The organism is Aquibium carbonis, from assembly GCF_003970795.1.
Lineage (GTDB): Bacteria > Pseudomonadota > Alphaproteobacteria > Rhizobiales > Rhizobiaceae > Aquibium > Aquibium carbonis.
Window position 1 is genome coordinate 1 of sequence record NZ_RWKW01000012.1, and the last position, 56,020, is coordinate 56,020.

At 65.1% G+C, this 56,020-nt stretch carries 55 protein-coding genes and 3 pseudogenes (1 of these 58 cut by a window edge); 44 read left to right on the forward strand and 14 right to left on the reverse strand.

Annotation, left to right across the window (positions count from 1 at the left end; genetic code table 11):
• Window positions 1-108: 108 nt before the first annotated feature.
• A complete protein-coding gene (locus EJC49_RS03935; protein WP_126698165.1) occupies window positions 109-1,014 on the reverse strand; it encodes a LysR family transcriptional regulator in 906 nt (301 codons plus the stop codon).
• Between the two features lie 118 nt (window positions 1,015-1,132).
• Here EJC49_RS03935 and EJC49_RS03940 point away from each other — a divergent pair, with 118 nt between their 5' ends.
• From EJC49_RS03940 to EJC49_RS03950, 3 genes are read left to right on the forward strand one after another with little or no spacing between them, the layout of a single operon-like run.
• Window positions 1,133-1,678 (forward strand): hypothetical protein, encoded by a 546-nt coding sequence (locus EJC49_RS03940; protein ID WP_245453250.1) that lies wholly within the window; start codon window positions 1,133-1,135, stop codon window positions 1,676-1,678.
• A complete protein-coding gene (locus EJC49_RS03945) occupies window positions 1,588-1,914 on the forward strand; it encodes an Atu4866 domain-containing protein (RefSeq protein ID WP_126698166.1) in 327 nt (108 codons plus the stop codon). Before EJC49_RS03940 ends, EJC49_RS03945 begins: the two co-directional genes overlap by 91 nt.
• Before the next feature lie 47 nt (window positions 1,915-1,961).
• Window positions 1,962-2,354 carry a carboxymuconolactone decarboxylase family protein gene (locus EJC49_RS03950; RefSeq protein ID WP_126698167.1) on the forward strand — a complete coding sequence of 131 codons (393 nt, stop codon included), beginning with the start codon at window positions 1,962-1,964 and terminating at the stop codon, window positions 2,352-2,354.
• An 87-nt stretch (window positions 2,355-2,441) separates the two neighbouring features.
• Here the strand turns inward: EJC49_RS03950 and EJC49_RS03955 are convergent, their stop codons facing one another.
• Complete coding sequence (locus tag EJC49_RS03955) at window positions 2,442-2,852, reverse strand: DUF1761 domain-containing protein (protein WP_126698168.1); 411 nt, start codon at window positions 2,850-2,852, stop codon at window positions 2,442-2,444.
• Window positions 2,853-2,923: 71 nt separating this feature from the next.
• On the opposite strand from EJC49_RS03955, the gene EJC49_RS03960 reads away from it, so the two are divergent.
• Window positions 2,924-3,691, forward strand: a complete 768-nt coding sequence (locus EJC49_RS03960) for a helix-turn-helix transcriptional regulator (RefSeq protein WP_126698169.1) — start codon at window positions 2,924-2,926, stop codon at window positions 3,689-3,691.
• 1 nt (window position 3,692) lies between these two features.
• Window positions 3,693-4,466 carry an alpha/beta fold hydrolase gene (locus EJC49_RS03965; RefSeq protein WP_126698170.1) on the forward strand — a complete coding sequence of 258 codons (774 nt, stop codon included), beginning with the start codon at window positions 3,693-3,695 and terminating at the stop codon, window positions 4,464-4,466.
• A gap of 238 nt (window positions 4,467-4,704) precedes the next feature.
• Here EJC49_RS03965 and EJC49_RS03970 read toward each other — a convergent pair whose 3' ends face one another.
• Window positions 4,705-5,427 carry a glutathione S-transferase family protein gene (locus tag EJC49_RS03970; RefSeq protein WP_126698171.1) on the reverse strand — a complete coding sequence of 241 codons (723 nt, stop codon included), beginning with the start codon at window positions 5,425-5,427 and terminating at the stop codon, window positions 4,705-4,707.
• Window positions 5,428-5,495: 68 nt separating this feature from the next.
• Here EJC49_RS03970 and EJC49_RS03975 point away from each other — a divergent pair, with 68 nt between their 5' ends.
• Together EJC49_RS03975 and EJC49_RS26255 are read left to right on the forward strand one after the other, a co-directional pair.
• Entirely contained in the window at window positions 5,496-6,119 is a 624-nt protein-coding gene (locus EJC49_RS03975; RefSeq protein ID WP_170314602.1) for a TetR/AcrR family transcriptional regulator, read from the forward strand.
• A gap of 59 nt (window positions 6,120-6,178) precedes the next feature.
• A pseudogene (locus tag EJC49_RS26255) lies at window positions 6,179-6,400 on the forward strand (LysR family transcriptional regulator); the annotation flags it as partial.
• Here EJC49_RS26255 and EJC49_RS03985 read toward each other — a convergent pair.
• The gene (locus EJC49_RS03985) at window positions 6,400-7,413 is read right to left on the reverse strand and encodes a dipeptidase (protein WP_126698174.1); all 1,014 of its coding nucleotides are present in this window, start codon (window positions 7,411-7,413) and stop codon (window positions 6,400-6,402) included. The pseudogene EJC49_RS26255 and the gene EJC49_RS03985 overlap by 1 nt on opposite strands.
• 51 nt (window positions 7,414-7,464) lie before the next feature.
• A complete protein-coding gene (locus EJC49_RS03990) occupies window positions 7,465-8,076 on the reverse strand; it encodes a cupin domain-containing protein (RefSeq protein ID WP_245453251.1) in 612 nt (203 codons plus the stop codon).
• A 164-nt stretch (window positions 8,077-8,240) separates the two neighbouring features.
• On the opposite strand from EJC49_RS03990, the gene EJC49_RS03995 reads away from it, so the two are divergent.
• The 6 genes from EJC49_RS03995 (at window position 8,241) to EJC49_RS04020 (ending at window position 14,785) form a co-directional block, all read left to right on the forward strand.
• Complete coding sequence (locus EJC49_RS03995) at window positions 8,241-9,752, forward strand: ABC transporter substrate-binding protein (protein WP_126698175.1); 1,512 nt, start codon at window positions 8,241-8,243, stop codon at window positions 9,750-9,752.
• A gap of 99 nt (window positions 9,753-9,851) precedes the next feature.
• Window positions 9,852-10,769: an ABC transporter permease gene (locus EJC49_RS04000; RefSeq protein WP_126698176.1), complete on the forward strand. Its 918-nt coding sequence runs from the start codon at window positions 9,852-9,854 to the stop codon at window positions 10,767-10,769.
• 7 nt (window positions 10,770-10,776) lie between these two features.
• Window positions 10,777-11,688: an ABC transporter permease gene (locus EJC49_RS04005; RefSeq protein WP_126698177.1), complete on the forward strand. Its 912-nt coding sequence runs from the start codon at window positions 10,777-10,779 to the stop codon at window positions 11,686-11,688.
• Between the two features lie 24 nt (window positions 11,689-11,712).
• Entirely contained in the window at window positions 11,713-12,726 is a 1,014-nt protein-coding gene (locus EJC49_RS04010; protein WP_126698178.1) for a dipeptidase, read from the forward strand.
• The gene (locus EJC49_RS04015) at window positions 12,723-13,769 is read left to right on the forward strand and encodes an ABC transporter ATP-binding protein (protein ID WP_425358796.1); all 1,047 of its coding nucleotides are present in this window, start codon (window positions 12,723-12,725) and stop codon (window positions 13,767-13,769) included. Before EJC49_RS04010 ends, EJC49_RS04015 begins: the two co-directional genes overlap by 4 nt.
• The gene (locus EJC49_RS04020; RefSeq protein ID WP_126698179.1) at window positions 13,766-14,785 is read left to right on the forward strand and encodes an ABC transporter ATP-binding protein; all 1,020 of its coding nucleotides are present in this window, start codon (window positions 13,766-13,768) and stop codon (window positions 14,783-14,785) included. The genes EJC49_RS04015 and EJC49_RS04020 overlap by 4 nt, the downstream gene beginning before the upstream one ends.
• A 270-nt stretch (window positions 14,786-15,055) precedes the next feature.
• On the opposite strand, the gene EJC49_RS04025 is transcribed toward EJC49_RS04020, so the two are convergent.
• A complete protein-coding gene (locus tag EJC49_RS04025) occupies window positions 15,056-15,721 on the reverse strand; it encodes a TetR/AcrR family transcriptional regulator (RefSeq protein ID WP_126698180.1) in 666 nt (221 codons plus the stop codon).
• A gap of 176 nt (window positions 15,722-15,897) precedes the next feature.
• On the opposite strand from EJC49_RS04025, the gene EJC49_RS04030 reads away from it, so the two are divergent.
• The 9 genes from EJC49_RS04030 (at window position 15,898) to EJC49_RS04070 (ending at window position 25,831) form a co-directional block, all read left to right on the forward strand.
• Window positions 15,898-16,746, forward strand: a complete 849-nt coding sequence (locus EJC49_RS04030; RefSeq protein WP_245453252.1) for a uracil-DNA glycosylase family protein — start codon at window positions 15,898-15,900, stop codon at window positions 16,744-16,746.
• A 4-nt stretch (window positions 16,747-16,750) separates the two neighbouring features.
• Window positions 16,751-18,385, forward strand: coding sequence for a GMC family oxidoreductase (locus EJC49_RS04035; protein ID WP_126698181.1), 1,635 nt, complete (start codon window positions 16,751-16,753; stop codon window positions 18,383-18,385).
• Entirely contained in the window at window positions 18,382-18,702 is a 321-nt protein-coding gene (locus EJC49_RS04040) for an NIPSNAP family protein (RefSeq protein ID WP_126698182.1), read from the forward strand. The genes EJC49_RS04035 and EJC49_RS04040 overlap by 4 nt, the downstream gene beginning before the upstream one ends.
• A 67-nt stretch (window positions 18,703-18,769) precedes the next feature.
• Entirely contained in the window at window positions 18,770-19,834 is a 1,065-nt protein-coding gene (locus EJC49_RS04045) for a BMP family ABC transporter substrate-binding protein (RefSeq protein WP_126698183.1), read from the forward strand.
• 30 nt (window positions 19,835-19,864) lie between these two features.
• On the forward strand, window positions 19,865-21,424 hold the full coding sequence (locus EJC49_RS04050; protein ID WP_126698184.1) for an ABC transporter ATP-binding protein: 1,560 nt from the start codon (window positions 19,865-19,867) through the stop codon (window positions 21,422-21,424).
• Window positions 21,421-22,467: an ABC transporter permease gene (locus EJC49_RS04055; RefSeq protein WP_126698185.1), complete on the forward strand. Its 1,047-nt coding sequence runs from the start codon at window positions 21,421-21,423 to the stop codon at window positions 22,465-22,467. Before EJC49_RS04050 ends, EJC49_RS04055 begins: the two co-directional genes overlap by 4 nt.
• Window positions 22,452-23,348 (forward strand): ABC transporter permease, encoded by an 897-nt coding sequence (locus EJC49_RS04060; RefSeq protein WP_126698186.1) that lies wholly within the window; start codon window positions 22,452-22,454, stop codon window positions 23,346-23,348. The genes EJC49_RS04055 and EJC49_RS04060 overlap by 16 nt, the downstream gene beginning before the upstream one ends.
• 3 nt (window positions 23,349-23,351) lie before the next feature.
• Window positions 23,352-24,293 (forward strand): nucleoside hydrolase, encoded by a 942-nt coding sequence (locus tag EJC49_RS04065; RefSeq protein WP_126698187.1) that lies wholly within the window; start codon window positions 23,352-23,354, stop codon window positions 24,291-24,293.
• Window positions 24,290-25,831 (forward strand): amidohydrolase family protein, encoded by a 1,542-nt coding sequence (locus tag EJC49_RS04070; RefSeq protein ID WP_126698188.1) that lies wholly within the window; start codon window positions 24,290-24,292, stop codon window positions 25,829-25,831. The genes EJC49_RS04065 and EJC49_RS04070 overlap by 4 nt, the downstream gene beginning before the upstream one ends.
• 444 nt (window positions 25,832-26,275) lie before the next feature.
• On the opposite strand, the gene EJC49_RS04075 is transcribed toward EJC49_RS04070, so the two are convergent.
• Window positions 26,276-27,169, reverse strand: a complete 894-nt coding sequence (locus EJC49_RS04075; protein ID WP_170314603.1) for an alpha/beta hydrolase — start codon at window positions 27,167-27,169, stop codon at window positions 26,276-26,278.
• A 69-nt stretch (window positions 27,170-27,238) separates the two neighbouring features.
• On the opposite strand from EJC49_RS04075, the gene EJC49_RS04080 reads away from it, so the two are divergent.
• The 17 genes and pseudogenes from EJC49_RS04080 to EJC49_RS04160 all read left to right on the forward strand — a co-directional run bounded on the left by EJC49_RS04080 (window position 27,239) and on the right by EJC49_RS04160 (window position 44,174).
• Window positions 27,239-27,880, forward strand: a complete 642-nt coding sequence (locus EJC49_RS04080; RefSeq protein WP_170314604.1) for a TetR/AcrR family transcriptional regulator — start codon at window positions 27,239-27,241, stop codon at window positions 27,878-27,880.
• Window positions 27,881-28,011: 131 nt separating this feature from the next.
• Window positions 28,012-29,640 (forward strand): flavin-containing monooxygenase, encoded by a 1,629-nt coding sequence (locus tag EJC49_RS04085; RefSeq protein WP_126698191.1) that lies wholly within the window; start codon window positions 28,012-28,014, stop codon window positions 29,638-29,640.
• Window positions 29,630-30,496 (forward strand): 3-hydroxyacyl-CoA dehydrogenase family protein, encoded by an 867-nt coding sequence (locus tag EJC49_RS04090; RefSeq protein WP_126698192.1) that lies wholly within the window; start codon window positions 29,630-29,632, stop codon window positions 30,494-30,496. Before EJC49_RS04085 ends, EJC49_RS04090 begins: the two co-directional genes overlap by 11 nt.
• A gap of 18 nt (window positions 30,497-30,514) precedes the next feature.
• Window positions 30,515-31,690, forward strand: a complete 1,176-nt coding sequence (locus EJC49_RS04095; protein ID WP_126698193.1) for an acyl-CoA dehydrogenase family protein — start codon at window positions 30,515-30,517, stop codon at window positions 31,688-31,690.
• A gap of 31 nt (window positions 31,691-31,721) precedes the next feature.
• Window positions 31,722-33,230 (forward strand): acyl-CoA synthetase, encoded by a 1,509-nt coding sequence (locus tag EJC49_RS04100; protein WP_126698194.1) that lies wholly within the window; start codon window positions 31,722-31,724, stop codon window positions 33,228-33,230.
• Window positions 33,227-33,994 carry a nuclear transport factor 2 family protein gene (locus EJC49_RS04105; protein ID WP_126698195.1) on the forward strand — a complete coding sequence of 256 codons (768 nt, stop codon included), beginning with the start codon at window positions 33,227-33,229 and terminating at the stop codon, window positions 33,992-33,994. The genes EJC49_RS04100 and EJC49_RS04105 overlap by 4 nt, the downstream gene beginning before the upstream one ends.
• Window positions 33,991-34,755: a crotonase/enoyl-CoA hydratase family protein gene (locus EJC49_RS04110; RefSeq protein WP_126698196.1), complete on the forward strand. Its 765-nt coding sequence runs from the start codon at window positions 33,991-33,993 to the stop codon at window positions 34,753-34,755. The genes EJC49_RS04105 and EJC49_RS04110 overlap by 4 nt, the downstream gene beginning before the upstream one ends.
• Before the next feature lie 55 nt (window positions 34,756-34,810).
• Window positions 34,811-35,941 carry a C4-dicarboxylate TRAP transporter substrate-binding protein gene (locus EJC49_RS04115; protein ID WP_126698197.1) on the forward strand — a complete coding sequence of 377 codons (1,131 nt, stop codon included), beginning with the start codon at window positions 34,811-34,813 and terminating at the stop codon, window positions 35,939-35,941.
• 68 nt (window positions 35,942-36,009) lie between these two features.
• Window positions 36,010-36,510: a TRAP transporter small permease gene (locus EJC49_RS04120; RefSeq protein WP_170314605.1), complete on the forward strand. Its 501-nt coding sequence runs from the start codon at window positions 36,010-36,012 to the stop codon at window positions 36,508-36,510.
• Entirely contained in the window at window positions 36,503-37,807 is a 1,305-nt protein-coding gene (locus EJC49_RS04125) for a TRAP transporter large permease (RefSeq protein WP_126698199.1), read from the forward strand. Before EJC49_RS04120 ends, EJC49_RS04125 begins: the two co-directional genes overlap by 8 nt.
• A 28-nt stretch (window positions 37,808-37,835) precedes the next feature.
• Window positions 37,836-39,017 carry an acetyl-CoA C-acyltransferase gene (locus tag EJC49_RS04130; RefSeq protein ID WP_126698200.1) on the forward strand — a complete coding sequence of 394 codons (1,182 nt, stop codon included), beginning with the start codon at window positions 37,836-37,838 and terminating at the stop codon, window positions 39,015-39,017.
• A gap of 102 nt (window positions 39,018-39,119) precedes the next feature.
• Window positions 39,120-39,851 carry an SDR family NAD(P)-dependent oxidoreductase gene (locus EJC49_RS04135; RefSeq protein ID WP_126698201.1) on the forward strand — a complete coding sequence of 244 codons (732 nt, stop codon included), beginning with the start codon at window positions 39,120-39,122 and terminating at the stop codon, window positions 39,849-39,851.
• Window positions 39,852-40,131: 280 nt separating this feature from the next.
• Window positions 40,132-40,397, forward strand: a pseudogene (locus EJC49_RS04140) (IS481 family transposase); the annotation flags it as partial.
• A gap of 184 nt (window positions 40,398-40,581) precedes the next feature.
• On the forward strand, window positions 40,582-40,896 hold the full coding sequence (locus EJC49_RS04145) for a plasmid stabilization protein (RefSeq protein WP_126698202.1): 315 nt from the start codon (window positions 40,582-40,584) through the stop codon (window positions 40,894-40,896).
• Between the two features lie 2 nt (window positions 40,897-40,898).
• A complete protein-coding gene (locus EJC49_RS04150) occupies window positions 40,899-41,525 on the forward strand; it encodes a flavodoxin family protein (protein WP_126698203.1) in 627 nt (208 codons plus the stop codon).
• Window positions 41,522-43,804 (forward strand): FdhF/YdeP family oxidoreductase, encoded by a 2,283-nt coding sequence (locus EJC49_RS04155; protein ID WP_126698226.1) that lies wholly within the window; start codon window positions 41,522-41,524, stop codon window positions 43,802-43,804. The genes EJC49_RS04150 and EJC49_RS04155 overlap by 4 nt, the downstream gene beginning before the upstream one ends.
• 28 nt (window positions 43,805-43,832) lie before the next feature.
• Window positions 43,833-44,174 (forward strand): STAS/SEC14 domain-containing protein, encoded by a 342-nt coding sequence (locus EJC49_RS04160; RefSeq protein ID WP_126698204.1) that lies wholly within the window; start codon window positions 43,833-43,835, stop codon window positions 44,172-44,174.
• Here EJC49_RS04160 and EJC49_RS04165 read toward each other — a convergent pair.
• From EJC49_RS04165 to EJC49_RS04180, 4 genes are all read right to left on the reverse strand, one after another.
• On the reverse strand, window positions 44,131-44,955 hold the full coding sequence (locus EJC49_RS04165; protein ID WP_126698205.1) for a DUF2243 domain-containing protein: 825 nt from the start codon (window positions 44,953-44,955) through the stop codon (window positions 44,131-44,133). The two genes, EJC49_RS04160 and EJC49_RS04165, sit on opposite strands and share 44 nt — an antisense overlap.
• Window positions 44,956-45,071: 116 nt before the next feature.
• Window positions 45,072-45,287, reverse strand: coding sequence for a hypothetical protein (locus EJC49_RS04170; RefSeq protein WP_126698206.1), 216 nt, complete (start codon window positions 45,285-45,287; stop codon window positions 45,072-45,074).
• A gap of 234 nt (window positions 45,288-45,521) precedes the next feature.
• Window positions 45,522-47,105 (reverse strand): AMP-binding protein, encoded by a 1,584-nt coding sequence (locus EJC49_RS04175; RefSeq protein ID WP_245453253.1) that lies wholly within the window; start codon window positions 47,103-47,105, stop codon window positions 45,522-45,524.
• A 164-nt stretch (window positions 47,106-47,269) separates the two neighbouring features.
• Complete coding sequence (locus tag EJC49_RS04180) at window positions 47,270-49,216, reverse strand: flavin-containing monooxygenase (protein WP_126698208.1); 1,947 nt, start codon at window positions 49,214-49,216, stop codon at window positions 47,270-47,272.
• Window positions 49,217-49,465: 249 nt separating this feature from the next.
• Between EJC49_RS04180 and EJC49_RS04185 the strand changes: the two genes are divergently transcribed.
• Genes EJC49_RS04185 through EJC49_RS04205 form a run of 5 tightly spaced genes read left to right on the forward strand, consistent with a single transcriptional unit; the run spans window position 49,466 to window position 54,475 of the window.
• Window positions 49,466-50,704, forward strand: a complete 1,239-nt coding sequence (locus tag EJC49_RS04185) for a serine hydrolase domain-containing protein (RefSeq protein ID WP_245453254.1) — start codon at window positions 49,466-49,468, stop codon at window positions 50,702-50,704.
• 31 nt (window positions 50,705-50,735) lie between these two features.
• A complete protein-coding gene (locus tag EJC49_RS04190) occupies window positions 50,736-51,875 on the forward strand; it encodes a C4-dicarboxylate TRAP transporter substrate-binding protein (RefSeq protein ID WP_126698209.1) in 1,140 nt (379 codons plus the stop codon).
• A 52-nt stretch (window positions 51,876-51,927) separates the two neighbouring features.
• Window positions 51,928-52,443 carry a TRAP transporter small permease gene (locus tag EJC49_RS04195; RefSeq protein ID WP_126698210.1) on the forward strand — a complete coding sequence of 172 codons (516 nt, stop codon included), beginning with the start codon at window positions 51,928-51,930 and terminating at the stop codon, window positions 52,441-52,443.
• Entirely contained in the window at window positions 52,440-53,747 is a 1,308-nt protein-coding gene (locus EJC49_RS04200) for a TRAP transporter large permease (protein WP_126698211.1), read from the forward strand. Before EJC49_RS04195 ends, EJC49_RS04200 begins: the two co-directional genes overlap by 4 nt.
• Before the next feature lie 44 nt (window positions 53,748-53,791).
• On the forward strand, window positions 53,792-54,475 hold the full coding sequence (locus tag EJC49_RS04205; RefSeq protein ID WP_126698212.1) for a TetR/AcrR family transcriptional regulator: 684 nt from the start codon (window positions 53,792-53,794) through the stop codon (window positions 54,473-54,475).
• Window positions 54,476-54,762: 287 nt separating this feature from the next.
• Here the strand turns inward: EJC49_RS04205 and EJC49_RS04210 are convergent.
• The 3 genes and pseudogenes from EJC49_RS04210 to EJC49_RS04220 all read right to left on the reverse strand — a co-directional run.
• Window positions 54,763-54,881: pseudogene (locus tag EJC49_RS04210) on the reverse strand (DDE-type integrase/transposase/recombinase); the annotation flags it as partial.
• Window positions 54,882-54,887: 6 nt separating this feature from the next.
• On the reverse strand, window positions 54,888-55,472 hold the full coding sequence (locus EJC49_RS04215; RefSeq protein ID WP_245453255.1) for an SAM-dependent methyltransferase: 585 nt from the start codon (window positions 55,470-55,472) through the stop codon (window positions 54,888-54,890).
• On the reverse strand, window positions 55,457-56,020 hold the 3' portion of the coding sequence (locus EJC49_RS04220; protein ID WP_126698214.1) for a PIG-L deacetylase family protein. It continues 201 nt past the right edge of the window; only the last 564 of its 765 coding nucleotides appear in the window; its start codon lies off the right edge, out of view; the stop codon is at window positions 55,457-55,459. Before EJC49_RS04220 ends, EJC49_RS04215 begins: the two co-directional genes overlap by 16 nt.

Sequence of the window (56,020 nt, forward strand, 5' to 3'; positions counted from 1 at the left end):
GCAGGGCGTCTCCTTCGACATCGACTAGGGATGCGATCGAGCGGCCGGCGCGAGCGCGCCGGCCGTTGGCCGGGCGCAGAGCCCATTCCCGCGGGCGCGGCGAAAGCCCTAGGCCGGAGCAGTCGCGCGCCGCGCCATGCGGACGTGATCGACCATGGCCCGCAGCTTGGGCGACAGGTCGCTGCGCTGGGGGAAATAGAGGTAGAACCCGGGGAACGGCTGCAGGTAGTCTTCGAGGAGCGAAACGAGCTCGCCCTTGGCGACGTGAGGTTCGAACGTGTCGGCGGTGGCGAAGGTGATGCCGCCCCCGGCGAGTGCGGTTCGCAGCAGGAAGCGCAGGTCGTTCGAGGTGATCTGCGGGTCGACCGCGATGTCGAAGGCCTTGCCGTCCTTCTCGAACTCCCACCGATACGGCGCTACGCGGGGGCTGGGACGCCAGCCGATGCAGCGGTGGCGCAATAGGTCCGAAGGCGTCTCGGGGCGCCCATGGCGGGCCAGATAGTCCGGAGCGGCCACGACCATCTCGCGCTGATCCCCCGTCAGCGGCACCGCGATCATGTCCTGTTCGATCACCTCGCCCAGTCGCACGCCGGCATCGAATCCCCCGGCCACGATGTCGAATTCCTCGTCCGTCACCGTCACGTCCAGCGTCACCAGGGGATGGGCTGCGGCAAAGGAGGCGACGAGCGGACCCGACAAGAACCGCTCGGCGATGGAGGTGGCGGCGATTCTCAGGCGCCCGCGCGGCACGGCGTCGTCGGCGCCCCGTTCCATCGTCTCCGCGATCTCGGCCAGCGGTCGCGACAGCGCATCGCGCAGACGTTCGCCCGCCTCCGTCAGCGTGACCGCGCGCGTCGTGCGCGTCACCAGCTGCGCGCCGAACTGGTCTTCGAGCCGCCGGATCCCCTGGCTGACCGCCGAACGCGTGACGCCCAGCCGGTCGGCCGCGGCACGAAAATTATGCGTTTCCGCGACGGCGAGGAACAGCGGCAGCAGATTGAGGTCGGCCTTCATTGGTTAGCAGCACTCTCCATTCAGTCCAGTCATCGACAGATACAAGCGACAGTGCGGGCAGTCTACCTGTTGCCGTGATGCGAGGCGCTGGCCTCGCGCCACCTGAAAGGAAAGAGACATGAAGGCTTTCATGATGACCGCCGCGCTGGTGTTGGCTGGAACGGGCCTCGCGCCCGCCTGCCCCGCCACGGGCCCCGACGCCCCCGGCGCCCTGCATGCCGACTGGATGATGCAGGGCTGGGAGCGCAACGAAGGCGACCCGGATTTCGTCTTCGCCGGGAAGATGGCACGCTACTACGATCTCGAGGACACCGGCGGTGTCTTCTACGACAATTTCGCCCCGGGAGAGGCGCAGCTGTTCGGTGACGCCGCGGTCTACGGCGCCAACTGGCAGGGGCTGCAGAACGCGGCGCGCTCCGTCCGCCACGGGCTGACCGACGCCAACGAGGCGCTGGTGGGCGACACCGTGGCCTCCACCACGCTCGGTTTCGTCGGCCGGATCGATCGCCTCGACGGCGCGGTCATCGCCTTCGACGGGCGTTCGCAGCTTGGCTGGGCCTGCGTGGACGGCGCATGGAAGATCCGCCACGAACTGAACTACGCCTGGATCGTCGAGCCGGAGGAGATCGCGCGTTTTTTGGGTCGGCGGGGGAGGGATCGGTGACGGTCCCTGCCGATTTCACCGGCCTTTGGGTCACCGATGACGGGCACATCCGTCATCGACTGCTCGCGAATGGCCGATACGTCGAGGCACGCGGCACACGCGAACGCGCCTATGAGGGCCGGTACGAGATATCCGGCACCCATATCGAGTACTGGGACGACACCGGCTTTACCGCCGACGGCGACTTCGTCGACGGCGTTCTCCACCACGCGGGCATGGTCCTGCGACGCCGATGAGGCGGCAAGACCGCTCAACTCTGACCATTCCATGGAAGGACCACAGCATGACCACCGAAACCAGACTGGAACGGGGCCGCAGGATGCTCGACCGGATCGACGGTCAGGCCGGACAGGCCGTCATCGACGCGCTCCAGGACATCGCGCCCGACTTCGCCGACTATCTGTTCGAATACCCGTTCGGCGACATCATGTCCCGGCCGGGCCTTGGCCTGCGGGAGCGAGAGATCGCGACCGTTGCGGCCCTTTGCGCGCTCGGCACCGCCGAGAACCAGCTCAGGGTTCACATCCAGGCCGCGCTGAACTGCGGGGTCAGCCGTGACGAGATCGTCGAGATCCTGATGCAGATGTCGGTCTACGCGGGCTTTCCCGCCGCGCTGAACGGCTTGATGGTCGCAAAGCAGGTGTTTTCGCAGGGCGAGCACGGCGGCGAGCGCTGAACGACGCGAAACGAAGCCACCGGAAGCGGCCGGACCGACCGCTTCCGGTGGCAGCCGCGCATTCGCCCTGCGTGCGAGCGCTGCGCGTCAGAAGAACGACAGCACGAGCGCGATGACCAGTCCAGCCGCCAGATGATATCCGCCGCTCACCGCGCCATAGAGCATCGGGTTCGGAATGTTCGGATTGATGCCGGTGTTGATCGTCGTGGCGGCCAGAAAGCCGAGGCCGACGAAGAAGCCCAGCCCGAGCGCTTCCGACGTCGTTTCGATGCGCAGGCTAGCCATCAGTACGGCCATGGCGAAGGCCGTGACCAGGCTCCACACGGCGGGCCCGGCGATCATCAGGGGCGCGGGCCTGGCGTTCGGGTCGTGCATGCGCCCGAGGGCCGCCGAATAGGCCCTTCCAAACAGCGCGGTGAACCAGAGGCCGCCGAGCCCGAAGGATGCGACCGTGGCCGCGATGATGCCGATCCAGCTGATGTCGGTGAAGGTGAACATGGTCCCTGCCTTTTGAGTTTTCGCCGAGAGGTTGATAGAGCACCCCTGCTGACAGATTCCGGCAGTTTGAAATGGCACGATCCGATCGCCTCTTTCGCCTGTTGCAGGCCATGCGCCAGATGCCGGCGCCGATCACGGCGGCGCGGCTGGCCAGTGAAACCGGCGTCTCTCTCCGCTCGCTGTACCGGGATATCGACAGCCTGCGGGCCGCGGGCGCCCGGATCGAAGGCGAACGCGGCTATGGCTACCGGCTGATCGAGGATTACGCGCTGCCGCCCCAGACCTTCGACCGCGCGGAAATCGAGGCGATCGCGCTCGGTCTGGCCGAGGTTCGGCACATGGGCGACCCGTCGCTGGAAAAGGCCGCCGTCTCGGCGATCGCCAAGATCGCCGCCACGCTGCCGGACGAGCGCGAGCAATACTTGTTCCATGCCGTCTCGAAAGTATACCGCCCCGAGATGCGATATGAAGCGACGGTGGACGTCGACGTCATTCGCCAGGCCTGCTGGACGGAAGAAGCCCTCGGCATCCGCTACGTCGACGAGGGCCAGTCCGTCACCGAGCGCACCATCCTGCCGCTGGCCCTGGCCTATACCGATCGAACGCTGACGGTCATGGCCTGGTGCTGCCTGCGGGAGGCCTTTCGGATGTTCCGCGTCGACCGGATCAGCGCGGTGCGAACCGTCGGAACGAGCTTTCGTCCAAGGCGCGCCTTGCTCCTGCGGCAGTTCGTCGGCGAACTGGAGGCGCGGGACGCTTTAGACCTCGACGAGGACACCCATCGCACGGCGCCTCCGATGCGCGCCGTGGGACGACGCAACCAACGACCGGGGCCATGACGTGCTGCATCATGTTCAATCGGGGCCGCCGGACGGTGCGCCCATCGTCTTTCTGCACGGCGCGAGTTTCGACGGACGGATGTGGGGCGGGATGCTCCCCTTCCTGCCGGACTGCCGCTGCCTGGTGGTCGATCTGCCGGGGCATGGTCGAAGCGCAGGCGTGCACTTCACCAGCTTCGACGAGGCCGCCGACGGCGTGGCCGCCGTGGTCCGGCGTTCGGCTCATGGCAAGGTGACGATCGTCGGCATCTCCATGGGCTCCTATGTCGGCTTGCGCCTTCTGGTGCGTCATCCCGATCTGGTCGGGCATGCCGTCTTCAGCGGCTTTCAAAGCGGCCCCATCGCCATGGGTCGATCCATGCGGGCGGTGATGGCCGTCTCATCCTGGATGATGAACTTCAAAGCCGTCCGGGAGAACATGGTCCGGTCGATGGGGAGCTCGGACGTCGGTCTCGTCAGCACCCTGGACGGAAAGCCCAATGCATCGGCGGCAACGACCCGGCACGTCGGACGGCTCGCCATGGATTTCGATGCCCGGCCCGACCTGCCCAAGGTCGCCGCGCGCACGCTGGTCCTCGCCGGGGAGAAAGAGCATCCGGCCATCAGGCAGTCCCTGGCCGTCTTCGAACGGTCCATCCCCTCTTGCGTCTCGGCCATCGCGCCTGGAATGGGTCATGGCTGGATCGCACAGGCGCCGGAGCTGTTTGCCCGCACCGTACATGCGTGGATGAGCGACAGCAGCCTTCCGTCCGCCCTGCTCCCGGCAGACCGCTAGCCGGGGATGCGGCGGTCGGGCGTTCCCGGTCGCCAGGGGCCGGTGGCGCGCACAGGCGATTTCATCTCGTGGTCGCGATCGGGATGGCCGCGACGATGGTCTTCGCCCGCGAGCGGACGGGCGTCCTGCCCGGCCTGCCGTTAAGACGGGGAACCCGCTGACCGACGCCGCGAGGAAAGACCTGGCCGAAGGGCGCGAGGTCCGCCCGGCCGCGTCGCAGCGCCCGTCGAAGCACCGGTCATCGGACGGTCGGGGTCTTGCTGCTCCCGAGACGTTCGATCCGGTCGAGCCAGGCGCAGAGACCGGGGCGGGACTTGATGTGGTCGGCGACCGGCGTGGACATCGGCCATCTGGCCATTGGCTGCATCATGCCATAGGCCGACACGTCGGCGAGCGAAGGCCGGTCCCCGGCCAGATAGGCCTGGTCTCCCAGCGCCGCCTCGATGGCGTCGACGTCGGCGATGCCCTTGCGCACGATGACATCGTCGGCGTGGCGGGCGATGCCGCGCGCGTGCAGCTGCTTGCCCAGCTGCCGGCAGACCATGGTCGCCGCCAGCCCCGCCAGGGGTCGTGGCGCCATCGACCGCGCGACCTCCATCACGAAAGGGCGGCCGTTCGGGTGAACGAACATTTCCCACTCGAACACCATGTGCAGGTGCTCCTCGATCATGCGTCGAAAGCCATGCAGCCGCGCGCGCTCGACAGAGTCGAGGCCGGCATCGATGTCGAAGCCGTAAACGCGCGCGAGCCTGTCGATGATGATCTCGGAATCGGGAATCCGCTCGCCGTCGAGCTCGATCCACGGGTTCTTCTTGTTCGGCCCCTTGCCGGAATTGTTCTCGATCACCTGCTCGTAGGCAATTCCCCCGATGTCCAGCCATTTGAGAACCTTCAGGGCGAAGGGGCCGCCCGTGGGCAGGCCGAAGGCGGGGAAGAAGGTGAAGACGCGAAGCTGGGGCATGGCCGTGTACCTTGCTTACCATCGGTAAGTCATCCTACTTACCAATGGTAAGCTGTCAAGGGGGCGACGTGGCGACACGCAGGCGGGTGACCAGGGAGATGATCGTCGCGGAGGCGAGGCGGCTGGTGGCCGAGCATGGCACGTCGGCCCTCACGTTCCAGGCGCTCGCCAGCAGTCTGGGCGTCAGCAAGCAGGCCATTCTCTACTGGTATCCCAGCAAGCGCGCGCTCGCGAAAGACTTCTGCCTGCCCATCCTCAAAGAGGAAAGAGACGTGGTGGTTGCGGCCATTGCCGAGGCAAGCTCGGCGACCGAAGCGATCACGGCCTTCGTTCGGGCCCTCGTGCGCTATCATCTGAGCGATCTCGGCCGGTTCCGGATGCTCTATCTCTGGCTGCAGTTCGAGCCGGGGGTGGCGCTGCGGCCGGGCGACGAGCACCTGCTCGACCCCATCCACGAAACGACGGGCTCCAGCTATGACGTGCTCGAAGCCAAGATCACCGCCGACCCATCCTTCCTGGGCGATGGCGATGCGCGCAAGCTGGCGGTCGCGGTCGACATGGCCGCGCTCGGGCTGGTCACGATGATGGCCATGGCCGAGGCCATGAACGATCCGTGGCGGCATTCGACGGACTCGATGGTCGATGCGCTCGTCGACCTGCTCACCGGCAAGCACGGGTCCGTTCGGTCGTGACGAGATCGCCAATGCCCCGTCGGACACGACGGATCGCCCGTCGACCATGTGGGCCCGGGGAAACCCTGCAGCCTGCCGGAGACCTCATCGGACGCCTGCGCGTCGCGATGCCGCTCACCTTCGGCCCGACGCATCTCGCGCCGGTCCTGGCCGAACCGGCGCGCCGCGATCCCAGGCTTTACATCCACTCTTCCTACAGCGACCGCCTCGCCGATCTCGTCGCCGAGGGCTCCAAACTCATCGGCAGATGCGCGCGTCGATACCGCTGTTTTCAGGACGCTCAGTCTGCTCGCCAGACATCCTTCATGACGCGCAGCCAGTTGCCGGAACGCACCTTGTCGATGTCGGACTGCGAGTAACCCCGCGCCTTCATCCCGTCCCAGATGCGCGGCGTGTGCGCCAGGGACTGGAAGTCGACGTTGAGGCGCTTTTCGTAGGTGTACCAGTCTCCGAGCACGCCGGTGATGTTCGGGCTGTATCCGTTCGGCCCGTAGGACTTGTCCCATTTCTCCGGGCTCGGCGCCTGTCCTTCGGTCACGTCGCTGGCGAAAGCGACGTGTTCGATCCCGCCGATCTTCACGAGATGATCGATGTGGTTCAGATAGTCATCGAGCGTGGGGCGCTGATCGTGGCGTACGGCTGGCGACCACATCACTGCGCCAATCAGCCCGCCGGTTTTGGCGACGGCGCGGATATGCTCGTCCTTCTTGTTGCGAAGGCTTGGACACACTTCGAAGGCGTTCGCGTGGCTAATGACCATGGGCCCCTTGGCTGCCGCGAGATAGTCGCTCGTCGAGCGGTGTCCGCAGTGGGACAAGTCGATGATCAGGCCGAGACGCGTCATCTCGTCGATCCATTCGACGCCTTTCGGCTTCATGCCCTTGTCGGCCTCCCTCTCGAAGGGTGCGCCATAACCGAGCGTGTTTTCCTCGTTGTAGGTCGGCTGCAGGATGCGGACGCCAAGCCGCTTCATGGTGGCGAGGAGGCGGAGATCGTCCTCGACCATCATGGAGTTCTGGGTGCCGAGAATGTAGCCGAGCTTGCCTGAGCGATGCGCGCTTTCGATGTCGGCGACTGATTTCACCACCGTTGCCACATCGCTCATCGCGTCGATCCTGGCGCAATTGGCTTCGAGTTCGACGAGGGAATCCGACAGTCCGACAAAAGGCGACATGGCTGTCAGATTGACCGCCGATACGCCGCCCTCGAGCGTGCGCATGACCTGGTCGCGCGAAACCGCTGCGCAATTCAATCCGTCGATCGTCAGTGGGGAGCCCGCGGTCGTGCCTGTCATCGCATTTGCCTCGTTTATCTGTTTGTCGGTTTGGGGAGAGGTGGCGAGAGATCACTTCTCGCGGTAATTGACCCACAGGGCCTTGGCCGGACGGTCCCCGGCGTTCCGGAACTGGTGCGGCCGGTTGCTGTTGAAGCGAAAGCTATCACCTTCGCCGAGGATGTGCTTCTTGCCGTCGACGATCAGCTCGATGCCGCCTTCCATCACGAACCCGGCCTCCTCGCCGCTGTGCGCATAGGCTTCATCCCCGGACTTTCCGCCCGGTTGCAGCGTGATCATGAAGATGTCGAGCCGCGGCACGCGACTGAAAGGCGTGAGCAGTTCCTTCGAGGCCCCCGAATCCGCCAGGTCGATCCGCTTGCGCTCGGCGGGACCGGCCGTGATGCGGTGTCCTTCGTCGCTCGACGGTTCGGAGGGAAAGACGTCCCCGATGCTGACCTCAAGTGCCTCCGCGATGCGCGCCAAGGCGCGAACCGACGCCGAGGACAAGCCCCGCTCGATCTGGCTCAGGAAGCCGACCGAGAGACCGGCGCGGACCGCCAGTTCCTTCAGCGATCGTCCGCGAACCTTCCGCAACTGCCTGACGCGATTGCCGACGGCAACATCGGTTTGATGCTGGTCGTCTCCGATGGCGTCCTTGTCAGCCAGTGAATCCTTCGACACGAATCGTCCTCGCTGTGAACCTTACTTATACACCAATCATATTTGTGAAATTTTCGTTTGTAAATTCACTCTGGTCTGCATAGCATCGGAAATGTTCAGCCAACCTCCAGAGAGAGCGCTGATCCAGGAGGTCCGGCGATGGACCGCAACAATGGGAGCCGCAAATGAAGAATACCATTCGCAAGCTGCTGCTCACGGGCATGCTGAGCGTGGCGACGCTCGCCGGCGCCCCGGCCGCGACCCTCACCGTGGCGCAGAACTTCGATCCGCAGACGCTATGGCCCAACGGCACGACCGCGTCGGACAATCTCAACGCCGGCTCTGCAATCGTGGAGGCGCTTTTCTGGGTCGATCCCCACGGCGAGGAGTTCAAACCTCTCCTGGCGACCTCGTACGAACTCGAGGACGACACCGCCGTGCTGGTCAAGCTACGCGAGGGCGTCAAGTTCACGAACGACGAGCCGATGAATGCCGATGCTGTCGTTCACAGCTTCAATGTCTTCATCGACAAGGAGAAGAGCCCCGCCTATGCGCGTGTCTCCGATCCGTTTGCGAGCATCGAGAAGGTCGACGACCTGACGGTGCGCATCAAGCTCAAGTACCCCTTCCCGCCGATCGAGCTCGCGTTGAGCCAGCTCTACATCACGCCGCCCGGCTACTGGAACGAAGTCGGGCTCGAGGCCTACGGACAGAAGCCGGTCGGAACGGGCCCATTCGTGTTCGACACCTGGGCGCGCGATGACCGCCTGGTCATGAAGGCGAACGCGGACTACTGGGGCAAACTGCCCGAGGGCATCGACGAAATCGTCTGGAGACCGGTCCCTGACGACATCGCCCGCGCCGCCGGCCTCACCACCGGCGAATACGACGTCGCTTCAAATCTCGCCGTGACGTCGGCAATGGAGTTGGAAAACAACCCGGATGCCAAGTTGGTCCCGGTGCCGAGCTATCGAATCTATCAGATCATCCTGTCCTCACTTGAGGAGCACAAGAGCCCGCTGATGGACAAGAAGGTGCGCCAGGCCCTCAACTATGCCGTCGACAAGCAGGCCATCATCGACAACCTGTTCTTCGGCAATGCCGTGGCTCTGAAGGGCCAGGTCCTTCGCGAGCCGCAGATCGGCTTCAACCCGGATCTCGAGGACTATCCCTACGATCCGGAGAAGGCGAAGCAGCTTCTGGCCGAGGCGGGCTATCCCGACGGGTTTGAGATAACCTACAAGTTCCCGTCCGGACGCTATGCCCAGGATCGCGAGGTCTCGGAAGCGGTCGCCGGCATGCTGACCGAAGTCGGCGTGAAGACCAACATGGTCGTCCTGGAGCCCGGAGAGTTCCTGCGACAGCTCCGTGCGAAGGAGCTCCAGCCGATGGCCTTCGTCGGACTCGCGCCGCAGGACGATCCGGACCTGCAGGTGTCTCAGTACCACTCGTCATGGCGCTATTCCTACATGAACAGCCCCGAACTCGACGCGTTGATCGATGCCGGCAAGCAGGAAATGGACCGCGATAAGCGTGTTCAGATCTATCGGGACGCCATGACCCTCATGCGGGACGAAGCACCGATCATCTTCCTCTATGGCGGCGTGGACTTCTATGCCGTGACCAACAGGCTGGAGAACTTCATGGCCCGCGGTGACGGCCGGTTCTTCTTCTACGACACCAGGCTCCAGGAGTAGTCCCAAGGCCCGGCCCGGGAACAGTAACCCGGGCCGGGGCCCGTTGCGCTCCACCCGTCCGCCCGCTTGCCTGTCGATGCGATCCGATCGGAAACGCCGATGCTTCAGTACGTCGCCCGAAGATTGATCCTCACGCTTCCCGTTCTGTTCGGAATTCTGCTGATTTCGTTCATGCTGACCCATATCAGCGGCGACCCGACGGATCTTATCCTTTCGCCCGATACGCCGGACGAGGCGCGCGAGCTGTTTCGTCGGAAGCACGGCCTCGACCAGCCGATCTGGGTGCAGTTCTATCAGTTCTGCGTCCATGCGCTGCAGGGCGACTTCGGCAATTCGCTGCGCTTCAACGAACCCGCCACGAAGCTTGTGCTGGAACGGCTGGGCGCCACCACGGAACTCGCCGTCACGGCGATGCTTCTTGCCATTCTCGTCGGCGTGCCGGCGGGCGTGATCGCCGCCTACCGGCGCAACACCGCCGCGGACGTTGCCGTGAGGACGATCACGTTGCTCGGGCAAGCAGTTCCGTCATTCTACCTCGGCATCCTGACCATCATCATCTTCGCGGTCTGGCTGCGCTGGCTGCCGAGCGGCGGGCGCGGCACCTGGCTCCACCTGATCCTGCCGGCTACCACGCTGGCGCTCAACCTCGTCGCTCTCATTGCCCGCACGACACGCTCCTGCATGCTGGATGTCCTCAATCAGGACTACATCCGTACCGCGCGTGCCAAAGGGCTTGGCGAAAGCTGGATCGTCTGGGTTCACGCGCTCCGCAACGCCTTCATTCCCGTGTTGACTGTGATTGGCCTGCAGGTCGGGCTGCTCATGGGTGGCGTAGTCGTGACGGAGACGGTGTTTTCTTGGCCGGGCGTCGGCCGGCTCGCGATCCAGGCGATCTATGCCCGCGACTTCCCCGTCGTGCAGGCTGTCGTGCTCTTCTTCGCGTTGATCTTCGTCGGTGTGAACCTGATCGTCGACCTGCTCTACGCCGTGCTGGACCCGCGCATAGGATACCGTTGAGTTGCCGATGACGATCGCCACGCTCCCCCTCCAGAACGACGACGACCTGCCGCCGCGCCGGAGCCTCTCCCGCATAGTCCTGAAACGCCTCCTCACCAAACCGGCAGCGGTGTTCGGGCTCGTGATCATACTGCTCTTCGTTGCGTTCGCCCTCGTGCCGGACCTTTTTTCCCCACACGATCCCTACGCCCAGTCGCTGATCAGGCGCCTGAAGCCGCCATCCTTCCTCGATCGCGGCGTGGACGGTTATCTGCTCGGCACCGATCATCTCGGACGCGACACGCTCTCGCGCATCATCCACGGCGCCCGGACCACGCTGCTGGTCAGCCTGTTTGCTGTCGTGGTGTCGGCGGTCGTCGGCATCTGGGCCGGCCTCGTGGCCGGGTTCTTCGGCGGCAAGACGGATGCTGTGATCCTGCGTCTCATCGACATGCAGCTCGCCTTTCCGGTGGTGCTCCTCGTCATCGCCATTGTCGCCGTGGTGGGGCCATCGCTGACGAACCTGATCGTCCTGATGGGACTGTCGGCCTGGCCGCGCTTCGCACGCATCGTGCGTGGCTCGGTGCTTTCGGTGCGCGGGCTGGAATACATCGAGGCGGCCCGGTCGATCGGTGCCGGCAAGCTGCGCATCATGCTGCGACACATCCTGCCCAACATCCTGTCGGCGATCATCGTCTACGCGAGTTTCGAGCTCGCCCGTATGATTCTGCTCGAAGCGACGCTGTCCTTCCTGGGGCTGGGCGTTCAGCCTCCCACGCCGACCTGGGGCGGAATGATCAACGACGGCAAGAACTACCTCTCGATCTCCTGGGCCGTATCGCTGTTTCCCGGGGTAGCCATCGCTCTCATCATCCTCGCCTTCAACCTTCTGGGCGACGAAATCCGCGACGCGCTCGATCCCCAGCTCAGCCACGATTGAACCGCAATCCGAAAGGACCAAGCCATGAACATGATTTCCACGCGCAGCCATCGCGAACGCACCCCGGTCATCGACGGGCTGAACTGCGCGGTTCTCACGCGCGACCAGTTCGAGCGGACGCTGGAGGGCCGGGTCGCCGCGCTCAATCTCACCTCGATGCGGCCGGCGAACGATCTCGCGGCTTCGATGGAGGACGTGGCGAAGGCGCTTGCCGTCGTCGCAGCGAACGCCGATCTCGTGTCCGTCGTCGCCTCCGTGGCGGAGATCCGCCAGGTGACGGCGCAGGGAAAGCTCGGCATCATCCTCGGCACGCAGAACTCGACCTTTCTCGAGCACGACCTGTCGCTCCTGCGGGTCATGCAGCGCCTCGGCGTGCGCATCATGCAGCCCACCTACATGGAACAGAACGAACTCGGTTCCGGCGTCCTGGCCAAGCAACCCGGCGGCCTCACCGCGAAGGGGCACGAGTGGGTCGCGCTGATGAACGAGACCCGCATGCTCGTCGATCTCTCCCACGTCGGCTACCAGACGGCGATGGATGCGGCGAAGGCGTCGAAGCGCCCGGTGATCTGCAGCCATTCGAACGCGCGCGCCTTGTGCGACAGCCTTCGCAACATTCCCGACGACCAGATCCGCGCCGTCGCCCGGACGGGCGGCACGGTCGGCGTCACGCTCTGGCCGCCGATGCTGCGCCACGCTACGCGCCCGACGCTCGACGATTTCTTCGATCAGGTGGATCATATGGTGAAGCTGGTCGGGATCGACCATGTCGCCTTCGGCAGCGATTGCTCGGAGCAGACCAAGACCGAGGAACAATGGCAGGCGTCGTTCGGACCTCGCGGCATCTATCCGGAGGTGACCGGCATTCTCGGCGACTGGTTCATCTTCACGCAACGCTTCACCGAAGGCTACGAGAGCCTCGCCCATACCGGACGCCTGATCGACGGCCTAGGCGCGCGGGGATTCAGCGAGGCCGATGTGGACAAGATCATGGGCGGTAACCTGCTAAGGGTCTACGAGGACGTCTGGGGAGAATGAATGCCCTCGCGACCATACCGGACAGGATCGACATGGCCGACCCGATCCCGGTCCTGAGCGTCTCCGGGCTGAAGACGCGGCTCTTCCTGAAGGACGGGGTACTCCCCGCCGTGGACGACGTCTCGTTTTCGGTGATGCCGGGAGAGACGCTCTGCATCGTCGGCGAATCGGGCTGCGGCAAGAGCATGACGGCCCTGTCCATCATGCGGCTCCTGCCACGTCCGGTCGGGCGCATCACCGGCGGGTCGATCATGGTCGACGGCGTCGGCGACCTGGCCGAGCTGTCGGAACGCCAGATGCGGCGCGTGCGCGGCAATCACATCTCGATGATCTTCCAGGAGCCGATGACGTCGCTCAATCCGGTGTTCCGGGTCGGCTACCAGATCAGCGAAGCCATCCGTGTCCACCACCGGGTCTCCGCCTCCGAGGCAAGGGATCGGGCCATCGACATGCTCGAGCAGGTTCGCATTCCGCTTCCTGCGGAGCGCTACCGGAGTTTCCCGCACCAGCTTTCAGGTGGCATGCGCCAGCGCGTGATGATCGCTATGGCGCTCGCCGGGCGACCGAAATTGATGCTCGCCGATGAACCCACGACCGCGCTCGACGTCACCATCCAGGCCCAGATCCTGAAGCTGATGAACGAATTGAAGCGCGAGATCGGGATGTCGCTGGTGCTGATCACGCACGACCTCGGCGTCGTCGCCAAGATGGCCCAGCGCGTCCTCGTGATGTATGCGGGCGTCGTGGTCGAAGAAGCGGACGCAAATTCGCTCTTCGCCCGGCCCCTTCACCCATACACGCAGGGCCTGCTCCGCTCGATTCCCCGGCCAGCGGTCCGCAGGGAGCGCAAGGGAGAGATCGACACGATCGAGGGGACGGTGCCGGCTCTGACCGCCTTGCCAACGGGTTGCCGATTTTCCGACCGTTGCCCGATGGTGCACGAGCCCTGCCGCAAGTTGGAACCGCCGCTTGCGTCCCCCGACGACATAGCCGCGCCGCATCGCAAGGTGCGTTGCTGGCTGCATGCGAGTCCACCGCAATGACCGCGCCGCTGCTCGACGTGAAAGGCCTCAAGCGTCATTTCCCGACGGAGAGTCCCCTCTTCGGGGCGAAGCGCTTCGTGAAGGCCGTCGATGGCGTCGACCTCGCCATCGGCAAGGGCGAGACGCTCGGGCTGGTCGGCGAGAGCGGTTGCGGGAAGTCGACGCTCGGGCGTCTCATCGCGCGGCTGGACGAGCCGACGGCGGGCGAGATCGTCTTCGAGGGGCGCGACATCGCCCGTCTCGACGACCGCGCGCTGCTGCCCGTGCGCCAGTCGATCCAGATGATCTTCCAGAACCCCTTCGCCTCGCTCAACCCGCGCATGACCGTCGGCGCCATCCTCGAGGAGCCGCTGATCATCCACGGCAAGGGCGACCGGTCGAAGCGGCGGCGGCGGGTGATGGACCTGCTCGGCCAGGTCGGCCTGCGGCCCGACCACGTCGATCGCTATCCGCACGAGTTCTCGGGCGGCCAGCGGCAGCGGATCGGCATCGCGCGGGCGCTCGCGCTGGAACCGGACCTGATCGTCTGCGACGAGCCCGTCTCGGCTCTCGACGTGTCCATCCAGGCGCAGATCATCAACCTTCTGCAGCGTCTGCAGCGGGAGCTTGGCCTGTCCTACCTGTTCATCTCGCACGATCTCAGCGTGGTTGAGCACATCAGCGATCGCGTGGCGGTGATGTATCTCGGTCGAATTGTCGAGGAAGCGGACGCGGTCGAGATGTACCGGCGGCCGCTGCATCCCTACACCGAGGCGCTGCTCTCCGCGCATCCAGAGCCGGATCCGCTGGCGGTCTCCCGCGAGATCATCCTCGAAGGCGGCGTGCCCAGCCCCGTCAATCCGCCGGCGGGATGCCATTTCACCACGCGTTGCCCCTACGTGCAACCAAGGTGCAGCGAGACGACGCCGCCGCTCGTCGACCACCACCCCGGCCACAAGGCGCGATGCCTGCGCCTCGACGAGATCGAGGGGAACCGGCTGACCGAGGGAGCCCGCACGGTCGAACACAAGTCGTGAAGCGGATCGGCTCGGCGATGGCGAGCCACATCCGCCGTCGGCGTCTGGCGAATATGGGCGGTCGTGAGTGTGCGAGTTCCCGGTGGGTTGTGCGGCAGGATAGGGCCGCCCTCTCGCGCCGATGTGAAGCTCGACACGGCCCCTTGCCAGCGGCACGGGAAAACTCCGAATGGGTCGTACAGGCCGGCGGACGCCCTTTCGGCCTCAAAGCCGGAGCGTGCACGTTGCCTGCGAAACATTCTCCAGTGCGACCAGGAACGGGCTGAAATGCTAGGGCCGGCTTTCGGCGGCCAGGCAACCCGCAACGATGACGTCGACCACGGTCCTTCGCGCCGCCTCGTAGTCGGCTGCATCGAGTTTGGGCTTTCCGAGTGTCATGGCCGCGACCTCTGCGAAGTCTGCATAGAACTGGGTCGAAGCCCAAAGCATCATGAAGAAGTGCCTGGGGTCTAGCGGGCGCAACCGGCCGTCCCGGACCCAGCCGTCGACCACGTCCACCCGCTCGCGGGTGATTTCCTGCATATGGCGGCGCTGCGCCTTCGACAGGAAAGCGCCGCCCCGCATGATTTCGTTGGCGAAGAATCGCGACTCGGTTCCATGGCGGCGCGAATAGTCCAGCTTGGCCGCGATATAGGCCGCGATCGCCTCGCGCGGTTCCCGGTCGGCACGGATGTGCTCGAGTGCCTTGTCCCACCCCTTCAGCAGGCGCTCGATCAGGGTCGCGTAGATCGCCTCCTTGGTCTCGAAATAGTAGTAGACATTGGCTTTGGGCAGCCCGCTGGCCTCGGCGATCTCGGCGATGCGGGTCCCGTCGAAACCCTTCCGGGCGAACAGTTCGACGGCGGCGCGCAGGATCGTCGCCTCGTTGCGCGCGCGGATGCGATCCTCGGGTGCCTTGGGCGTCCTGCGTTTCGCCGTCACGCTTTCCCGCGCCATGCCGTGCGCCTCCAACCACTCACCCGGCAACCGGCATACATCGACGCGGGCGCCATTCCAACGTTGCAGCACGGTTTATTGGAACCTGACGATCCGGTCAAGAAAAGTGCGGCAGGAACTTGACATTCTGGTCAGGTTTTGGATTCATTCCCGACAGAAGGGGAGCGTCGGCGGACATGGCTGCAAGACTGGTCGATGCTTTGCGCGAAACGCTGGAGGGCTGGCAGGACGATCTGCCTGCAGCCTGGCTGCCGGTTCTCGGTGATGTCGAGCTGGGCTTCGAGGACTGCGACCCCGCTCTCGAATTCGAGGCCTGGGAGCCGATCTTCCCGGCGCGACGGGGGCGCATTTTCCCCGGCGCTCCGGCCGGCGCGCACGCGCTTCGCGCCTTCGACGTCATCGAGCCCGATGCTGTTCGCTGCGTTCTGCTCGGGCAGGATCCGTATCCAGAGCCGGGCTTCGCCACCGGCCGTGCCTTCGAAGCCGGCAACGTGGCGGCCTGGTGCGAACTCGACAAGATGTTTTCCAGGAGCGTGCGCGCCTTCACCCAGCAGATCTGCGCCGCGCGAACGGGCCGCCCCGAACTCGCCGCCTCGTTCGAAGCCTGGCCGACGCTGCTCGACGAGATCGAGGCCGGGAGGATCGGGATCGAGGCGCCCGGCGCCATCGCCGACCGCTGGGTCGGGGAGGGGGTGCTGCTCCTCAATTCCTCGCTGACGCTGTCGCGGTTCCAGGTGGCGGTCGACCCGCACCAGTCGCGCGGCCACCTGCCGGTCTGGCGGCCCCTGATCCAGGCGGTGCTGCGCCATCTCGCGGCCAGCGGACGTCCCATCGTCTATCTCGGCTTCGGCGACGCTGCGGCCGACAACCTGCGGCTCGCGGGCCTCGATACGCCGATCGCGCCCCAGGCCACCCTCCAGCGGCCGCATCCGGCCTTCGCGGACGCGCTGTTCTCGCTCGAAAATCCCTTCGTCGCCTGCAACCGCCATCTGGCGGCGGCCGGCGTGAAGCACATCGACTGGTGACGTCATGACGAAGGCCGCGACCTACGACTACATCATCGTCGGCGCCGGCTCGGCCGGCTGCGTGCTGGCCAACCGGCTCTCGGCCGATCCGGCCAACAGGGTGCTCCTTCTGGAAGCCGGCGGCCGCGACCGCAACCCGCTGTTCCGGCTGCCGATGCTGATGGGCAAGCTGTTCCAGTCCGGCATCTACAACTGGCACTACCACACCGAGCCCGAGGCTCATCTCGGCGGGCGCTCGCTCTACTGGCCGCGCGGCAAGGCGCTGGGCGGTTCCTCCACCATCAACGGCATGATCTACGTCCGCGGCAACCGCCACGACTATGATCGCTGGGCGCAACTCGGCCTGCCCGGCTGGTCCTACGAGGAGGTGCTGCCGGCCTTTCGCCGGTCCGAGGGGCACATCCAGCGCCAGGATGAGTTCCATGGCGGGAGCGGCGAGCTCACCGTCTGCCGCGCCCGAAGCAAGAGCATGCTGCACGACGTGTTCGTGGAGGCCGGCACCCAGGCCGGCCATCCCGCCAACGACGATTTCAACGGCGCCGAGCAGGAAGGCGTCGGCAAGTTCGACTTCACCATCAAGGACGGCAAGCGCTGGTCGACGTCCTTCGCCTTCCTGCGGCCGGTGCTGGCGCGGCCGAACCTGACGGTCGAGACCGAGGCGATGACCCAGCGCGTGCTGATCGAGAACGGCCGCGCGGCGGGCGTGCGCTTCGTGCAGGGCGGCGTGGTCCGCGAGGTCCGGGCCGAGCGCGAGGTCGTGCTGGCCGCGGGCACCGTGAATTCGCCGCAACTGCTGATGCTGTCGGGCATCGGGCCGGCGGACGAGCTCGCCGCGCACGGCATCGACGTGGCCCACGACCTGCCAGGCGTCGGCAAGAACCTGCAGGACCATGTCGATTGCGTGATGTCATGGGAATGCCGCCAGCCGGTGACCCTCTATGGCGACCTGCGCGCCGACAAGCTGGTGTGGTCCGTCGCGCAGGGCATGCTGTTCGGGACGGGCATCGTCACAACCTTCCCCTACGAGGCGGGCGCATTCCTCAAGTCGCGGCCGGACCTCGTGGCGCCCGACATCCAGCTGCATTTCATGCCCGCGCTCGAGAAGACCGCCAACCTGCACTTTCCCAATCCGTTCCGCCGCAGGCAGGCTGTCGAAGCCAATCACGGCTTCACGCTGCGCGTCGGCCCGGTCAACCCGGAGAGCCGCGGCGAGATCACGCTGCGTTCCGCCGATCCCGCCGACAAGCCGCGGATCGTCGCCAACTATCTCCAGTCCGAGTTCGACCTGCGCACCATGATTTCGGGCATCCGCATGACCCGCGAGATCATCGCCCAGGAGGCGTTCGCTCCCTACCGGGGCCGCGAACTGGCGCCGGGCCCCGATCGACTGGACGACGGCGAACTGGAGGCCTGGCTGCGCGCAACGGCGATGACGACGTTCCACCCGGTCGGCACCTGCAAGATGGGGATCGATCCGATGGCGGTCGTCGACGCGCGGCTCGAGGTCCACGGCATCGAGGGCCTTCGCGTCGCCGACGCCTCCATCATGCCGGTCATTTCAAGCGGCAACACCAACGCGCCCGCCATCATGATCGGCGAGCGGGCGTCCGACTTCATTCTTGGAAAGGCAGCGGCATGATCGTCGAGCATCGCACCTATACGTTCCGGCCGGGCACGGTCGATGGCTGGCTGAAGAAGTACGAGGCCGAAGGGCTGCCGATCCAAAGGCGCCATCTCGGCCGATTCATCGGGCTCTTCGTCAGCGAGATCGGCCCCTTGCACACCACGGTGCTGATCTGGGGCTACGACAGCCTCGCCGACCGGGAGGCGCGGCGCGCGGCGATGTATGCCGATCCCGAATGGCAATCCTTCATTTCCGGCGTCTGGTCGCTGAACGCGATCCAGACCCAGAACGTGATGATCATGAACCCGGCATCCTTTTCACCGGGAGCCTGATCGGTAGCAGCAGTCCACCCAACCACCACGAGACCGGCAAACGGCGACATCCAGAGGAGCTAAACTCATGACCAGCAAGCAGACACTCACTTTCCCGCGGCTGTCGTTCGACCGCCGAACCTTCCTGAAGACCGCAGCCGGTACGGCGGCACTCACCATGACCGGCGCCCTTGCGGCCGCGGTCGCCCACGCGCAGGGCGGGCTGATCGCGCTCGTGCACACCCAGGCCGCCGGCGATGCCGGTCCCGTCGATTCCATGATCGCCAAGCTCAAGCAACTGGCCGAGGAGAAGGGCCTGGAGCACCGCGCCATCTATGCGCAGGACCCGGCGACCTACGAGACCATCTTCCGCACGCTCGGCGATGCCGGCGCGGCGGTGGTGGTGTCGACCTTCAACGAGGTGGCCGAGCCGTTCAAGGCGGTTGCGCCGTCCTATCCCGACACCAAGTGGATCCAGCTCTTCGGCGACCCGTTCGAGCCGGCGATCCCGAACGTGGTGACGGTGTCCTACGACTATTATCTCGGTTGCTACCTGTCCGGAATCTTCGCCGGCCGCATCAGCAAGACCGGAAAGATCGGCTTCATCGGCGGCATTTCCATCCCGCCGCTCAATGCCGACTTCAATGCGCTGAAGGCGGGCGTCCTGTCTGTGCGTCCCGACGCGACGGTCACGGCAGCCTTCGCCGGATCCTTCCAGGATCCCGCCAAGGGCCAGGAGATCGCCACCCAGATGTTTTCCGACGGCATCGACTACATCCAGACCGATGCGGCGGCGACCGATTTCGGCATCATTGCGGCGGCCAACGAAGGACCGGGGCGCTATGTCAGCGCGCTCGATCCCGCGCAGTTCAAGCTCGGGCCGAAGTCGCTGATCTCCATCGTCGGGCTCGATTTCGGCGTCTCGCTCTACAACGAGGCGACGAAAGCGGTCGATGGCGACTGGACCGGCGGATCGCACGTCAACACGGGACTTGGCACCGGCGTGATCGAGTTCATGCTCTCGCCTCTGTTCCAGGACGAAGGCGACCCGGACATGGTTGCCAGGTCGAAGGAGGTCTGGGCCGAAATCGAGAAGGCCAAGGCCGGCATCCTCGACGGATCGATCGAGGTGCCGTTCAACACGACCCTCTGACCAGACCCAGACGGAAAAGGGCATGCCGCGATGAGGGGCAATGACGACGCGATCCTCGCCTGCCGGAATGTCGCCGTACGCTACGGCGACGTGACGGCTCTCGACGACGTCTCGATCGCCTTTCCGCGCGGCATGATCCACGCCGTCGTCGGACAGAACGGCGCGGGCAAGACCACCTTCGCCCGCGTCGTCTCCGGTCTCGTCCGTCCCGACCAGGGCGCGGTCGAGATCGGTGGAAAGCTGATCGCGGGCGGCAACGTCAATGACGCACGGCGGGCCGGCGTCGAACTGGTTCACCAGAGCTTCGCGCTGCCGCCGTCCTTCACGGTGGCCGAAGCGATGCAATTCGGCGCGGCGGGCGGTGCGCTCTACACGCGGGCCGCGCTGGAGCGCCGCTGGCAGGCGCATCTCGACGCGCTCGACGTCAAGGTTTCGGCGGGGGCGCGGATCCGCACATTGACGGTGGAGCAGCAGCAGGCCGTGGAGATCGCCCGTGCGCTGGTGACCGACGCCCGCCTGCTCATCCTCGACGAACCGACCGCGGTGCTGTCGCCCGAGGGCGCGAAAAAGCTGTTCGAGCGCGTCCGTCGGCTCAAGGAGCGCGGCGTCACCGTGCTGCTCATCCTGCACAAGATCCGCGAGGTGCTGGCCATCGCCGACACCGTCAGCGTGCTGCGTGGCGGCAGGCTGATCGACGGGCCGCTGCCGGCTTCGGACATCGACGCCGACGCGCTCGCATCCCTGATCATCGGACCTTCGGCGAAGATGCTTGCGGGCGAGGATCGCGCGGCCCTCACCGGCGCCGCGGCGCCGCGGGGCGCTGAAACCGAGACAGGCCCGATTGCCGGTCCCCCGGTGGTGAGCCTTCGCGGCGTCTCGACACGCCCGGACGCGGACGGCCCCGCGTTGCAGGCGGTGGACTTCGTCGTGCAGCCCGGCGAGATCGTCGGGATCGCGGGCGTGGAAGGCAACGGGCAGCGCACGCTGGTGCGCGCGATCTCGTCACTGGCCGATATCGCCGAAGGATCGCTCGAACTCGCGGGTCGTGACGTGACCAACGCAACGCTGTCGCAGCGCCGCGCCGCCGGACTGCGCGTGATCCCCTTCGAGCGCAATGTCGAGGGCCTGAGCCTGACCAGCCCGCTGTGGGAGAACTGGTCCGCGGGCCAGCTCTTGGCCCGGCCATTGCTGGCCGCCATCAGTCCTTCCGCATTGCGACGCGAGTGCAAATCCGCGCTCGACGCCTGGGACGTGCGCTATGCCGAGGTCGGCCAGCCGGCCGGATCGCTTTCGGGCGGCAATGCCCAGAAGGTCATCCTTTCGCGCGAGATGGACGAGTCGGGCAAGCTCATCATCGCCGCGCAGCCGACGCGTGGCCTCGACATCGGTGCCACCGCCTTCGTGTGGGATGCGCTGCGCAAGGCCCGCGATGGCGGCTGCGGCGTCATCTTCGTGTCGTCCGACCTCGACGAGGTCTTCGATCTCGCCGATCGCGTGGTGGTCATGCTGTCCGGCCGCATCGTCGCCGAGTTCCGGCCGCCCTTCGACCTGACGCGCGTCGGCGCGGCGATGACGGGAGCACGCGCATGAGCGGTCAGCTGGGCGCCATCATCCGGGCCGTGGTCTTCATCCTGCTGGCGCTCGCGGCGTGCGGCGTGATCTTCGAATTCGCCGGCTACTCCGCCTTCCAGATGTTCCACTCGATCGTCGACGGGGCCTTTCTGCGCCGCAACGCGCTGGAGCATGCGCTGCGCTGGGCGCTGCCGCTGTTCATCACCGCCACCGGCGTGGTGATCTCGTTTCGCGCCGGCTACTTCAACATCGGCGCGCAGGGCCAGTTCTATGTCGGCGCCATCTGCGCGGCTTTCGTCGCCGAATGGCTGCGAGGCTATCCGGGCGGCGTCGTCATTCCGCTCTGCTTTGCCGCCGGCATGACGGGCGGGGCACTCTGGGCGCTCTGGCCGGGCCTCTTGCGGCTACGGTCGGGCGCCGACGAGGTGATCACCACGTTGATGGGCAATTTCCTCGCCGGGCTGCTCCTGGTCTACGTGACGGCGGGGCCGCTCAAGGATCCGTCCGGTTCCGGCCAGCAGGCGTCCAGCCGTCCGCTGGAGGCGGCCTACCGGATCAGCACCTCGAACGGCGTCTCGCCGACCATCATCGGCATCGCGATCCTCGTCGGGCTCGCCATGTGGTGGCTCGTCAACCGCACCGCCTTCGGCGTCCTGTCGGGGCTTGGCGGGCGAAACCCGACCATGGTGCAGTGGCAAGGCGCCAGCACCTGGAAGATCGGGCTGGCCAGCTTCCTGATCAGCGGCGCGCTCGCGGGCCTGGCGGGGACCATCGAGCTCATGGGACCGAACGGGCGGCTGGCGGGCGGCTTCCTCCCCGCGCACGGGTTCACCGCCGTTCTGATCGCGCTCGTGGCCGGATTGTCGATCACCGGCGCGGCCATCGCCGCCTTCTTCTTCGGCGGACTGGCGTCGGCAGCGCTCTATCTTCCCGTCATGGCTGGCCTGCCATCCGCGGCCATCGACATCGTCAATGCGTCGATCGCGCTTTTCATCACCGCGCGGTCGCGCCTCGTCGACACACTCACCAAGGCCTGGAGGCGACCATGGAAGACGTCGTGATCGCCATCCTGCGGTCGGGTACGCCGCTCGTCTATGTCACGCTGGCCGGCGTCATCGCGCAGCGGGCAGGGGTGTGGCATCTCGGCCTCGAAGGCCTGATGATCACCGGCGCCTGCGCCACCATCGTCGGCATCGTGCTCACCGGCTCGGTCGTGTTTGCGCTGCTGGTCGCCGTGCTGATCTGCATCGCGGGCTCGGTGCTGTTCTGGTTCGTCGTCGAAAAGCTGAAGGCCAACCAGATCATCGCGGGTCTCGGCCTGACCGGTCTCGGTCTCGGCGGCACCTCGCTCGCGATCCAGTCGATCTTCGGCAGCCAGGCGGCCATCAGCGCTCCGTTTGGGCTGCCGCGGCTTGGCGCGGCCTTCGGCGCCTATGGCGTGCTGTCGGTGCTGGTGCTCGTGATGCCTGTCGTCGTGTTCCTGTGTTGGGTGCTCCTGTGCCGAACCCGCTTCGGGCTCCGGCTGGCGGCGTCCGGCGAGCATCCGTTCGCCGCGCGGAGCGTGGGCGTCGACCCGTCCGCCATGCGGCTCGCCGCCCTCGTGATCGGCGGCGCGCTCTGCGCGCTGGCCGGGGCGGAACTCGCCGCCGGCAGCCTGCAGATCTTCTCGCAGAACATGACCGCCGGGCGCGGCTTCATGGGCTTCGCCGCCGTCATCTTCGGCGCCGGCCATCCGCTCTGGGCGACGCTCGCCGCCCTTTTCTTCGCGGTGGTCGGGGCGCTCGGCATTCGCGCCCAGCTCGTTTTCGGCGACCGCGTCCCCCATGATCTGCTTCTCGGCCTGCCCTACATCGCCACCATCTTCGGCGTCTGGCTCTCGGCGCGGTTGCGCGGCGGCGCCAAATCCGCGACGGGCGGCTTCGGCGAATTGCGGGATTCCTGAACGATGACGAGAAAGCTCATCATCCTGACCGATCCCGGCCAGGACCAGGCCGCCGCGATCCTGATGATTCTCGGCGCGCCGGCCGCGTTCGAGGTGCTGGGCCTCGTCGCCACCGCGGGCAATATCGACCTGCGCCACACCGTGGCAAACTGCCTGAAGCTGCTGGAACTGGCCGACCGGCCCGACATTCCCGTCTTTGCGGGATGCCCGAGGCCATTGACGCGGGACCTCGTCACCGCCGTCCACGTGCATGGCCCGACCGGGCTCGACGGCCCCGATCTTCCCGAGCCGGTCATCGAGGCATCGCCCGTCCACGGCGTCGACTTCATCATCGACACCTTGCGCAAGGCCGAGCCTGGAACAGTGACGATCTGCTCGCTGTCGCCACTGACGAACCTCGCGATGGCCCTGGTCAAGGCGCCCGACATCGCGCCGCGGGTCCACGAGATCGTCGCCATGGCCGGGGCCTATTTCGAGGTCGGCAACATCACGCCCTCGGCCGAGTTCAACGTCTATGTCGATCCGGAGGCGGCGCGCATCGTGCTCGATGCCGGCATCCCGACCACGCTGCTGCCGCTCGACGTCACCCACGAGATGCTGTCGACGCGGGCGCGGCTCGACGCCATGCGCGCGCTCGGCAACCGCTGCGGCGTCGCCACCGCCGAGATGCTCGAATTCTCCGAGAGCTTCGATCTGGGGAAGTACGGTTGGGACGGCGCGCCGCTGCACGGCCCCTGCGTGCCGGCCTACATGCTCGATCCGACGATCTTTTCGGGCCGGCACGTCAATGTCTCGGTCGAACTCGCCGGAACGCTGACGCAAGGCATGACGGTCGCGGACTGGTGGGGGATCACGGACCGGCCGAGAAACGCCTTCTGGGTGCGCGACGGCGACGCCGATCGCTATTTTGCGTTGCTGCTCGAGTGCCTGGGACAGCTGCCATGACCGGCATCCTCATTCGCGGCGCGACCATCCTGACTCTCGACCCCGTGCACGGGACCGAGCCGATCAGCGGCGACGTGCTCATCGACGGCACGCGGATCGCGGCCATCGGGGCGGGTCTCGACGCGGGACCGGACGTCGAGGTGATCGACGGGCGCGGCAAGCTGGTCATGCCGGGTCTCGTCAATGCGCACACGCATTCGAGCGAGACCTTCTTTCGCGGCCGCTACGAGAAGATGCCGCTCGAGGTCTGGCTGCTCTATGCCTATCCCTTGCTGATGGGGCCGGTCATCGACAGGGATCTGCTGCGCCTGCGTTCGCTCCTGCTGGCGACGGAATCGCTGAAGGCCGGCGTCACCGCGATGACGGACTGCTTCTTCGATCCGCCGCACCACGATCTCGACCGGCTGGGGACGGTCTTTTCCGCCTATGAACTCGCCGGCATCCGGGCGACCGTGTCGAGCGACGTGATGAACATCCCGACGCTCGCGGCGCTGCCCTTTGCCGGCGAGGTCTTCCCGCCAGATATCCAGCGCATGCTCGATGTCGGCCCGATGATCGGCGCCCAGGCCTATCTAGACTTCTGCCGGGCCGCCATCGCGGCCTTCCACGGCCGTGCCGGGCGGTTGAACTTCCAGATCGCGCCGTCCGCGCCGCAACGCTGCACGGCCGATCTCCTGACCGGCTGCTTCGACCTGGCCGTCCAGCACGGCCTGCCGTTCCACTGCCACGTGCTGGAGACGATCACGCAGGCCGTGACAGGTCCCGAACTCCACGGCCGCAGCCTGGTCCGCTACATGGACGATCTCGGCGTGCTCGGGCGAAACACCACCATGGCGCATTCGGTCTGGGTGGACGACGCCGACATGGCTCTGATGGGCCGCGCCGGCGTCAGCGTCGTCCACAACGCGGTCTCCAATCTCAAGCTCGGCGCGGGCGTGGCGCCGGTGCGCCGGCTGATGGATGCCGGGGTCACCCTCGCGCTCGGCACCGACGGCATATCGTCCAACGACACGGCCAGCATCTTCGACGTCATGCGCGTCGCGGGACTGCTGCACGGCGCAAGCGGGCCCGATGCCGACACCTGGCTCTCGGCGGCAGAACTCCTGCGGGCGGCGACGTTGGGCGGCGCGCGCAGCGCCATGATGGAGCACGTCTGCGGCTCGCTGGAGCCCGGCAAGGCGGCCGACCTGATCCTGCTCGATCTCGACGACTGCGCCTTCACGCCGTTGAACGACATCGCGCGGCATCTGGTCTATGCCGCCAGCGGCTCGAACGTGAAGACGGCGATCGTCGCGGGCGAAGTGGTGATGCGCGATCGCCGCATGACGCGCTTCGACGAGGATGCGATGTTCGCCGAGATCCGCGCCCGCGTTCCGGCCTATCTGGCCGCGCATGGCGAGATCGAGGAGAAGAACCGGTTCCTCGAGCCCTACTTCGCCGAGATCCATCGCCGTTCCGCGGCCGGTCATTCGGGCGTCTACCGATATGCGGGCGATGCTCCGCTCCGACAGCGCGGCTGGCCGCCGCTGCGGGACTGAAATCGCGACTTCGAAGACTACGCGGCCAGATGCTGCGCGCGGCGGCGCGGGGCGCACGGATCGTCGCCTTGCATCATTTGCGCAGTTTCGATGATGCAGCGATCCTTCCCCATCTTGCCCGGAAGGCCGGCCGGGACCATTGCGGGCGCCATATGCGCCTCGTCTGCCGGCACGACGGGTTGCGGTTCCAATGCGTAGCCTTTGCCAAAGCCGGCTGACGGACGACGCCACGAGGCCCCGATCTGCGAAGTCTGTCGGGCAAAGACGCCCCGCAGGACGTCTTCCGATCTCGTGAGTTCGAGCTTCCTCGCCAAAGGGGCGTTTGCGGCCAGTCCATCTGATTTCCGGATCGAGATGGTGTCCCACCGCCAGCTACACCACGCGGTGGGGCACGATGCTTTGCTGACTGGTGATGCTGGTGTCTGTGACCACCATATGCGTCATTCACGCCAGGTAATCGAATGCTTCGTTTTCCCACCGGCTGCGGACGTCTTCCGGCAGGGGGAGCGACAGGAAGCCGTGCACCATGCCTACAGCGGTCGTTCCCACGGCATCGACCCCGGCCGCCTTGAGGTCCGTGAGGAGCATCTGGCCTTCGTCGCACAGAGGATCTCGGTCAGCGTTGAGCAGGAACGCCGGAGGGAAATCCGGGAGATTTCCAAGGTCACGAAAGTGACGGCCTGCTGGAATGCCGTGGGCCGCCCAGAACCATCGCATGGCTTCGCTCGTTAAAACCGGTCCGGCTCCGTTCCGTTCGTGGCTGTCCGTCCCGCAGTCCGGATCGAGGGCCGGATAGATGAGCACGAGGCGGTGGGGTCGCAAACCTTTTGACACCAGTCTCGATGTGGCATCGCAGGCAAGGTAGCCGCCCGCGCTGTCACCGCACAGCGAGACCGCGCAGCCGCGGTCAAGGCCGGCGATCTTGCCTTCCAGCACGGCGGTTGCGGCCAGGAGGACGTCGGTTTCCGCGGCCGGGAATGGCGCGTCGGGCGACAGGCGGTAGTCGACCGAGACGATTGTCGACCGTGTTCGGTCAGCCATACGGCGGCACAGACCGTCATGTGTGTCCAGCGAACCCCAGACGAAGCCGCCGCCGTGGCAGAACACGATCGCCTGGTTCGGCAGTGCGGCTGTGGGCCGATACACCCTCACGGGAACGGTCTCTCCGTCACTGCCGAGCCTGAGATCCTGCACAGCCGCCATCTTCGGCGCAGGCCCGACGGTCATTGCGGCATTGGCCGCGTTGCGGATGCGATCGAGCGGGATATGGGCGGGCGGGACTCGCACCGTCATCCGGGGATCGGCGACCAGTGCTTCGATGGCGGGGTGCAGATTCATGCTGTCAAAATACAGTAGAAATGTATACTTGTCAGTAGGATTTCCAGATTGCTGAAAGGACGCCTCGCCGTGAACCCACCCAAACCGGAGCGAAAGAAGATCAGAGAAGCGGTCGCCGACCTCAAGCGACGACGCATTCTCGAAGCCGCGACGGACCTTTTCTACGATCTGGGTTTTACCAACACGACGCTGGACCAGGTCGCCGAACAGCTCGGGGTGACGAAGCCGTTCATCTACTCGCATGTCGGTTCCAAGAGCGCCCTTCTCGGCGAGATCAGCTCGCAGGGCGTACAGCGTGCGCTCGAGGCGATCGACCAGGCCATCGCCATGGATGGTTCCCCCGGCGAGATGCTGGCGCGTTTCGTGCCGGACTACGTCACCGCGATTCTCAGGTCACAGAAGAGCATCGCCATCAACATCCGCGAGGAGAAGAACCTCGATCCGGTGGATGCGGCGCGGCTTGCCGCCCTTCGTCAGCAGTTCATGGGGAAGATCGAAACCCTGCTCTCGCGCGGCGTGGAAAGCGGCGAAATCCGCGTACCCGACACGCGCGTCGCGGCCTTCGCCCTCGTGGGGGCCGTCAGCTGGACGACGTTCTGGTTCCACCCAGCCGGCCCGCTGTCGATCGACGAGATTTCGGCCCGCATGACCGCGACCATCCTCAACCTCACGCATACGCGTACGGTTTCCAAGGCCGTTGAAGACGCCTGAACCCATCCTGCTCGCAGTTCGCGAGCGTAGTGCCGGTCAAGGATCTGAACAAAAATACCATTCCCTCTTGAACTCTACTCACGAGTAGAATTATGCTAATCACGGTAGATCGACGCGACCGGGAGGACGGAATGCGTGATGTGGAGGTACTCGTCGTCGGGGCGGGGCTGGCCGGGCTGAGGGCCCTGTATGGCTTCCGTGCGGAGGGCTTCGAGACTCTCGTCCTCGAGGCGTCCGACGAGGTCGGTGGCGTCTGGAACCACAACCGCTATCCCGGCGCCCGCTGCGACGTGGAGAGCTACGACTATTCCTACAGCTTCTCGAAGGAGCTCGAGCAGGAGTGGCGCTGGACGGAACGATATCCGACACAGCCGGAAATCCTGCGCTACATCAATCACGTCGCCGACCGCTTCGCTCTGCGCCAGGACATCGAGTTCCAGGCACGGGTGGACGTCGCGCGCTTCGACGAGGCGACCGCGACCTGGGAGGTCGAGGTGCAGGACGGCCGGCGCTTCCGCTGCCGGTTCCTGGTGCTGTGCCTCGGCCAGCTTTCGGCGCCGAAGCTGCCGCATTACCCCGGCCAGGACAGCTTTGCAGGGGAGACGATCGTCAGCGCGACCTGGCCCAAGGACCGCGGCGTCGACTTCACCGGCAAACGCGTCGGCATCCTCGGCACCGGCTCGTCCGGCATGCAGATGACGCCCGTCATCGCGCAGACGGCGGCCCACGTCACCGTCTTCCAGCGCACTGCGAACTACTCCGTCCCCGCCGCCAACGCGCCGCTCGACGATGAGGAGGACCGGCAGGTCAAGGCCAACTACGCGGCGCGTCGCGATCTGATGCGCAACTCGCCGACGGGACTGGGCTTCCTGCCGGGCAAGACGAAGACGCTCGACGTTCCGGAAGAGGAGCGCGAGGCCGTTTTCGAGAAAGCCTATCATCGCCTCGGCTTCGGTTTCGCCCTGGCCTATCCGGACATTCTCCTCGACGAGAAGGCCAACGACGCCGCCACCGAATTCCTCAAGCGGAAGATCGGCGAGCGGGTCAGCGATCCCGATCTTCGCCGCAAGCTCGTGCCGGACAACCATCGCTTCGGAACGCGCCGTCCGTCGGTCGACAGCGGTTACTACGAGGCGTTCAGCCGCGACAACGTCGAGCTTGCCGACATTCGCGCCCATCCGATCGTCAGCTTCACGCAAGACGGCATCATCACCGACATCAAGCACCATGAACTGGACGTCGTGATCTATGCGACCGGCTTCGACGCGCTGACCGGATCGATCCTGAAGCCCGATATCCGCGGACGCGGCGGCTTGCGCCTGCGCGACAAGTGGGCAGGCGGACCGCTGACCCATTTCGGCATCGGGACGTCAGGCTTCCCGAACATGCTGATCGTCGGCGGGCCGGGCAGCCCCTCGGTCCTGTCGAACGTGATGGTTTCGATCGAGGAGCAGGTCGACTGGTTCGTCGCATTCCTTTGTCATCTGCGCGAGTGCGGTGTCGGGGAGGTCGAGGTTACCGAGGCTGCCGAGCAGGAATGGACGGCGCATGTCCAGGAGCGGGCGCGCGAGACCCTCTACATGACCGCCGACAGTTTCTACAATGGTGGCGAACTGCCCGGAAAGCCGCGGGTCTTCATGCCGTACTCCGGCGGGGTCCGAAACTACCGTCGCCTCCTCCAGGCCGCGGCGACCAACGGCTACACCGGCTTCGAACTTCGCCCGGTGCCTAAGGCCGTGGAGGTCGCCCATGACCACTGAACCGATCGGCGTCGCGGTGGTCGGTGCGGGCACCATGGGCGCCGGCATAGCCTATGTCTTCGCGATGGCGGGCTTCGACGTGCATCTTGTGGAGCCGGATGCCGCGCGCTCGAGAAGCGCGGTCCAGGTGATGGCGAAGGCCGGCGCGGACGCGGTCAGGCGCGGCAAGGCCGATGAGGATCTCGTGCGCCGGAGGCTCGGCGCGGTGACGCTCACCGCAAGCGTGGATGACCTGCCAGCCGGGCTCGGACTCGCCATCGAGAGCGTACCCGAACGGCTCGAAATCAAGCGGGCGGTCCTTTCGCAGATCGACCGACGCTCTCCCGGTCTGATCGCCACCAACACGAGTTCGCTCAGCATCGACGATCTCAGCGCTTCGGTGTCGGATCCGGGCCGGTTCGTCGGGATGCACTTCTTCAATCCCGTCTGGTCGCTCATGCTCGTCGAGATCGTCCGCGGCGATGCGACGACGGACGCGGCGATCGAGGCGTCCAAAGGCTTTGCGACGGCGATCGGCAAGAAGACGGCCGTGGTCGCTGATCATCCCGGCTTCGCCACCAGCCGTCTCGATCTCGTGCTCGCCCTGGAAGCGATCCGGATGGTCGAGGCTGGCGTTTCGACGCCCGAGGACATCGATCGGGCCGTGACGACGGCGTATCGCCACCCGATGGGTCCGCTGCGACTGTCCGACGTCGTCGGGCTCGATGTCAGGCTCGACATCGCGCGGCACCTCGAAAAGGCACTCGGCCCGCATTTTTCACCACCAAGGTTGCTTCAGGAGATGGTCGCGCGCGGCGACCTCGGCCGCAAGTCCGGCAGGGGTTTCTACGACTGGTCCGGAAGCACGGACTTCTAGAACAGGACATCACAAGTCATGGGATCGGTCTTCAACACGACGCTGGTCGACACGGAAGAGCATCATTCGATGCTGCGCGAGAACGTGGGCAAGCTGGTTGCGGGCTTCGGCCGCAAGTATTTCCAGGACGTCGTCAAGCGCAACGCAAAGCCTGACGAACTCTGGTCGGCTCTCGGCCAGGCGGGCTTCCTTGGTGTTCACGTGGCGGAAGAATATGGCGGCGGCGGTGGCGGCATGGCCGACTACAACGTCATCGTCGAGGAGACCGCGGCGCAAGGCTGCCCGATCCTCAGTCTGGTTATCGGGTCGATCTGCGCGCCCATCATCCAGAGCCATGCTAGCGATGAGGTGAAAAAGGCCTGGCTGCCCGGTCTGGCGTCCGGCGACAAGCGTCTCGCCTTCGCCATCACCGAGCCGAACGCCGGTTCGAACACGCACAAGGTCACGACGATCGCTCGACGGGAGGGCCGTGGGTGGCGACTGAACGGCCAGAAGTACTGGACCTCGGCCGTCGACGAGGTCGATGCGATCATGGTCGTGGCGCGTGGAGAAGAACTCGACGAGCGCGGGCGCGGGCGGCTGTCTCTCTTCCTCGTGCCGGTTGACACCCCCGGCATCCGCAGGACGCCGATCGAGACCGTCCTGCATGTCCCTGAAACGCAGTTCATGCTGTGGTTCGACGAGGTCGTGATCCCGGCCGATGCGATCGTCGGCGAGGAGGGCAACGGGTTGAAGCACCTGTTCGCCGGGCTGAATCCCGAGCGCATCTGCGCGGCGGCCATCAACAACGGCATCGCGCGGTACGCAATCGAGAAGGGCGCCCAGTACGCCGGTGAACGTTCGGTGTGGGGAACGCCGATCGGCAGCCACCAGGGCGTGGCTCACCCGCTTGCCGAAGCCTATGTCGGCGTGCAGCAGGCGCGCCTGATGACGGCGCGGGCCGCGCAGCTTTACGACGAGGGGTCGCACGAGGCGGGCGAGGTTGCAAACATGGCGAAGTTCGCCGCCGCCGACTCGTCGCTGAAGGCGCTCGACCAGGCGATCCAGGTCCATGGCGGCAATGGGCTCGCGATCGAGTACGGCCTGGCAGATCTCTGGTTCATCGCCCGTCTCCACAAGACCGCGCCGGTCAGTCGGGAGATGGTGCTGAACTACTTCGCGCAACATTCCCTGGGTTTGCCGAAAAGCTACTAGGGCCGGAGGCGATGTCAGGGAGGACGTAGCCGTGGACACATTCGCCAGCACCCTTCGACGCCATGCCCGCGCTCGGCCCGCTGCGCCTGCGCTCAGCTTCGGCGGGCAAACCCAGTCTTTCGCGGAACTGGATGCTTCGAGCAGCCGCGCCGCAAACCTCATGCTTTCCAGAGGCGTGGCTGCCGGCGACCGCGTCGCGGTGCTTGCCAAGAATTGCGCGGCCTATTTCGAGGTGCTTGTCGGCGCCTCGAAGATCGGCGCGACCGTCGTCGGACTGAACTGGCGGCTTTCGCCCCGAGAGATGGCAGAAATCCTCGCGGACGCAGATCCGAAACTGCTGTTCCACGACGAACGCGGCGCGCAGCTTCTGCCGGCCGAACACGGCTGGGAAATGCTGGCATTCGGCGCCGGCTACGCCGCCGCTCGCGACGCGATGCCGGAGCGTGATCCGGAACATCGCGGCCTGCCGGACGAGATCGCTCTCATTCTCTATACCTCCGGCACCACCGGCCTACCCAAAGGCGTCATGCTGACCAACGAGGCCATGTCCTACACGGCTCGGCTTGCCGAGGCCTGGGGGATGACGTCCTCCAGCGTCAACCTGGTGGCGATGCCTCTCTTCCATATCGGCGGTTGCGGCTATGGCTCCTCGACCTTCATGGCCGGCGGGCACACGGTGCTCATCTCCGAGGTGGACGTCGGCGACATCCTCGACCTCGTGCCCAAACATGGCGTGACCCACACGTTCCTCGTTCCCGCGGTCGTGCAGATGATGCTGAACTCCGACGCGGTGAGGAATGCCGACCTGTCGAGCCTCGAGCTTCTGATGTACGGCGCGTCGCCGATGGGCGATGTTCTGCTGCGCCGGGCGATCGACGTTCTGGGCTGCAACTTCATGCACGCCTACGGCATGACCGAAAGCGCCGGCACCGTCGTGATCCTCCCCCCCGACATGCACGATCCGGATGGCCCCCGTCCGGAGTTGCTGAAGTCCTGCGGCAAGCCGTTGCCGTGGGTGAGCCTGCGCATCATCGACCCGGCAACGGGACGTGACGCAGCGTTGGGCAAGGTCGGAGAGATCTGGCTGAAGACGGCCATGATCATGAAGGGGTACTGGAACAACCCGGCCGCGACGCGCGAGGTCTTCGCCGAAGACGGCTGGTTCCGCACCGGCGACGCCGCCTATCTCGACGAGGACGGCTACATCTATCTCTTCGACCGGTTCAAGGACATGATCATCTCGGGTGGCGAAAACATCTACCCGGCGGAGATCGAGAATGTCTTGAACGGCCATGAAGCGGTTGCGCAGGTGGCTGTGATTGGCGTGCCGCACGAGAAATGGGGCGAGACCCCGCTTGCATTCGTCGTCCTCAGGCCCGGACGCTCGGCCACGCCCGAGGACCTGATTGCCTATACGCGGCGAAACCTCGCCACCTACAAGTGCCCGAGCACCATCAAGCTCGTCGAGACCCTTCCCCGCAATGCGACGGGCAAGCTTCTGAAGCCCGAACTTCGACGTCTGCATGGGGTTTCAGGATGACGGTCGCTCTCGCGCTCACGAGACGCTGGGTGTCGGACTATTTCAACCGTCACGACGCCGAGGCGGCGCGACGGTTCTGCGCGGCGGACTACACGCTCAAGATCGGCGATGTCGTCCTGAGCGGCCGCGACGACGTCTGGCTGCCGGCCGTCGACCGACAGATGCGGGACTATCCGGGTCTGACGATGACCGTGCACGAGACCCTCACCGGGCCCGGATGGGCCGCGGTCTGGTTCAGCGAGCACGGCCAGCGTGGCCAGAGCAGTGCCGTCTGGTCGGGCGTGGCGATCTACCGTGAAGCCGGGGGCATCCTCACGGGTTGCATCGCGCAGGAAGACTACATGACCCGACGCCGGCAACTGAAGGGCGGCGAAGCTGACCTCGTCGATCGGCCCTGCGCGGCGCCTTGGGACACGGCTGCGCAAGAACCAAATCGCGCAAACGAGGCTGCCGTTGCGGCATGGCTCGAGGGACGCTGGCCGAAAGATGGCGCCGTTCCATGCGACGATGAACATCTGACCGGCGACCCCATCGCGTTCGACGTCGAAACCATCGAAACGCGAGAGATGCTGTCGGCGGGAAACCGCGTTGCCTTCTCGGTGCGACAGCATGGCGTCTATCGGTCGGGGATCGAGGAGGAAGCGTCTGCGAGCGCGTTCTTCGACGTCAATGGCCTGCTGACGGTCGAAAACGACCGCATCGTGTCCGGCCGCGTCATCCGCGACCGCATGGGGCTCGCTGGCCGACTCAGGGGGCTCCAATGAGCATACGGCGCGACATCTCCGACGGCGTTCTCGTCGTCAGCATCGACCGGCCGGAGCGCCGCAATGCCATCGACCGCGCGACCTCGGAAGCAATCGCAGATGCGATGGACCAACTCGATGCGGACGACTCGCTGCGGGTGGGTATCCTCACCGGCGCCGGCGGCAACTTCTCGACGGGCATGGACCTCAAGGCCTTCCTTGCAGGGGAACGGGTGGAACTGCCGGGCCGCGGCCTGGCCGGCATCATCAAGACGCCGCCGGAAAAGCCGCTGATTGCCGCGGTCGAGGGCTATGCGCTCGCCGGTGGCTTCGAGATCGCGCTGGCCTGCGACCTCATCGTCGCGTCGCATTCGGCCCGTTTCGGCTTGCCCGAGGCACGGCGCGGTCTGATCGCCGGTTCGGGTGGTCTGATCCGGCTCCCGGAGCGCATGCCGAGGCAGATCGCGATGGAATGCGCAATGACCGGGCGGATGATCGAAGCGGACGAGGCGTTGCGCTGGGGGCTGGTGAACCGGCTCGTCGAAACGGGCGAGGCCGTGGCCGGCGCCTTGGCGCTGGCTGCGGAGATATGCCTGAGCGCTCCAGCCGCGCTGATTGCGAGCAAGCGCATCGTGGCGCGCGCCGGACGCTGGCCGGAGGAGACGCTCTGGCAGCGGCAGGACGAACTGCTGGAGGACATCATCAATTCAAGGGACGCGCGCGAGGGAGCGGCTGCGTTCGCCGAGAAACGCGATCCGGTCTGGTCGACCGGAAGCGATTGAAGACCGCCGTCGTGGCGGTCGTGTAGCCGGAAACGGCAAACCCTGGGAGGAAAGCATGAAACTGAAAAGAGCATTATTTGCCTATGCCGCGGCGACGGCGCTAAGCCTGACTGTCGTGAATGCCCATGCCGCCGAGACGGTCCGGATCGTCATCGGCGTGGGTGAAGGATCGGCCGTCCATTACGGCGTGGAGGCCTTCACGAAGGATCTCGGGGAGAGAACGAATGGCGATCTGAGGGTTCGGGTCTTCCCGTCGTCCCTGCTCGATCTCCGGCAGACGTTTGGCGGTATCCGCGACCGGGTCGTCGACAGCGGCTACATGGTGCTGAACCTGTTCCCTGGCGAGCTTCCCGAAGCACAGCTGCCCATCGAACTGGCCATGCTCGGCCGCAATTCCTACGCCATGGCAGGCGCCATGAGCGAGTACATTCTCACCTGCGAGCCCTGCATCCAGGAGCGGCTCTCGGCCAACATGGTACCGCTCGGCAATGCCTCGACCGGCACCTATGCCATCCTCGGAACTTCGCCGATGACGACCGAGGCGGAGCTTCAGGGCAAGAAGCTGCGTGCCGCAGGTGGCGCCTGGTCGCGATGGGCAGCCGCGATGGGAGCCGTCGGCGTCAGCCTGTCGGGGAACGAAATCTTCGAGGCGGTCAGCCAGGGCACGATCGACGGCGCCATGAACGCGCCGTCCGAGCTGACGTCGATCCGCCTGATCGACGTTGCCACGCACGTGACGACCAACATGCCCGGCGGCACGGTGCATGGCCTCGACCTGATGAGCGTCAATCGCGACTTCTGGCGCGGCCTGAACAATGAACAGCGGCGCGCCTACATGGATGCGGCCGCGCTCGCCAATGCCGCCACGACCTGGAAGTTCGCCGCCGACGTCGCTTCGAACCTCAAGATGGCGACCGAGAAAGGCATCACGATCTCTGAAGCCTCGGCGGAGGCGAAGGCCAGATCCGATGAGGCGATACAGGCCGATCTGGCCAACATCATCCAGATCACGACCGACACGCACAAGATCGAAGGCGCCGAAGAGAAGATCGCCCGGTTCCAGGATCTCGTCACGAAGTGGGGAGGACTCCTGCCGCTCGACCGCCAATGGAGCCCGGAAGAGATCGCCGAGGTATACCGATCGGAAATCTTCTCCAAGCTCGACGAAACGTCCTACGGTCTTTGAGGTCCAACATGTCAACGTCTCACCACTTGGCAGAACGCCTCGTCAGAGGCGTTGACCGGATCCTCCTGGTGATCGGGGCGGTGGGATTGCTCGCCATGATGCTGCATGTCGGCATCGACATTCTGTCGAGCCGGATCTTCAACGCCCCGATTGCGATCACCTCCGCGATCGTGACGAACTACTACATGATCGCGGTTGCGTTTCTGCCGATCATGATCGCCGAGTATCGCGGCGCCCATATCGGTGTCTCGCTGATCACCGACGTGCTCCCGGTTGGAGTGCGTCGGTGGATCGAGGTGTTGGTCGCAGTGGCGACCGCCGTGGTCTATCTACTGCTGACACTGCAATCGTGGCGGGAGGCGTCGGACAAATATGCCGCCGGCGCCTTCGTCGTCGAGCAGACGACCCGGATCATCATCTGGCCGGCCTACTTCATCGTCCCCGTAGCACTCGGGGCGATGACGTTCTTCCTCGCTCTGAAGATCGTCCTGCGCGCGACCGGCCAGCAGCCACCGACTGTACCGGAGCCCGAGGTTCTCTCCATTACCCCGGGGGCGAAGAATGTCTGAGATCATGATCGGTCTTGTCGGCATCATCGCCCTCCTGGGCCTGATCGCCGCCAACATGCAAATCGGGATCGCGCTGATCCTCGTTTCCTATCTCGGTCTCTGGGCGCTCGTGGGTGAGCCTGCCGCCTGGGGAATGCTGCAGGTCGTACCCTTCTCTTTCATCTCGAACTGGACGCTGAGTTCGGTCCCGATGTTCGTGCTGATGGGCTATATATGCTACCACGCCAACCTGACGAGCGGGCTCTTCGACGCTGCCCGGCTCTGGCTGTCGCGTCTGCCGGGCGGGCTCGCGATCGCATCCGTGTTCGGCTGTTCCGGCTTCGCGGCCGTGACCGGCTCCTCGGTCGCCTGTGCCGCGGCGATGGGCAAGGTCGCGGTGCCCGAGATGCTACGTCACAGATACGACGCCAGCCTGGCGACCGGCACCGTCGCCGCCGCCGGAACCGTAGGCGCATTGATCCCGCCCTCTATCCTCTTGATCGTGTTCGGTGTGGTGGCGCAGGTCTCCATAACGGATCTGTTCCTTGGGGGTATCGGCGCGGGTATTGCGACGGCGATATCCTACATCCTCGTCATTCTTGTGCGCGTGAAGCTCAATCCCTCCCTTGCGCCCCGCGTGACGGAAGTCGTCTCTTTGCGGGAAAAACTTGCCGCCCTGCGCGAGACGCTGCCGATCGTGCTCCTCGTGGTCGGGGTGCTCGGAGGACTTTTCGCCGGGCTGTTCACGGCGACCCAGGCGGGCGCGGTGGGTGCGCTGCTGTCCATCGTCGTGGCGGCCTTCAAGAGAACCTTGAGTTTCGGCGTGCTGCGCAAGGCTGTGGTCGAGACGCTCGTGACTTGCGGCAGCCTCTTCATTATCACCATCGGCGCGTCCATGCTCACCCGGTTCCTGACCCTGTCGGGCATCGGCTGGGAGATCTCCGACGCGGTCCTGGCGTTCGATGCCGGGCCAATCGTGCTCCTGGTGGCCATTGCGGTGGTCTACCTCATCCTCGGCATGTTCCTCGAGCCGATCGGGGCGATGCTGATCACGCTTCCCATCTTTCTGCCGCTGATCCTCCAGGCCGGCATCGATCCGATCTGGTTCGGCGTCTTCGTGGCAAAACTCCTGGAGGTCGGCATGATCACGCCGCCGATCGGGCTCAACGTCTTCGTCTTGAGTTCGACAGTGGGCAAACTTGCGCCGACGGCCGTGGTCTTCAGGGGCGTGCTCTGGTTCTTCGTCGCCGATATCGCGCTGCTGGCACTGCTGATCGCGGCGCCGGACATCATCACCTTCATTCCGAAGTTCTTCTGATCAGACCTCGAATACGGAACCCAGTCCAATGAGAGAAGCAGTCATCGTCTCAACCGCGCGCACCGGGATCGGGCGTGCGTTTCGGGGCGCGTTGAACAACACGAAATCGCCCACGATGATGGGGCATGCGATCCGCCATGCGGTCGAGCGCGCTGGTGTCCATGGCCGGGAGATCGACGACGCGGTCATCGGCACCGTGCTTGCCGCCGGCACCGCCGGCCTCAATGTCGCGCGCAACTCCGTCCTCGCCGCCGGATTGCCGGACAGCGTGGCGGCCCAGACGATCGACCGGCAGTGCGCATCGGGACTGATGGCCATCGCGACGGCCGCCAAGCAGATCATCGTCGACGGCCAGAGCATCGTGGTCGCGGGCGGACAGGACAACATATCCGCCGTGCAGGGAGCCTATTTCGACTGGGCGATGAAGGAGAAGGATCCGAGCGTCGTCGAAATGTCCCGACATGCCTACATGCCGATGCTGAAGACAGCCGAGATCGTCGCCGAACGATATTCGATCTCGCGCGAGGCGCAGGACGCGTACGCGCTCGAATCGCAGCGCCGCACGGCGGCTGCGCAGGAGGCCGGGCGTTTCGACCAGGAAATCGCTCCCTTCGACGCGCTCATGCAGGTCAAGGACAAGGACACCGGCGAGGTCTCGATCCGGCAGGTGCGGCTGGATCGGGACGAGGGCAACCGACCCTCGACGACGCTGGGCTCGCTACAGTCCCTGGCACCCGTTCTCGAGGGCGGCGTCGTGACGGCCGGTAACGCCAGCCAGTTGTCAGATGGCGCCAGCGCCTGCGTCCTCATGGAGCGTTCGGAAGCCGAGCGCCGTGGCCTCACGCCGATGGGCGTCTACCGGGGCATGGCCGTCGCGGGACTTGCGCCGGAAGAGATGGGGATCGGCCCGGTGTTGGCCGTTCCGAAGTTGCTGAAGCAGCACGGGTTGATGGTGTCCGACATCGGCCTGTGGGAACTGAACGAGGCGTTCGCATGCCAGGCGATCTACTGCCGCGACACGCTCGGCATCGACCCGGACATCTACAACGTGAACGGAGGCGCGATCTCCATCGGACACCCCTATGGAATGACCGGCAGTCGCGTCGTGGGGCACTCGTTGATCGAAGGTCGGCGGCGGGGCGTTCGATACGTCGTCACCACCATGTGCGTCGGCGGTGGCATGGGCGCGGCCGCCTTGTTTGAAATCTGATTCCACGCATCGAGGAGTTGCCGTGCCGGTCGACTGGTTCGCCCGGCAGGTAGCCGCAGACGCAAACACTGAAAAGACGGCACTGAAGCAGGAGCGTGGCCGATGGGTGAGTTCGACGACCGGCATTTCGTCATAACGGGAGGGGCAGGTGCGATCGGCAAAGCCTGTGCTCACGATCTCCTCTTGCGCGGGGCGCAGGTCACGCTCGTCGACGTTGACGACGATCGGCTGGTGCAGGCCAAGTCCGAACTGGGGCATGACGACCGCGTGATCTCGGTCGTGTCGCGCATTGAAAATGCGTCCGAGGCCGATGCGGCCCTCGGGGCTGCGGGGCGTCCGGTCCATGGCCTCGTCAACATGGCAGGGCTGCTCGAACACGACCCGCTCGATCCCGACGACACGTCGGTGTGGGATCGAAGCCTGGCGGCGAACCTGACGAATGCCTATCATCTCGCGGTCGCCTATCAGCGCCATCGGGATGCCGATGTGGTGGGACGGATCGTCATGTGCAGTTCGCTGGCTTTCAGGCGAGGTACCCCGGGCCATGTGCCCTACTCATCCGCCAAGGCGGGCATCGTTGGCATGGTGCGTGCGCTGTCCCGTGAGTTCGCGCCGCATACGCTGGTGAATGCGGTTGCGCCGGGGCTCATCCACACCCCCATGTCTGCGACGATCGTGGAAGCGCGGGGCGAGCAGTATCTCGCCACGATCCCTCTGAAACGCTTCGGGCGTCCCGAGGACGTCGCCGGCGTCGTCACGTTCCTCTGCGGCGAAGCCTCGGCATACATGACCGGACAGACGATCAATGTCGATGCCGGCATGTGGAATTCCTAGACTCAGACTGTCTGCTCCTCCGCTGTTGCCTCTGGTTCATTGTCCGGTGGTCGGGTCGTCGGTCGCGGTCCTTGCGCTGCGATGGTCAGACGAAGCCGGCAAGTTCGCAGGCGATCGTGTTGGTCTTGGTGGTGGCCTGCTTCCCGGCTCTCGTGAACCTGTGACGACGGCCGTCACGCGCGCATGCACCTGACGCTCAAGCAGGAGGCCACCAAGCCGGCCTCGTTCAACGTCCTTCAACAGCAGGAGCGCTTCGACGACAGAGGCGGTCCGTCGAGCGATACAACATAGTCAAGAGAGCCTGAGGGCCCTCGCCAAACGCTACGGCATCAACCAGAAGACTGTGGCGAAGTGGAAGAAGCGGACATCGGTCGCTGATGTTCCGACCGGTCCGAAGGAGGCGCACTCCACGGTTCTGTCGCTGGAAGACGAGGCCGTCGTTGTCGCTTTCCGCAGGCAGGCGGCGGAAAGACCCGCATGGCGTTCGACGACTGCTTCTATCTGCAGGAACCCAAGCTGATGATGGCTCGTGCCTCTGTCTCCCGGTTCGGTTTCGAAATCGGGGTGATTACCGTGACATATCTTAAGAGTTAAGAGCGCGGATCCTGGGGCTTCCCGCTATTGTGCGCGAGCACATCTCGCGTGGGCCAGACGACCACTACGCCCCACCATTGGGAACATGGCGATGGTTTTCGTCGTTAGCCTTCGTTCTCAACGATGGAGGCCAGCCATGCCGCGCGGCGACAAATCGAAATACACCGCCAAGCAGGAGCGAAAGGCGGATCATATCGCCGAGGGCTACGAGAAGAAGGGCGTCTCCGAACAGGAAGCCGAACGCCGCGCCTGGGCAACCGTCAACAAGGATGACGGCGGCGGCAAGAAGTCCGGGTCTGGTCGTGGCAAGCACACCGGCCATCCGGCCGCGCACAAGGGCGGTGAAAAGGGCGGCGAAGCGTCAGCCTCCCGATCCGCCGAGGAACGCTCCGCCAGCGCGAGGAAGGCCGCGGCGACGCGCAAGCGAAACGCGGAACACAGGGTACGATAGCAATGGCTGGGGACAAGCATCTCAGCGCCTTCGCGCTCAACTGTTCGCTCAAGCCGACGAGAGCATCCGAGAAGAGTTCGACCGACAAGATGATCGAGGACCTGTTTTCGGCCCTCCAAAAGCATGGCGTTTCCGGCGAGGTCGAACGGGCGACGGACTTCGACATCAAGCCGGGTGTCCTGTCCGACGAGGGCGATGGTGACGAGTGGCCTGGCCTGCGCGAAAAGATCCTTGCTGCCGACATCTTCATCCTCGGCACGCCGATCTGGCTCGGACAGCCATCGAGCGTCGCCAAGCGGGTCGTCGAGCGGATGGACGCCTTCCTGTCCGAAGCGGACGACGAGGGTCGCATGCCACCGTCGGGCAAGGTGGCGATCGTCGCCGTGGTCGGCAACGAGGATGGTGCCCATCATTGCCACGCGGCGATGTTTCAGGCGCTCAACGACGTCGGGTTCACCATCCCCGCCAATGCTGGCGTCTACTGGGTCGGAGAGGCGATGAGCGACGTAAATTACGTCGACCTGAAGTCCGTGCCGGCGGCGGTCCAGGAGACCATCGACATGGCCCCCTCGAACGCCGCCCATCTGGCGCGCGTCCTCGGGGCATCCAGCTATCCTGGCGCGAAATGACCCGCCGCGTTTGGCATGAGCCGTATGACCAGCCCACGGGCGGCTGGGGTTCGGTCAAGTCGCTGGTCAAGCATTCGACGCAGCAGAAGGCGGTCTCGGGTACGGCGTCGTTGCTGCGCGATCACAACAAGACCGGCGGCTACATGTGCACCAGTTGCGCCTGGGCGAAGCCGGCCCGACCGCACCTCGCGGAGTTCTGCGAGAACGGCGCCAAGGCGACCTTCTGGGATCTGACGGCAAAGCGAACCACGCCCGACTTCTTCGCGCGCCATACCGTGACCGAGTTGATGGGCTGGTCCGACCATGACCTCGAGAACGAAGGCCGGCTGACGCACCCGATGCGCTACGATGCGGATGGCGACAGATACGTCCCGGTCGGCTGGGAGGAAGCCTTCGCGGCGATCGGGAGCAAGCTCCAGGGTTACGATCCCAAGAGCACCGTGTTCTACGCCTCCGGCCGTGCCTCGCTCGAAACCTCCTACATGTACCAGCTGCTGGCGCGGCTCTACGGCAACAACAACCTGCCTGACAGCTCCAACATGTGCCACGAGACCACTTCGGTCGCGCTGCCGCAGAGCATCGGCACGCCGGTTGGAACCGTTCTTCTGGAGGATTTCGGCAAGACCGACTGCATCCTGTCCTTCGGCCAGAATATCGGCACCAACTCGCCCCGCCTGCTGCACAGCCTCCAGGAGGTCCGCGAGCGAGACGTGCCGATCATCGTGTTCAATCCGTTGCGCGAGCGTGGCTGGGAAAGCTTCGTCAACCCACAGCGGCCGGGCCAGATGCTGACGAACACGCCCACGCAAATCGCGACGGAATACCACCAGGTCCGGGCCGGCGCCGACATTGCCGCCATGATGGGCATCGCCAAGGCTGTCCTGGCGCTTGATGACGAGGCGAGGCGTGCTGGCGCCGCGCGGGTTCTCGACGAGGCCTTCATCGCCGAGCACACCCATGGTTTCGAGGCTTTCGAAGCCATGGTGCGCCAAACCGGATGGGCCGAGATCGAGCTGACGAGCGGCCTCCCGCGCGCAGCCCTCGAATCCGCCGCAACTACCTATGCACGGGCCCGCTCGGTCATCGCCATCTACGGCATGGGCCTGACCCAGCATCGGCTCGGCGTCGATAATGTGCAGATGCTGATCAACCTTCTCCTGATGCGCGGCAACATCGGCAGACCCGGTGCGGGCATCTGCCCGGTGCGCGGCCACTCCAATGTCCAGGGGCAGCGCACCGTCGGTATCGCGGAGAAGACGGATCTGGTCCCGCTCGACAAGCTGGCCGAGCAATTCGGGTTCGAACCGCCGCGCGAGGACGGGTTGAACACGGTCGAAACCTGCGAGGCGATCGTCGCCGGCAGGATCAAGGCCTTCATCGGGCTTGGCGGCAACTTCGTGCGCGCCATTCCAGAGCGCGAACTGATGGAAAGGAAGTGGCGCGACCTCGGCCTCTCGGTCCAGATCGCGACAAAGCTCAATCGCTCGCACCTGATCACGGCGCGGTCGACCTGGCTCTTGCCGACGCTGGTTCGCTCCGAGATCGACATGCAGGCAACCGGGCCACAGATCGTGACGATGGAGGATTCGACCACCTGCATCCACGCCTCGCGCGGCAAGCACCGGCCGGCGAGTGAGCACCTGCTTTCCGAACCGAGGATCGTAGCCGAGCTCGCCAAGGCGACACTTCCGCCCAATCCCAGGGTGCCGTGGGACGCGTGGGTGGCCGATTACACCCTGGTTCGCGACGCGATCGCTGAAACCTTCCCGGATGACTTCCACGACTTCAACGCGCGCCTGGATATCCCTGGCGGCTTTCCCCGCCCCGTTGCGGCACGCCAGCGCAGGTGGGAAACAGATACGGGCAAGGCCAATTTCAAGCTGCCGAAGGCTTTGTTTGCCGGTTTCGACGATGGCACCGATCCGGAGATCTTCCGGCTCATCACGCTACGCTCGAACGACCAGTTCAACACCACCGTATACGGTTACGCCGATCGTCTGAGAGGGATTCACGGTTCCCGAATGGTGGTCATGATCAATCGGGAAGATCGCGCGCGCTTGGGCATAGCCGAAGGCGGCTCCATGCGCCTGACGACGTCGACGGACGACGGCATCATCCGCAGCATGGGAGGGTTCCAGGCGGTCGACTATGACGTCCCAAGCGGAACGATCGCAGCGTACTACCCGGAGTGCAACGCACTGATCCCGCTTTGGCAGTACGCCGAGGAAAGCAAGACGCCGGCAGCTAAATCGGTCCCGGTGCGCATCACGGCGGAATGATCACGTGAGGGCGTCGGGCTGGAACAGGTTGGCTTCGCTGCGCGGCGTCACGTCGACGTTTCATCAGGTGCGACGGACACCACCACGCAGTCCGATGCCCATTCCTTCGATCATTTCCCCGGCGACCGACCGAACAAACCTTTTCGCGGTTGAAGTCCAGGCCAAGATCACCAAGCCGGACACCCAGCGGATGGCCGAGGAACTGTCGACGGCTTTCGAGGCCAAGGGCACGGTCGACATCCTGATCATGATCACCTCCTACCGGGACGCATTTGAGCTTGGTGCGGCGGATCAGTTGGCGCGGCTGACAAACCTGGGCATCAGCTTCACGCCTCCTGGCCAGGATTGGACGGCTTCTCCATCCAGTTGAGGCAACCGACGGGCAACAGCGTGTCGCTCACAAGCAGCGCGCCGCCACGGTAGAGCGCCATCCTGTCCGCGCCGTCGGGAAGTTCGATGGCCCATACACCGTCGTTCTTGTCCGACCAGATCAGCTTGCCGCCAGCTTCTATCGTCGCCGTCATTGCTTGTGCGGGCGTGATCCCAGGCGCGAAGACGACGACCGTCGCAGCATCGTTCAATCGGTTCGGCGGGAACAGTGCCCCCGTGCCTGTCAGCAACGCAAGGGCCGCCACCGCTGCAGGCGCAACAGGGATCTTCGTTCCATGAGTCGGCCCCTTTGGCTTCAGCAGCCATCCCCAGGCCACGAATGCGACCCCAAAGACGACGAACCAAAAGATGTCCCAGACCAGAGGTACGTCGGAATCCATCTTGATCCAATGTATTTGGAGGACCCAGTGCGAAGCGACGCCGTCGAGCATGTGCCAGGCGCCGAATCCGACAAGCGCGTTCGCCACAAGCAGCCGGTCTGCCTTCGGAAGGCCGAACTCGCCGCGAGAGCGCCAAAGCAACCACAGGCCCACGCCGCCGACGACATACATGATGACGTGGAAGAGCCCGTCCGCGAGAATCTGAAAACGAAGGTCGTCGAAACGTCCCCCCTCGAGGCCTGCAAGCAAGTGGTGCCACTGCAGCACCTGATGCAGGAGGATGCCATCGAAGAAGCCGCCGATCGAAAACCCCAGCGTATAGCCAGCCCAGCGGTAGGACGAGGATAGCCCCTGGGGTGAGAATTGAGCATTATCAACCAAGGCATCGCCTCCAGCGAGCTTTCATCAAATCAGCTTCATGCCGAGAAGACTGGCTGAACGACCGATATGGTCTGGTTGTTCCTCCTCAGCCTCATCTAGGTGGCATTCGTGATCGATCAGACGGCGAGAGTGCGGCGATCATCCTTCACCACGATGCGCTTGCCCCGGCGGTGCGGCTCCAGTGTCACCAGCGTCAGCGTGAGCAACGCCTCAGCCTCGTCGAGGACTTGGGCGACCTCGATCGCGGTCCGCTCAGCGATCCGTGCCCTGAAGCCTGCCACGCCGCCATCGTCCGGCACGGCGCCCGGCTTGGCGTCCACCTGGCCCAGCATGGCTTTGCTTCCGCGCTCGGCTTGATGTCGACAACCACACCCTACCGGAAGTTCCGATGACCAGCGCAACGTCGACTACACGCCACAGCCCATCGCGTGGGTGCTCGCGAGCGGCGTTGCCACCGTCCAACTATCCCACGCCATGGGACACGATCTTGAGACGACCGACGACAGTCGGATGGGCTATTCTGCTCGTGTCCCTTATAGCCGGTACCGAACCCGACGCACCGTCGCTTACGAGGACGCTGTCAAACGCTCGCCCTTAATGCGGATACCCGCTGCTTCCCTATCCCAGGTGGTGCCGGTAACTCCTTCAGCGCGCAACTCGTGCTTGAGCACCTTTGCCGATGGTGTCTTGGGTAAGGCCGGAAGCACCCGTACAAAACGTGGAATCATGAAATAGGCCATCCTCCCGCGCAAGAACTCGATCAGTTCGGCTGGATCGATCGTGCGGCCGGCCACGGGCGCTACGATCACCATCACCTCGTCCTCGCCCAGTTCGGAGGGTACGGCGACCGCGGCCACCTCAGATACGTCAGGATGCGTGACGACCTCGGCTTCGACCTCGAAGCTCGAAATGTTCTCCCCGCGACGGCGGATCGCATCTTTCATCCGGTCGACGAAGAAGTAGTTTCCGTCAGCGTCGCGGATGAAGGCGTCGCCAGTATGGAACCAGCCATTGCGCCAGGCTTTCGCGGTCGCTTCGGGGTTCTTGTAGTAGCCCGAGTTCATGCCCCATGGACGATCCGTCCGGACGAGCATTTCGCCCACCTTACCGACAGGCACCTCGCAGTCGTTCTCATCGACGAGGCGGACATCCACCCCGGAACGGGCCTTTCCGCAGGTACCGCGGATCGCAGGATTGGGTTCGGAGATGATCGGCGTCGATATCTCCGTCATGTTGAATATCGTGAAGACGTCGACGCCGAAGCGCTTGGAGAAGCTCTCCGAATTGGCGGCGAGGGGGACCATAAGTGCCAATCTCAGCGGATTGTCCGTATCGTCATCGCGCGGCGGCTGCTTTTCGAGGAAGGTCGCCATCACGCCAAGCAGGAACCCGACCGTGCAGCCGGTTTTGCGAACCGATTGCCAGTAGGTCGCCGTATCGAAGCGCTCAACCACGGCGAAGGACGCGCCGCGCGCCAGCATGCAGAACATAGGCCCCATGCCGCCAATGTGGAACATCGGAGAGTTGATCAGATAGCGGTCATCGCTCCGAACGAAGGTCCAGGTTTCGGGGCCGGCGTTCGTCCACAGGTGCAGGTAGGACGACAATACGCCCTTCGAGGGTCCGGTCGTGCCCGAGGTGAAGATGATAGACATTGCATCCCAAGGTTCGATGGGATGATCCAGCGCGGCGAGCGTGCCCGACGACGGCAGCAACGCGTCCTCATAGCTGACGGCCGGCAAGGGCGCGGACGGCGCATTCCCGCCGACCACTACCAGGCTTTCGAGGCGGTGCAGCGCGATGCCGTTGAGACGCTCGACGAGAGCCGAATGCACCACAGCAAGCCTTGCATCGGAGACGTTGATCACGTGCTCCAGTAGATGACCCTTGTAGGCGGTGTTGATAGGCACATAGACGGCGCCGATGTAGTTGATGGCAAAGAAGATGCGCACCTGCTCGCGGCTGTTGGGCGCGAAGACCAGGACGTGGTCGCCCTGTTTCACCCCGAGCGACTGGAGGCCGATGCCGGTCTGGACGACCAGATCGCGAAACGCCGCGTAGCTCCACTCTTCGCCATCGTCGTCATACTTGACAAGCGTGACTTCGGGTTGCTCCCGAGCGAGGCGATCGATGAGATAGCGTGTTACCACCCGATCGCGGCGCGGAACGCGAGCGTCGGTCGTCTCGGGCGTCGTCGGGCTTTCGCAAACCGTGAACATGAAGTCCTCCCTGTGTTGCTTCGGGCGTCCGAGCGGGGCCTCCTTACCCTGTCGCTCGCGCGCCGCCTCGTTCGGCAGATAGGCCCGCGGCCCCGTCAGGCCACAGCGTCGCTCATCGTGGCAGGCGGAGCGATCGTGTAGTCGCGCGGGTCGGCTCGACGGGTCATCCGCCAGAAGTCGTCGTTGCGCCAGGGCGTGATAGCCACAACCCGGCCACGCTTATTGCGGTACCAGTTCTCCATCCCGGCATGGGTCCACACCATCCGCTCGTGCGCGGCATCGACCCGCTCGTTGTAGGCGTCGTGGACGTCTTGGCGAACCTCGACCGTCGCTGCGTGCTGGGAAAGCATCGTCGACAGGAGGCTCATAACGTAATCCATCTGGTTTTCGATTGGCGCGATGATGCTGCCGCCATGGCCGAGGCCGACATTAGGACCGAGCAGGGTAAAGAAGTTCGGGTAGCCCGGAATAGCGGTTCCGAGATAGGCGCGGGCGTCGTCACCGTTCCAGACGTCGCGCAGGCGGCGGCCGCCGCGGCCGACAACATCCATCGACGAGAGTACTTCGGACGCCTTGAAGCCGGTAGCGAGCACAAGGACGTCGGCCTCGTGCAGGCTCCCGTCGCCGGCGATGAGCGTGCCGCTGCGCACCTCGGCGAGGCGTTCTGCCACGAGGGTGACGTCGGGGCGCGCGACGGTCCGGTACCAGCCATTGTCCAAGAGCATGCGCTTACCAAAAGGAGGGTAGTCCGGAAGCACCTTGTTGAGGAGATCCTGCCGCTCGCCAAGTTCGTCCTTCATGTAGTCGGTGAACTGGCGACGATGGCTTTCATTGATCGCGTTGAGCGAACGCTCCGGATGCGGCCAGTCCGGATCCTTCTGCAGCGAGGGGTGGATGCGATCGTTGAAGGTCCAGGCGAGCCTCTGGCGATACCAGGCCTGGTAGAGCGGCACCTCGCTCAGCAGGTAGCGGATCGGCGCCGGGACTTCGGCACGGAACTGCGGAAAGGGCGCTGCCCACTGCTTCGACCGGGCGAAGACAGTCAGGTGCGCGGTCGTTTCGGCGATAGCCGGAACGACCTGCATCGCCGTGGCGCCATTGCCGACGATCGCGACCCGCTTCCCGGCAAGATCGAGGTCGCGCGGCCAGGCCGACGTATGGAACACCGGGCCTGGAAAAGTCTCGACGCCCGGAATGTCGGGGATATGAGGGATATTGAGGACACCGACGCCCGAGATCACAACGTTGGCGCGCCGCGTTTCACGGTTCCCCTCGGCGTTGACGGTGGTCAGTTCCCACTCGCCGGCCGCTTCGTCCCAGGCGCAAGAGGCGACCTTGGTCCTCAGGCGGATGTGCGGCATCAGTCCGTACAGTTCGGCCACGCCGCGGAAATAGGCATAGAGCTCGTCGCGCAGGGCAAAGTAATGGGTCCAGTCATGGGGGGCGAAACTGAAGGAATACAGATGGTTGGGCGTGTCGACGCCGCAACCGGGATACTGGTTCTCGAACCAGGTTCCGCCAACGGATTTATCCTTCTCGAGGATCTCGAAGGCAATGCCCGCTTCCTTCAGCCGGATCCCTGCGCAGATTCCCGAAACGCCCGCGCCGACGATGAGCACGCGGAAGCCCTCGGGAGCGTCGAGACCCACGGGCCGGCGGGCGTCGGGGCCGAAGCCGAGTCCGGCAGCGATGTTCTCGCCGTAGTTCTCTGGCACCTGCTCCCCCATCGAGACGGAGAGCATCCGAGCCAGGAGTTCGGGCGACGGTTCGGGGAGCGCAGGGGCGCGTCCGTCGCGCCAGGCACAGATCGCGTCGAGTGCGGCGGCACGAACCTTCGCCTGGACGTCACTCGGCAGTCCGCCCGAGTCATTGTCGTCAAGCCCCCTGCCCCGGGTCGGTCGCCATGGCGCCTCCAGCCATTCGAGATTCCCCGTCAGATGAACCAGCACCATGAGCAGCGTGGGGATGTTGGCGATGGCGATACCTTCCGCAAGCCGAGCACGATTGCTGGCCTTTGCTGGCCCGGCGGTTTTCATCGTCATGCAGTCCTCCCTCTCGCGGACGCCTCCGGCGCCGCGGCAGGCGACGCTAGCGCGCCGCTTCCATCCCTTCGCTCTCCCCACCTGCCTCTTGACCAGGGCGAACGATGAAGCTACCGTTTTAAACAATCGCTTTATACATAGGATTTAGCCACTCGTTCCCAGCTGTCAAGCAGGTTTCGGACGAACGGCCCGGGTGAAGGCAAGCGACGGCACTGCGAGGAGAAGCGGTGCTCAGGGAGGAGACTGCACGTGCCCGATCAAGCAGCCCCGGCATTGGCCGAGCTTGCGGTGGCTGATGTCCATGGTCACTGGCATGCGGATTTCGCGCCGGTGGTCGAAGCCTTTGCGGAAAACTTCCGCAGGATGGACGAGATCGGCGCATCGCTCACGGTAATCGCCAAGGGTGCCGCCGTCGTCGACGTCTGGGGCGGCGTCACCGCGCCGGGCGGCAGCGCCTGGACGCGCGACACTCTGAATGTTGTTTACTCCTGCACAAAGGCGGCGACGGCGCTCTGTGTGCATCTGCTGGCGGCGCGAGGCGCGGTCGATCTCGATGCGCCGCTGACCACGATGTGGCCCGAACTTCGTGCGGCGCAGGAGGGCGGCACCATCCGGATGATGCTGGACCATACGATCGGCCTGCCGGCGCTGCGTGAGCCGGTAAAGCCCGACGCAGTAACCGACGCTTCCTACATGATCGCAAGGCTGGAGCGCGAGGAACCCTTCTGGGAGCCTGGGTCACGCCAAGGCTATCACGCTCTGACGTTCGGCTTCCTTCTGGGCGAGGTCGTCGCGCGTGTTTCGGGCCGAAGCCTCGGCGCCTTCTTCCGCGACGAGATCGCCACGCCTCTCGGGCTCGACTTCCACATCGGCCTGCCGGAAGCGGCGGAGCGGCGGGTGGCGCCGGTGTTTCCGTATCGTCCCGCCAAAGGCGAGCCGGACAGCGCCTTCATGGCGGCCGCCAAGACGCCGGGGATGGCGACCAATCTTTTTGTGTTCAATTCGGGCGATTGGGCTTCCCGCGCAGTCAACACTCGCGGCGGGCGAGAGGCCGAGATCGGTGCGGCCGGGGGCATCGCCAACGGTCGCGCGCTGGCGTCAATGTTTGCCGCGCTCCTCGACGGAGGCGGCCGGATCGGCCTGAATCGAGACATCGTGGCGGGCTTCTCGACTGCATCCGCTGTGACGCATAGAGACGAGGTCCTGCGCGTCCCCACCCGGTTCGGCCCAGGCTTCATGCTGAGTATGGACAATCGTCACGCCGGGCGCGGCGGCGAAGGCCTGATCATTGGACGATCCGCTTTCGGACACGTCGGAATGGGCGGCTCGCTTGGCTTCGCCGACCCGGAGGCCGGCCTGGCCTTCGGCTACAGCATGAACCGGCTCGGGGCCGGGCTGCTGCTCAACCGCCGAGGCCAGTCACTGGTCGATTCGACCTATCGCTGCCTCGGCTATCGCACGACCGCGCCCGGCTTCTGGGCGCGCTGACCACACCATTCACCACGTAAGGGAGGAATAGATGAAACTTATGAAATCGGCACTTCTGGGTTGCGCCGCCGCATTGTTGTTCGGCGCTGGGGCCCAAGCGCGCGAACTGACCTTCGCCATCGGCCACCCGCCAGGCTCCTATCTCATCAAGGGCGGCGAGGATTTCGCCGCCACAGTATCTACCGAGACCGGTGGCGATCTCACCGCCAAGGTGTTCCCGATGTCGCTCCTCAACATGGCCGAGACCTCGGCCGGGCTGCGCGAGGGGCTGGCCGACATCGGCACTGTGATGTCGACCTACTTCAACGCCGAGTACCCGCACACCAACCTGATCCTCGACGCGTCGATGCTCCTCAACACGATGGGCGATTCCTCCCGGGGGGTCGAGGGTCTCGCCTACGCGGCGGCGATGGCCGAGTTCATCCTAACCAAATGTCCGGAATGCAACGCTGAGTTCGATACCCAGAACCAAGTCTACACCGGCGCGGCGGGGACACCCGGCTATGCCCTCAATTGTACCAAGCCCGTCGTAACAATGGCCGACCTGTCGGGTGCGCGGCTGAGGATCGGCGGCGCGAACTGGGCACGCTGGTCGCAGGCCGTCGGCGCGACTCCGGTAACGATGTCGGGCAATGAGATGCTCGAAGCACTTGCCCAAGGCGTGCTCGACTGCATCATCCTGTCGGTGCCGGACGTGCAGAACTTCGGCATGGGCGCCTCCGTCAAGCACATCACGCTCGGCGCTCCGGGCGGCGTATACGTCGCCTCGCTGACGAACGTCAACAAGGACACCTGGACTGAACTGTCCGAGGCGCAGCGGACCGCGTTCATGAAGGGCGTGGCCAAGGCCAGTGCGACCGCGACCTGGGCCTACCAGTCCGGCGAGGCCGAGGTTCTCGAGAAGGTCAAGGCGAGCGGCGTCGAGGTGCATCAGGCAGATCCCGGCGTCGCCGCGGCGACGGCTTCCTTCGTCGAGAGCGATCTCGCCGGTCTCGTCGGCGCCTATTCCGAGAAGGGCGTGTCGCGCGGCGCCGAGATGCTCGCCGACTTCGAGGGCCTGCTGTCGAAGTGGGTCGGGCTAGTCAAGGACGTCGGTAGCGCGGAGGCCTTGGCCGACCTCTACTGGACCGAGCTGTACTCAAAGGTCGACGTCAGCAAGCACGGTATCTGATACGAGGCGGGGCCGCGCTTCGCGGCCCCGCTCCCATCCCGAGGACACGCGAATGCACATGCTCTGGCGCGCGGCGACCGGCGTCGCCCGGATCGGAACCATTCTCGGCGGCGTGGCCATTGCGCTGATGATGGTGCACGTCAGTCTGGACGTCTTCTTCCGCCACGTCCTCAACAGCCCGCTGCCAGGCACCCTCACCATGGTGACCTACTACTACATGATCATCGCCACCTTCGTACCGCTCGCACATGCCGAGCACAAGAACGCCCACATCTCCGTCGAGGTGGTGACAGAGATGATGGGCGCGCGTCTACGCCATCACCTGCAGGGCTGGATGTACCTGGCCACCGGCGCGGTGCTGACCCTCCTTGCCTGGAGAGCCTGGAACGAGGCGGTGAAGGCAATGACGCTCGGCGCCTCGCAGGTGCAGGGCTCGGAGACGATCGCAGTGTGGCCGGCCTATTTCGCCCTGCCATTCGGGGCGGGGCTGATGGCTCTGCTGCTGATGCTGCGCTTCCTGGCCTACTTGACCGGGCAGATGGCCCACATGGAACGGGCCGAGCAATGACCGGGGTCGAGCTTGGACTGGCCGCGCTCGCCGGCCTCCTGACGCTGATCGCGCTGCGCATGCCGATCGGGCCGGCGCTGCTCGGCGTTTCCTTCGTCGGGCTGTGGGCGCTGATGGGCTGGCGCGTCGCCTGGGGCTCGCTCGGCGTCATCCCCTATCAGTTCTCGGCCAACTGGATCCTCAGCTCGGTGCCGATGTTCCTGCTCCTGGGCTTCATCTGCTTCCACACGCGGCTGACGCAGGGATTGTTCGATGCCGCTCGGCTCTGGCTGTCAGGCCTGCCGGGAGGGCTGGCGATCGCCGCCGTCTTCGGCGCCTCGGGCTTCGCCGCGGTCTCGGGATCGTCCGTCGCCTGCTCGGCCACCATGGGGCGCATCGCCATCCCGGAAATGCTGAAGGCCCGCTACCATCCCGAACTAGCGACCGGCACGCTCGCCGCCGCCGGCACGATCGGCGCCCTGATCCCGCCATCGATCATCCTGATCCTCTACGGCATCATCGCGCAGGTGCCGATCACCGACCTGTTCCTCAGCGGCATCGCGGCAGGGCTGATCACGGCGGCTGGCTACATCGTCGTCATCTTCATTCGCGTCATCCGCGATCCCTCGCTCGCCCCCTCCATCGCGGATAAGGCGACGATGGCGGAGAAGGTCGCCGCGCTGAAGGAGACCTGGCCGGTGATCCTGCTGGTCATCGGCATCTTCGGCGGGTTGTTCTCGGGCGTGTTCACGCCGACCGAAGCGGGCGCGGTCGGTGCGGCGCTCGCCACGCTGATCGCAGCGGCCAAGCGCACGCTCACCGTACGGGCCTTCGTCGACGCGATCCTGGAGACCGTCACCACCACGTCCTCGCTGATCATCATCGGCATCGGGGCGAGCCTGCTGACGCGCTTCCTCGCGCTGTCAGGCACGGGCGACTGGCTGAGCGGAGCCGTGCTGTCGCTCGGCGCCGAGCCGCTGGTGATAATCGCCGGCATCGTGCTGCTCTACCTCCTGCTCGGCATGTTCCTAGAGCCGATCGGCGCCATGCTGCTGACGCTGCCGATCGTGCTGCCGATCATTGCCGAGACCGGCTACTCGCTCGTCTGGTTCGGCATCCTTTTGTGCAAGCTGCTCGAGATCGGTATGATCACGCCACCGGTGGGCATGAACGTGTTCGTCATCAAGAGCGTCGTAGGCGACACCGTCAGCACGTCGGCCATCTTCCGCGGAATCGTCTGGTTCCTGGTGATGGACCTGTTCCTCGTGGTGCTGTTCGTTGCGATGCCCGAGCTGATCCTGTTCCTTCCCGCCGTTTTCGGCTAGACCGCCTCCCGTCTCTCCGTCGATAGACGCTCGAAAGCCTGTGAATGAATCGTTCCAACACCACTGTCGCCAATCAAGATCAGGCCGCACCGGACCCCACTCGCGAAAAGATCAAGGCTGCCGCACAGCGGCTTTTTTCCGCACGCGGCATCGATGGTGTCTCCGTGCGCGACATCGTCGCTGCGGCCGGGCTGCGCAACGGAGCATCGCTCCACTATTACTTCGGGTCCAAGGAGGGTCTTTTACGGGAGTTGGTTGTGGATGGGGCGCGACGATCGGATTCGGCGCGTCGACGCGCGCTTGAGGAACTGGAACGCGCAGGTGGACCAGTGACCGTGACCGATGTCGTTCGTATCTTGATCGACGTAGAGACCGGGGGACGAAACGAACCCGAAGCGGGTCCGAGTGTCGGGTTTGGTCACATGCGATTTATCGTCGCCCTACAAATCAACCATCGAGCGATGCTCGGCGAAGCGCTCGATGGCGTGCAGAACACCGGATACCTGCGTTGCATCGCCCATATCCGGAAGCTCCTTCCCAATTTGCCTCCGCACATCGTCAACCAGCGACTGATCTTTATGTACATCCTTTTGACGACCGCCCTCGCCGCCCGCGAAGCAGCTTTCGAAGCCGACGTCGGGGGAGGGAAATTGTGGTCTTCTCCAGACGCACTGGAAAACTTGATCGCATCGATTACCGGAATGCTCACCGCGCCATTTCCCAACTGAGCTCACATGGAGGGTGGCCTGTCAGCCTGGTGCTGGAAGGGTGCATCCGGAGGTAGGAGCCCTGCAGCATTGCCATCTGATTCCTTTATGAGCATTGCGCGAACTTTGGGGGTATGAGCATTGCGCGAGCTTTGGGGGTTAAGGCGCTTGCGAAAACTGCCTTTCCTACCGCAACAATCCCGGCGTGCCGGGCGACTGGGGGGCCTTGGACGACGCATGGCGACTTCAGCGTCGAGCTTTGGCTTCTTTTTTCCTGTCGTAGATCCAGGGGCGACGGTTGAATTGCGGCGGCCCCTGCGCCAGATCGCCACGATGAGGGCGTCGGTGACGAGCAGGGCCGTCATCTCAGCCTCATCGCCCAGCCCACGACACGCCTGGAGAACAGATCGACGACTTCCGCGACATACGTCCGTTAGCCGGCTTTGGCAAAGGCTACGCACTGGAATCGGAACTCATCGTGGCGATAGACGAGGCGCATGTGTCGACGGAAGTGGTCCCGGGCAGCCTTCTGGGCAAGACGGGGAAGGATCGCCGCATCATCGAAGTTGCGCAAATGATGCAAGCTGACGATGCGTCCGCCCCGCGCCGTCGCGCGCAGCATCTGGCCGAGCAATCTTCGAAGATCGTTGGGATGCAAATAGTAGAGAATTTCCGATGCCACGATCAAATCGAAAGGGCCGCTGGGCATATCGGCGGGCAGAACCCCGGCGGCCAGCAACACGCGGTCATTCGACCCGATCCTTCGCTTCGCTTCCCGCAGCGCGGTTGGCGACGCGTCCTGCGCTGTCAGGCGCAGACATCGCGGTGCCAGTCGTTTCGTCGTCTCGCCGATCGCGCATGCCAGTTCGAACCCTCGCCCATAGTTGCGATCCCCGGCTGCGCGCAGCAGGATGCCACGCTTGTGCGCCTCGAACGGGGAACGGGTATAGTTCCACGGGTCGATCTCTTGCCGGAACTTGGCCTCGAAGCCGGCGGCTTGGATCACTCGCGCACGCATGGGCGCCAATACACTTCCTCCGGCCCCGTCAGACGTTCGATCGTGCGGTCGCTCAGGACGAAAGCAGACGGATCATCCAAGATGAGTTGGCCAAGCTGGGATCGATGGGCCCTGACCGCATGCTTTTTGGCGTCCACCACGTCGGAAATGTCGAACCTCAGGATCTCCATTTCGATCGGTCGCGGTCGGTCCTCCGGCAAGCCGAGCTCGTCGAGCCAGATGGCGTATTCCAGAACTTCGCAGGAATGGTCGGCCGCCGAAAGAGAATCCATCACCAGCGACCATGAATCCCTGTGATCGCAATGCGGATCGCGGCGCCAGGGAATGATTGCGAACGCGGGCGACAGGTAACGCAGGATGGATACCATGTGAGCCTTCGCGATCCTGTAGGCAGAACTGTTCGGCGACGGCATGTCGGCATCCGGCAATCCAAGAAAGCTCCGTGGCGATTGCTCCGCTCCCAGCCGTTTCAAGGCCTCGATCGCCTCCGCCTCCCGACGCGCAGCCAGTCGGGTCCTCGTCCATGATGCGGAATTGCGATGAGACGC

Bases quoted from the DNA above. Each gene is read 5' to 3' on its own strand.
- EJC49_RS04070 (WP_126698188.1), top strand. From the start codon at position 24,290: ATGACCGGCATCCTCATTCGCGGCGCGACCATCCTGACTCTCGACCCC.
- EJC49_RS04170 (WP_126698206.1), bottom strand. From the start codon at position 45,287: ATGCTGGGCCAGGTGGACGCCAAGCCGGGCGCCGTGCCGGACGATGGC.
- EJC49_RS04010 (WP_126698178.1), top strand. From the start codon at position 11,713: ATGAACATGATTTCCACGCGCAGCCATCGCGAACGCACCCCGGTCATC.
- EJC49_RS04110 (WP_126698196.1), top strand. From the start codon at position 33,991: ATGAGCATACGGCGCGACATCTCCGACGGCGTTCTCGTCGTCAGCATC.
- EJC49_RS04035 (WP_126698181.1), top strand. From the start codon at position 16,751: ATGACGAAGGCCGCGACCTACGACTACATCATCGTCGGCGCCGGCTCG.
- EJC49_RS04065 (WP_126698187.1), top strand. From the start codon at position 23,352: ATGACGAGAAAGCTCATCATCCTGACCGATCCCGGCCAGGACCAGGCC.
- EJC49_RS04075 (WP_170314603.1), bottom strand. From the start codon at position 27,169: ATGAATCTGCACCCCGCCATCGAAGCACTGGTCGCCGATCCCCGGATG.
- EJC49_RS04095 (WP_126698193.1), top strand. From the start codon at position 30,515: ATGGGATCGGTCTTCAACACGACGCTGGTCGACACGGAAGAGCATCAT.
- EJC49_RS04150 (WP_126698203.1), top strand. From the start codon at position 40,899: ATGGCTGGGGACAAGCATCTCAGCGCCTTCGCGCTCAACTGTTCGCTC.
- EJC49_RS04005 (WP_126698177.1), top strand. From the start codon at position 10,777: ATGACGATCGCCACGCTCCCCCTCCAGAACGACGACGACCTGCCGCCG.
- EJC49_RS03950 (WP_126698167.1), top strand. From the start codon at position 1,962: ATGACCACCGAAACCAGACTGGAACGGGGCCGCAGGATGCTCGACCGG.
- EJC49_RS04215 (WP_245453255.1), bottom strand. From the start codon at position 55,472: ATGCGTGCGCGAGTGATCCAAGCCGCCGGCTTCGAGGCCAAGTTCCGG.
- EJC49_RS04195 (WP_126698210.1), top strand. From the start codon at position 51,928: ATGCACATGCTCTGGCGCGCGGCGACCGGCGTCGCCCGGATCGGAACC.
- EJC49_RS04190 (WP_126698209.1), top strand. From the start codon at position 50,736: ATGAAACTTATGAAATCGGCACTTCTGGGTTGCGCCGCCGCATTGTTG.
- EJC49_RS03985 (WP_126698174.1), bottom strand. From the start codon at position 7,413: ATGACAGGCACGACCGCGGGCTCCCCACTGACGATCGACGGATTGAAT.
- EJC49_RS04050 (WP_126698184.1), top strand. From the start codon at position 19,865: ATGAGGGGCAATGACGACGCGATCCTCGCCTGCCGGAATGTCGCCGTA.
- EJC49_RS04115 (WP_126698197.1), top strand. From the start codon at position 34,811: ATGAAACTGAAAAGAGCATTATTTGCCTATGCCGCGGCGACGGCGCTA.
- EJC49_RS03995 (WP_126698175.1), top strand. From the start codon at position 8,241: ATGAAGAATACCATTCGCAAGCTGCTGCTCACGGGCATGCTGAGCGTG.
- EJC49_RS04090 (WP_126698192.1), top strand. From the start codon at position 29,630: ATGACCACTGAACCGATCGGCGTCGCGGTGGTCGGTGCGGGCACCATG.
- EJC49_RS04180 (WP_126698208.1), bottom strand. From the start codon at position 49,216: ATGACGATGAAAACCGCCGGGCCAGCAAAGGCCAGCAATCGTGCTCGG.
- EJC49_RS04145 (WP_126698202.1), top strand. From the start codon at position 40,582: ATGCCGCGCGGCGACAAATCGAAATACACCGCCAAGCAGGAGCGAAAG.
- EJC49_RS04205 (WP_126698212.1), top strand. From the start codon at position 53,792: ATGAATCGTTCCAACACCACTGTCGCCAATCAAGATCAGGCCGCACCG.
- EJC49_RS03945 (WP_126698166.1), top strand. From the start codon at position 1,588: ATGGAAGATCCGCCACGAACTGAACTACGCCTGGATCGTCGAGCCGGA.
- EJC49_RS04200 (WP_126698211.1), top strand. From the start codon at position 52,440: ATGACCGGGGTCGAGCTTGGACTGGCCGCGCTCGCCGGCCTCCTGACG.
- EJC49_RS04060 (WP_126698186.1), top strand. From the start codon at position 22,452: ATGGAAGACGTCGTGATCGCCATCCTGCGGTCGGGTACGCCGCTCGTC.
- EJC49_RS04130 (WP_126698200.1), top strand. From the start codon at position 37,836: ATGAGAGAAGCAGTCATCGTCTCAACCGCGCGCACCGGGATCGGGCGT.
- EJC49_RS03940 (WP_245453250.1), top strand. From the start codon at position 1,133: ATGAAGGCTTTCATGATGACCGCCGCGCTGGTGTTGGCTGGAACGGGC.
- EJC49_RS04155 (WP_126698226.1), top strand. From the start codon at position 41,522: ATGACCCGCCGCGTTTGGCATGAGCCGTATGACCAGCCCACGGGCGGC.
- EJC49_RS04030 (WP_245453252.1), top strand. From the start codon at position 15,898: ATGGCTGCAAGACTGGTCGATGCTTTGCGCGAAACGCTGGAGGGCTGG.
- EJC49_RS04000 (WP_126698176.1), top strand. From the start codon at position 9,852: ATGCTTCAGTACGTCGCCCGAAGATTGATCCTCACGCTTCCCGTTCTG.
- EJC49_RS04125 (WP_126698199.1), top strand. From the start codon at position 36,503: ATGTCTGAGATCATGATCGGTCTTGTCGGCATCATCGCCCTCCTGGGC.
- EJC49_RS04040 (WP_126698182.1), top strand. From the start codon at position 18,382: ATGATCGTCGAGCATCGCACCTATACGTTCCGGCCGGGCACGGTCGAT.
- EJC49_RS04085 (WP_126698191.1), top strand. From the start codon at position 28,012: ATGCGTGATGTGGAGGTACTCGTCGTCGGGGCGGGGCTGGCCGGGCTG.
- EJC49_RS03955 (WP_126698168.1), bottom strand. From the start codon at position 2,852: ATGTTCACCTTCACCGACATCAGCTGGATCGGCATCATCGCGGCCACG.
- EJC49_RS04045 (WP_126698183.1), top strand. From the start codon at position 18,770: ATGACCAGCAAGCAGACACTCACTTTCCCGCGGCTGTCGTTCGACCGC.
- EJC49_RS04055 (WP_126698185.1), top strand. From the start codon at position 21,421: ATGAGCGGTCAGCTGGGCGCCATCATCCGGGCCGTGGTCTTCATCCTG.
- EJC49_RS04105 (WP_126698195.1), top strand. From the start codon at position 33,227: ATGACGGTCGCTCTCGCGCTCACGAGACGCTGGGTGTCGGACTATTTC.
- EJC49_RS03960 (WP_126698169.1), top strand. From the start codon at position 2,924: ATGGCACGATCCGATCGCCTCTTTCGCCTGTTGCAGGCCATGCGCCAG.
- EJC49_RS04025 (WP_126698180.1), bottom strand. From the start codon at position 15,721: ATGGCGCGGGAAAGCGTGACGGCGAAACGCAGGACGCCCAAGGCACCC.
- EJC49_RS04015 (WP_425358796.1), top strand. From the start codon at position 12,723: ATGAATGCCCTCGCGACCATACCGGACAGGATCGACATGGCCGACCCG.
- EJC49_RS04135 (WP_126698201.1), top strand. From the start codon at position 39,120: ATGGGTGAGTTCGACGACCGGCATTTCGTCATAACGGGAGGGGCAGGT.
- EJC49_RS03935 (WP_126698165.1), bottom strand. From the start codon at position 1,014: ATGAAGGCCGACCTCAATCTGCTGCCGCTGTTCCTCGCCGTCGCGGAA.
- EJC49_RS04020 (WP_126698179.1), top strand. From the start codon at position 13,766: ATGACCGCGCCGCTGCTCGACGTGAAAGGCCTCAAGCGTCATTTCCCG.
- EJC49_RS03970 (WP_126698171.1), bottom strand. From the start codon at position 5,427: ATGCCCCAGCTTCGCGTCTTCACCTTCTTCCCCGCCTTCGGCCTGCCC.